This is a genomic window from Lacibacter luteus (assembly GCF_004118265.1).
GTDB lineage: Bacteria > Bacteroidota > Bacteroidia > Chitinophagales > Chitinophagaceae > Lacibacter > Lacibacter luteus.
Genome location: NZ_SDHW01000001.1, coordinates 1,672,127 through 1,729,797, shown reverse-complemented (window position 1 = coordinate 1,729,797; position 57,671 = coordinate 1,672,127). Strand labels below are relative to the sequence as shown.

The 57,671-nt window shown below is 41.0% G+C and carries 49 protein-coding genes, 1 tRNA gene and 1 pseudogene (2 of these 51 running past the window's edge); 39 read left to right on the top strand and 12 right to left on the bottom strand.

Annotated features, from left to right (window positions below):
• From ESA94_RS06840 to ESA94_RS06815, 6 genes are all read left to right on the top strand, one after another.
• On the top strand, window positions 1–102 hold the final stretch of the coding sequence (locus ESA94_RS06840) for a LuxE/PaaK family acyltransferase (RefSeq protein WP_240671003.1). 879 nt of this gene lie to the left of the window's left edge; the window shows 102 of its 981 coding nt (coding positions 880–981); its start codon lies beyond the left edge, outside the window; the stop codon is at window positions 100–102.
• 79 nt (window positions 103–181) lie between these two features.
• Window positions 182–1,108, top strand: a complete 927-nt coding sequence (locus ESA94_RS06835; protein ID WP_240671002.1) for a class I SAM-dependent methyltransferase — start codon at window positions 182–184, stop codon at window positions 1,106–1,108.
• 110 nt (window positions 1,109–1,218) lie between these two features.
• Window positions 1,219–3,435 (top strand): ATP-binding protein, encoded by a 2,217-nt coding sequence (locus tag ESA94_RS06830; RefSeq protein ID WP_129130078.1) that lies wholly within the window; start codon window positions 1,219–1,221, stop codon window positions 3,433–3,435.
• Between the two features lie 78 nt (window positions 3,436–3,513).
• Window positions 3,514–4,212, top strand: coding sequence for a CoA transferase subunit A (locus ESA94_RS06825; protein ID WP_129130077.1), 699 nt, complete (start codon window positions 3,514–3,516; stop codon window positions 4,210–4,212).
• Between the two features lie 98 nt (window positions 4,213–4,310).
• Window positions 4,311–4,967: a CoA transferase subunit B gene (locus tag ESA94_RS06820; RefSeq protein ID WP_129130076.1), complete on the top strand. Its 657-nt coding sequence runs from the start codon at window positions 4,311–4,313 to the stop codon at window positions 4,965–4,967.
• A 189-nt stretch (window positions 4,968–5,156) separates the two neighbouring features.
• A complete protein-coding gene (locus ESA94_RS06815) occupies window positions 5,157–6,026 on the top strand; it encodes an OmpA/MotB family protein (RefSeq protein ID WP_129130075.1) in 870 nt (289 codons plus the stop codon).
• Window positions 6,027–6,088: 62 nt separating this feature from the next.
• Here ESA94_RS06815 and ESA94_RS06810 read toward each other — a convergent pair whose 3' ends face one another.
• The 3 genes from ESA94_RS06810 to ESA94_RS06800 all read right to left on the bottom strand — a co-directional run bounded on the left by ESA94_RS06810 (window position 6,089) and on the right by ESA94_RS06800 (window position 10,431).
• Entirely contained in the window at window positions 6,089–7,624 is a 1,536-nt protein-coding gene (locus ESA94_RS06810) for a choice-of-anchor I family protein (RefSeq protein WP_129130074.1), read from the bottom strand.
• A gap of 109 nt (window positions 7,625–7,733) precedes the next feature.
• Window positions 7,734–9,077, bottom strand: coding sequence for a sensor histidine kinase (locus tag ESA94_RS06805; RefSeq protein ID WP_129130073.1), 1,344 nt, complete (start codon window positions 9,075–9,077; stop codon window positions 7,734–7,736).
• Window positions 9,067–10,431: a sigma-54-dependent transcriptional regulator gene (locus ESA94_RS06800; RefSeq protein ID WP_129130072.1), complete on the bottom strand. Its 1,365-nt coding sequence runs from the start codon at window positions 10,429–10,431 to the stop codon at window positions 9,067–9,069. The genes ESA94_RS06805 and ESA94_RS06800 overlap by 11 nt, the downstream gene beginning before the upstream one ends.
• Before the next feature lie 365 nt (window positions 10,432–10,796).
• On the opposite strand from ESA94_RS06800, the gene ESA94_RS06795 reads away from it, so the two are divergent.
• The 20 genes and pseudogenes from ESA94_RS06795 to ESA94_RS06705 all read left to right on the top strand — a co-directional run bounded on the left by ESA94_RS06795 (window position 10,797) and on the right by ESA94_RS06705 (window position 35,690).
• The gene (locus ESA94_RS06795; RefSeq protein ID WP_129130071.1) at window positions 10,797–12,050 is read left to right on the top strand and encodes an efflux RND transporter periplasmic adaptor subunit; all 1,254 of its coding nucleotides are present in this window, start codon (window positions 10,797–10,799) and stop codon (window positions 12,048–12,050) included.
• A gap of 11 nt (window positions 12,051–12,061) precedes the next feature.
• Window positions 12,062–12,232 (top strand): hypothetical protein, encoded by a 171-nt coding sequence (locus ESA94_RS21380; protein ID WP_164972666.1) that lies wholly within the window; start codon window positions 12,062–12,064, stop codon window positions 12,230–12,232.
• 24 nt (window positions 12,233–12,256) lie between these two features.
• The gene (locus ESA94_RS06790; RefSeq protein WP_129130070.1) at window positions 12,257–12,934 is read left to right on the top strand and encodes an ABC transporter ATP-binding protein; all 678 of its coding nucleotides are present in this window, start codon (window positions 12,257–12,259) and stop codon (window positions 12,932–12,934) included.
• 32 nt (window positions 12,935–12,966) lie between these two features.
• A complete protein-coding gene (locus tag ESA94_RS06785) occupies window positions 12,967–15,396 on the top strand; it encodes an ABC transporter permease (RefSeq protein WP_129130069.1) in 2,430 nt (809 codons plus the stop codon).
• Window positions 15,397–15,407: 11 nt separating this feature from the next.
• Window positions 15,408–17,840, top strand: a complete 2,433-nt coding sequence (locus tag ESA94_RS06780) for an ABC transporter permease (protein WP_129130068.1) — start codon at window positions 15,408–15,410, stop codon at window positions 17,838–17,840.
• Window positions 17,841–17,851: 11 nt separating this feature from the next.
• A complete protein-coding gene (locus ESA94_RS06775; protein WP_129130067.1) occupies window positions 17,852–20,278 on the top strand; it encodes an ABC transporter permease in 2,427 nt (808 codons plus the stop codon).
• Between the two features lie 45 nt (window positions 20,279–20,323).
• Window positions 20,324–22,708, top strand: coding sequence for an ABC transporter permease (locus ESA94_RS06770; RefSeq protein WP_129130066.1), 2,385 nt, complete (start codon window positions 20,324–20,326; stop codon window positions 22,706–22,708).
• Between the two features lie 28 nt (window positions 22,709–22,736).
• On the top strand, window positions 22,737–25,091 hold the full coding sequence (locus ESA94_RS06765) for an ABC transporter permease (RefSeq protein ID WP_129130065.1): 2,355 nt from the start codon (window positions 22,737–22,739) through the stop codon (window positions 25,089–25,091).
• Window positions 25,092–25,102: 11 nt separating this feature from the next.
• Window positions 25,103–25,780 carry an ABC transporter ATP-binding protein gene (locus tag ESA94_RS06760; RefSeq protein ID WP_129130064.1) on the top strand — a complete coding sequence of 226 codons (678 nt, stop codon included), beginning with the start codon at window positions 25,103–25,105 and terminating at the stop codon, window positions 25,778–25,780.
• Between the two features lie 9 nt (window positions 25,781–25,789).
• Window positions 25,790–27,196, top strand: a complete 1,407-nt coding sequence (locus tag ESA94_RS06755; RefSeq protein WP_129130063.1) for a TolC family protein — start codon at window positions 25,790–25,792, stop codon at window positions 27,194–27,196.
• 88 nt (window positions 27,197–27,284) lie between these two features.
• Window positions 27,285–27,854 (top strand): annotated as a pseudogene (locus ESA94_RS21790) (ORF6N domain-containing protein).
• Window positions 27,855–28,189: 335 nt separating this feature from the next.
• Window positions 28,190–29,635: a Fe-S cluster assembly protein SufB gene (gene sufB / locus ESA94_RS06745; RefSeq protein WP_129130062.1), complete on the top strand. Its 1,446-nt coding sequence runs from the start codon at window positions 28,190–28,192 to the stop codon at window positions 29,633–29,635.
• A 41-nt stretch (window positions 29,636–29,676) separates the two neighbouring features.
• Window positions 29,677–30,441: a Fe-S cluster assembly ATPase SufC gene (gene sufC / locus ESA94_RS06740; protein WP_129130061.1), complete on the top strand. Its 765-nt coding sequence runs from the start codon at window positions 29,677–29,679 to the stop codon at window positions 30,439–30,441.
• Between the two features lie 76 nt (window positions 30,442–30,517).
• A complete protein-coding gene (sufD, locus tag ESA94_RS06735) occupies window positions 30,518–31,825 on the top strand; it encodes a Fe-S cluster assembly protein SufD (protein ID WP_129130060.1) in 1,308 nt (435 codons plus the stop codon).
• Between the two features lie 88 nt (window positions 31,826–31,913).
• The gene (locus ESA94_RS06730) at window positions 31,914–33,155 is read left to right on the top strand and encodes a cysteine desulfurase (protein WP_129130059.1); all 1,242 of its coding nucleotides are present in this window, start codon (window positions 31,914–31,916) and stop codon (window positions 33,153–33,155) included.
• 188 nt (window positions 33,156–33,343) lie between these two features.
• Complete coding sequence (locus ESA94_RS06725) at window positions 33,344–33,784, top strand: SufE family protein (RefSeq protein WP_129130058.1); 441 nt, start codon at window positions 33,344–33,346, stop codon at window positions 33,782–33,784.
• A gap of 22 nt (window positions 33,785–33,806) precedes the next feature.
• Window positions 33,807–34,118, top strand: a complete 312-nt coding sequence (locus tag ESA94_RS06720; protein WP_129130057.1) for an iron-sulfur cluster assembly protein — start codon at window positions 33,807–33,809, stop codon at window positions 34,116–34,118.
• A 129-nt stretch (window positions 34,119–34,247) separates the two neighbouring features.
• A complete protein-coding gene (locus tag ESA94_RS06715) occupies window positions 34,248–34,799 on the top strand; it encodes a BrxA/BrxB family bacilliredoxin (RefSeq protein ID WP_129130056.1) in 552 nt (183 codons plus the stop codon).
• A gap of 11 nt (window positions 34,800–34,810) precedes the next feature.
• Window positions 34,811–35,287 (top strand): RrF2 family transcriptional regulator, encoded by a 477-nt coding sequence (locus ESA94_RS06710; RefSeq protein WP_129130055.1) that lies wholly within the window; start codon window positions 34,811–34,813, stop codon window positions 35,285–35,287.
• Between the two features lie 16 nt (window positions 35,288–35,303).
• Complete coding sequence (locus tag ESA94_RS06705; RefSeq protein WP_129130054.1) at window positions 35,304–35,690, top strand: hypothetical protein; 387 nt, start codon at window positions 35,304–35,306, stop codon at window positions 35,688–35,690.
• A 20-nt stretch (window positions 35,691–35,710) separates the two neighbouring features.
• On the opposite strand, the gene mtaB is transcribed toward ESA94_RS06705, so the two are convergent.
• A complete protein-coding gene (gene mtaB, locus ESA94_RS06700; RefSeq protein ID WP_129130053.1) occupies window positions 35,711–37,000 on the bottom strand; it encodes a tRNA (N(6)-L-threonylcarbamoyladenosine(37)-C(2))-methylthiotransferase MtaB in 1,290 nt (429 codons plus the stop codon).
• A 290-nt stretch (window positions 37,001–37,290) separates the two neighbouring features.
• Between mtaB and ESA94_RS06695 the strand changes: the two genes are divergently transcribed.
• From ESA94_RS06695 to priA, 4 genes are all read left to right on the top strand, one after another.
• Complete coding sequence (locus ESA94_RS06695) at window positions 37,291–40,158, top strand: DEAD/DEAH box helicase (protein ID WP_129130052.1); 2,868 nt, start codon at window positions 37,291–37,293, stop codon at window positions 40,156–40,158.
• Window positions 40,159–40,273: 115 nt separating this feature from the next.
• Complete coding sequence (locus ESA94_RS06690; protein ID WP_129130051.1) at window positions 40,274–40,735, top strand: DUF4258 domain-containing protein; 462 nt, start codon at window positions 40,274–40,276, stop codon at window positions 40,733–40,735.
• 203 nt (window positions 40,736–40,938) lie between these two features.
• Window positions 40,939–41,718, top strand: coding sequence for a lysophospholipid acyltransferase family protein (locus ESA94_RS06685; protein WP_129130050.1), 780 nt, complete (start codon window positions 40,939–40,941; stop codon window positions 41,716–41,718).
• A gap of 45 nt (window positions 41,719–41,763) precedes the next feature.
• The gene (gene priA / locus ESA94_RS06680; protein WP_129130049.1) at window positions 41,764–44,280 is read left to right on the top strand and encodes a replication restart helicase PriA; all 2,517 of its coding nucleotides are present in this window, start codon (window positions 41,764–41,766) and stop codon (window positions 44,278–44,280) included.
• 7 nt (window positions 44,281–44,287) lie between these two features.
• Here the strand turns inward: priA and ESA94_RS06675 are convergent, their stop codons facing one another.
• The 5 genes from ESA94_RS06675 to ESA94_RS06655 all read right to left on the bottom strand — a co-directional run bounded on the left by ESA94_RS06675 (window position 44,288) and on the right by ESA94_RS06655 (window position 48,110).
• A complete protein-coding gene (locus tag ESA94_RS06675) occupies window positions 44,288–44,776 on the bottom strand; it encodes a hypothetical protein (RefSeq protein ID WP_129130048.1) in 489 nt (162 codons plus the stop codon).
• A gap of 46 nt (window positions 44,777–44,822) precedes the next feature.
• Window positions 44,823–45,344 (bottom strand): M23 family metallopeptidase, encoded by a 522-nt coding sequence (locus ESA94_RS06670; protein WP_129130047.1) that lies wholly within the window; start codon window positions 45,342–45,344, stop codon window positions 44,823–44,825.
• Window positions 45,345–45,435: 91 nt separating this feature from the next.
• Window positions 45,436–46,518 carry an FUSC family protein gene (locus ESA94_RS06665; protein ID WP_129130046.1) on the bottom strand — a complete coding sequence of 361 codons (1,083 nt, stop codon included), beginning with the start codon at window positions 46,516–46,518 and terminating at the stop codon, window positions 45,436–45,438.
• 418 nt (window positions 46,519–46,936) lie between these two features.
• Complete coding sequence (locus ESA94_RS21745; protein WP_129130045.1) at window positions 46,937–47,374, bottom strand: RNA recognition motif domain-containing protein; 438 nt, start codon at window positions 47,372–47,374, stop codon at window positions 46,937–46,939.
• Window positions 47,375–47,453: 79 nt separating this feature from the next.
• Window positions 47,454–48,110: an NAD(P)H-binding protein gene (locus tag ESA94_RS06655; protein ID WP_129130044.1), complete on the bottom strand. Its 657-nt coding sequence runs from the start codon at window positions 48,108–48,110 to the stop codon at window positions 47,454–47,456.
• Between the two features lie 127 nt (window positions 48,111–48,237).
• Here ESA94_RS06655 and murB point away from each other — a divergent pair, with 127 nt between their 5' ends.
• Window positions 48,238–49,260: a UDP-N-acetylmuramate dehydrogenase gene (murB, locus tag ESA94_RS06650; RefSeq protein WP_129130043.1), complete on the top strand. Its 1,023-nt coding sequence runs from the start codon at window positions 48,238–48,240 to the stop codon at window positions 49,258–49,260.
• A gap of 73 nt (window positions 49,261–49,333) precedes the next feature.
• Here the strand turns inward: murB and ESA94_RS06645 are convergent, their stop codons facing one another.
• The gene (locus ESA94_RS06645) at window positions 49,334–49,963 is read right to left on the bottom strand and encodes a 4'-phosphopantetheinyl transferase family protein (protein ID WP_129130042.1); all 630 of its coding nucleotides are present in this window, start codon (window positions 49,961–49,963) and stop codon (window positions 49,334–49,336) included.
• 66 nt (window positions 49,964–50,029) lie between these two features.
• Here ESA94_RS06645 and dcd point away from each other — a divergent pair, with 66 nt between their 5' ends.
• A complete protein-coding gene (dcd, locus tag ESA94_RS06640; protein ID WP_129130041.1) occupies window positions 50,030–50,566 on the top strand; it encodes a dCTP deaminase in 537 nt (178 codons plus the stop codon).
• A 2-nt stretch (window positions 50,567–50,568) separates the two neighbouring features.
• On the opposite strand, the gene ESA94_RS06635 is transcribed toward dcd, so the two are convergent.
• Window positions 50,569–51,672, bottom strand: a complete 1,104-nt coding sequence (locus ESA94_RS06635) for a DUF2891 domain-containing protein (protein ID WP_129130040.1) — start codon at window positions 51,670–51,672, stop codon at window positions 50,569–50,571.
• Between the two features lie 53 nt (window positions 51,673–51,725).
• A complete protein-coding gene (locus tag ESA94_RS06630; protein ID WP_129130039.1) occupies window positions 51,726–52,811 on the bottom strand; it encodes a DUF3810 domain-containing protein in 1,086 nt (361 codons plus the stop codon).
• A 250-nt stretch (window positions 52,812–53,061) separates the two neighbouring features.
• Here ESA94_RS06630 and ESA94_RS06625 point away from each other — a divergent pair, with 250 nt between their 5' ends.
• From ESA94_RS06625 to ESA94_RS06595, 7 genes are all read left to right on the top strand, one after another.
• A complete protein-coding gene (locus ESA94_RS06625) occupies window positions 53,062–53,598 on the top strand; it encodes a YceD family protein (RefSeq protein ID WP_129130038.1) in 537 nt (178 codons plus the stop codon).
• Between the two features lie 11 nt (window positions 53,599–53,609).
• Window positions 53,610–53,804 carry a 50S ribosomal protein L32 gene (gene rpmF, locus ESA94_RS06620; protein WP_129130037.1) on the top strand — a complete coding sequence of 65 codons (195 nt, stop codon included), beginning with the start codon at window positions 53,610–53,612 and terminating at the stop codon, window positions 53,802–53,804.
• Window positions 53,805–53,827: 23 nt separating this feature from the next.
• Window positions 53,828–54,775, top strand: coding sequence for a phosphate acyltransferase PlsX (gene plsX / locus ESA94_RS06615; RefSeq protein ID WP_129130036.1), 948 nt, complete (start codon window positions 53,828–53,830; stop codon window positions 54,773–54,775).
• A 136-nt stretch (window positions 54,776–54,911) separates the two neighbouring features.
• Window positions 54,912–54,984: transfer RNA gene (locus ESA94_RS06610), tRNA-Lys, on the top strand.
• A 65-nt stretch (window positions 54,985–55,049) separates the two neighbouring features.
• The gene (locus tag ESA94_RS06605; RefSeq protein WP_129130035.1) at window positions 55,050–55,853 is read left to right on the top strand and encodes an SDR family oxidoreductase; all 804 of its coding nucleotides are present in this window, start codon (window positions 55,050–55,052) and stop codon (window positions 55,851–55,853) included.
• A gap of 96 nt (window positions 55,854–55,949) precedes the next feature.
• Entirely contained in the window at window positions 55,950–56,771 is an 822-nt protein-coding gene (locus ESA94_RS06600) for an SAM hydrolase/SAM-dependent halogenase family protein (RefSeq protein ID WP_129130034.1), read from the top strand.
• Between the two features lie 197 nt (window positions 56,772–56,968).
• A protein-coding gene (locus tag ESA94_RS06595) for a glycosyltransferase family 117 protein (RefSeq protein ID WP_129130033.1) crosses the window boundary here: on the top strand, window positions 56,969–57,671 show its 5' portion. It continues 2,393 nt past the right edge of the window; 703 of the gene's 3,096 nt are visible here — the first part of the coding sequence; it begins with the start codon at window positions 56,969–56,971; its stop codon lies off the right edge, out of view.

Below are 57,671 nucleotides of genomic sequence, written 5' to 3'. Positions count from 1 at the left end.
GCTACCGACGATATTGGTGAGGTTTTTGAAGATGGCAGCTTTCGTGTAATGGGCCGCATCGATAACAGCGATATACGGGGATGCAGTTTGCTGGCACTGTAACAAGTAAGAAAATCCAAAAGCCAAAGCACAAGACATTCACTATTCACCACTCACAATCATGCTTTCAGATAAATTACAAATGTTTCAAAACCGCCTCTCCAAAGTGTATAAACACCGGGAGAAACAGGCACGGCGTATGGGCATTACCTGCTATCGGTTATACGATAAAGATCTGCCGGAGTTTCCGGTAAGTATTGATGTGTACGATACACGTGTTTGTGTAAGTGAATACAAAGCAAAACATCATCTTACCGAAGAAGAACACCAGGAGTGGCTTGAAGGAACCGTGGAAGTGATCAGCAGTGTATTGACTATTCCTGAAGATGATATTTATACAAAAGAACGTCGCAGAAAAAGTAACCGCCAGTCGCAATACCAGAAAACAGCAGAGGAAAAGGAGTTCTTTGAAGTAAAGGAAAACGGCTTAAACTTTTTGGTTAATTTATCCGATTATTTAGATACCGGTTTATTTCTCGATCATCGCACAACACGTAAAATGGTAATGGATGAAGTAAAGGACAAAAAAATGCTCAACCTTTTTGCCTACACCGGTTCGTTTAGTGTGTATGCAGCAGCAGGCGGTGCGGCAGAAGTGGTTACTGTAGATCTGTCGAATACCTATATCGATTGGGCAAAGCGGAATTTTGAAGCCAACTATTTTGTGGATCACAAAAAGTTTCGCTTTGTAGTGGCAGATGTAAAGCAATACCTCGATACATTAACACCCAATACATTTGATGTGGTGGTAATGGATCCGCCAACTTTCAGCAACAGTAAAAAAATGAAAGACTTCCTCGATATACAGGAAGATCATGTTGAACTCATCAACAAAACACTTCGTGCAATGAAGCCGGGAGGTATTTTATACTTCAGCAATAATGCACGGAAATTTGAGTTGAAGCAAGACGAGATAGCAGCAACAACCATTAAAGACATCACCAAAGCAACAACAACTTTCGATTTTGAAGGCAAGCTGCAACGTTGGTGTTGGCGCATTGTTCGTTAATTTCCGTTCGTAGTTTTACGAGCAGGGTATAGGGAAAAAACATGCAATGCAATATTGCCTGTAAAAAAGATTAAGCGTAATTTTTCAGTACCGTATCCAAATCCAAAACTATGAAACCAGGCTTGCGCTCTGTATTGTCTAATCCCCGCTTTAAACAGCTCGTCACATTTATTGGTATTGCAGTAATTCTTTTAACCGCTATCGGCTTTAATTATTTTGTAGAATCGGGTGTGTTCGATTCTGTAAAAGATCATACCGCACAAACCGATTCGGTTATTATGCACCAGCGTTACCAGCAGGCAATTGAAAAGGCTACATTTCTCATAACACAAAACGATCATCTTCTCGAACAATACATCGAATCAGGCGATCCGGTAAAACGGGATGCTTTTACAAAAAACCGTACAGAAGTAGAAAGCAGCCTTACCAAAGTGCGGGAGACGTATGACAGGTATGTGCCAAAATATCTTGTAAACCTGTTTGTACACAAAGCATCCAACCGTATTGAATTTAATAAAGAAACGCTGCATGTGTACGACGAACAGGGCAAGGAAGAAGCAATGCTTGTACTTGGCAGTGCAGAGTACAAAAAATCCTTTAAGGAAATAACATTAGGTGAGCAGGAAGTACTTGCTGCATTAGGTGCAAGAATTGCCCAGTTAAATAATACCATCAGCAACGAGAAAAACGAGTTGCTTCAGCTCGATAAAAAATGGAATCTTTTTTCACTCATTTTTATGTCGGCCATTGCGTTTGTTGTGTTATATAAAATAATCGAAACAAACAGGCTTAACAACAGGCTTTCAATTGCCATTCAAAAAGAGAAACAGGCGCAGCTGGTAAAAGATCAGTTTATTGCCAATGTTACACACGAATTACGTACACCGTTAAATTCTATAATTGGATATACCAACCTGTTGCTAAAAAAGCAACATACTGCCGAAACAACGCAGTGGATCAATTCAATGAAAGTGTCGGGTAATTTGTTAATGGAAGTAATCAACGATGTGTTGGATTATTCAAAACTCGAATCGGGCCATTTTCAGTTTTCGAATGATGCATTTAGTGTAAAACAGGTATTATCTAATTTGAATAATGTATTGCAGAACCGTGCAGAAAGTAAAAACCTGTTGTTGCATATCCATACCGATGAGCGTGTGCCTGCACATGTGTTGGGCGATGAAAAAAAGCTGATGCAGATATTAGTGAATCTTACCGGCAACTCTATCAAGTTTACCGAACAGGGATCGGTTTCTGTTTCCGCATCAGTAATAAAACAAACAGGCGATAAAGCCTGGGTACAATTTACTATACAGGATACCGGTATTGGTATTGATAAAGAAAAGTTGCCGTATGTGTTCGAACGTTTCTACCAGATAGAAAGTAAAACATCAAAAAAATATTATGGTACGGGTTTGGGCTTGCCAATTGTAAAACAGTTGGTAGAAATGCAGGGCGGCGAAATTGAAGTGTTCTCAACGCCCGGAGCAGGAACACAATTTAATTTGTTGCTGCCGTTTGCTATTACAACAGTGGATGAGCAGAAAGAAGAAACAGCAATCATTTGTAATGAAAGGCTAATACAAAAGAAAATCCTCATTGTTGATGATAACGAAATGAACCGTGACCTGATGGGTTATCTGCTTGCAGAGCATCAGTTTATTTTTGATAAAGCAGACAGTGGCGTTGCAGCATTGCAAATGCTGAAGCAGAAGGCCTACGATTTTATTTTGATGGATATACAAATGCCCGGTCTTAGCGGTATTGATACAACGAAAAAAATAAGAGCAGAATTAAGTCTCCAGACTCCGGTTATCGGGTTAAGTGCCTTTTGCCAAAGTATTGAACAGCAGAATGCTATTAGTGCCGGTATGAATGCTTATTTAACCAAACCGGTTGATGAGCGCAAATTACTCGAACTGTTAAACCATTACAACGATTGGAATACGCAACCTGCAATTCAGTTAAACACTCATCTTAAGCTGGTGAACATCGATTACCTGCATCGCTTAACGGGTGGTAATAAGGAAAGCATTCAGGATCTGCTGAACAAAGCATTTGATTTTTTACCTGGCGAAGTAAAACGATTACAGGAATCTTTTGCTGCAGAAGATCAAGCCCTCATCAAAGCAACTGCACACAACATGAAATCGACCTTAAAGATATTGGGTGTAAACGAGCATGTATCCAGTAAGGTTATCCAGATTGAGAAAGGAGATATTTCGAAAAATACCGAACGTGAACAGATGAAACATCTTATTGCTGAGATCGATTCGTCGGTGCAGGTTGTATTGCAGGAATTGAAAGAATACCTTGCTGCTGCATAAGCAGGGCAGCTTGCATATTCCATTTTAACGAACATTCATTTACGTTCTTCTCTTATCTTGCAATCAAATACGATTGCAATGAACAAAGTTGTTGCTGATGCACATGAAGCCATCAAAGACATTGCCGATGGCGCAACCCTCATGCTTGGTGGGTTTGGTTTGTGCGGCATTCCCGAAAATTGTATAGCGGCTTTGGTAACTAAAGGAACCAAACAACTCACTTGTATTTCCAACAATGCAGGTGTAGATGATTTTGGTATAGGTTTAATGCTGCAGCAAAAGCAGGTGAAGAAAATGATTTCGTCTTATGTAGGCGAGAATGCAGAGTTTGAGCGCCAGCTATTAAGTGGCGAACTGGAAGTGGAGTTAATACCGCAGGGAACATTAGCTACACGTTGCATGGCTGCCGGCTATGGCATGCCGGCTATTTATACGCCGGCCGGTGTTGGTACAGAAGTAGCCGAAGGAAAAGAAGTACGGAATTTTAACGGGAAAGATTATTTACTTGAATATGCATTTGATGCCGATTATGCTATTGTAAAAGCATGGAAAGGCGATAAAATGGGCAATCTTATTTATAAAGAAACGGCCCGCAACTTTAATCCGCTGATGGCAATGGCCGGAAAAATTACCATTGCAGAAGTGGAGGAGTTGGTAGAGCCGGGCATCTTACATCCTAATGCGATCCATACTCCGGGTATTTATGTACACCGCATTTTCCAGGGAATGAATTATGAAAAACGGATTGAACAAAAAACTACAAGAAAACAAATTTAATAATGAGGCAATTTGAAAATTTGAAAATGAAATAATGGTGGTTGACGTGAGCAGACAATTTTCAAATTTTCAAATTATCTAATTTTCAAATTGCTCATATGGCTCTCTCAAAAGAACAAATTGCACAACGCATTGCGCAGGAATTAAAAGATGGTTACTATGTAAATCTTGGTATTGGTATTCCAACATTGGTTGCAAATTATATTCCGCAAGGTATTCATGTAGAACTGCAAAGTGAAAATGGTTTGCTGGGCATGGGGCCTTTTCCGTTTGAAGGAGAAGAAGATCCCGATCTCATTAATGCAGGTAAGCAAACCATCACTACATTACCCGGCTCTGTTTTTTTTGATAGTGCAATGAGTTTCGGAATGATCCGTGCAGGCAAAGTTGATCTTACTGTACTTGGTGCCATGGAAGTAAGTGATGAAGGTGATATTGCCAATTGGAAAATCCCCGGCAAAATGGTGAAGGGCATGGGTGGTGCAATGGATCTTGTTGCCAGTGCAAAAAATATTATCGTAGCAATGATGCATACCAACCCGAAAGGCGAAAGCAAATTGTTGCCGCAATGCTCGCTACCGTTAACGGGTAAACGTTGCGTAAAAAAAATTGTAAGCGATCTCGCAGTGCTCGATGTTACAGCCGATGGTTTTAAACTGCTGGAACGGGCTCCCGGTGTATCTGTGCAGGAAATTGTTACCAAAACAGCAGGCCGTTTAATTGTTGAAGGAACGATTCCTGAGATGCAATTTTAACCTTCTCTTCGTTTTTGGCAGGGTTTTTAATAACTACATAGAAAGATGACAGGCTTTTAATGGTGCAGGGATATTAACATTTCTCTGAAACAGTACTATTAGCTGTGCGCCTACCTTCGTGGCCCCGAAAGGAAAGCGTTGTGCCTGTAAAAAACATCCTGACTATTTTTTGTTTTTAAAATCAACATTATGAAAATGAATTACATGGTAGCTCTTGCCGCTGCCGCATTGCTGTTTAGTTCCTGCGTTAGCAGTAAAAAGTTTAAAAAGTCACAGGCGGATTATGCATTATTGCAAACACGTTATCAAACACTGGAAGGATCGCTGGCCGATTGTAACAATCAAAAAGCAGGTTTAATTCAGGATAAGAATGAGCTGAATAAAAAGATCGCCGATCTGAACCGTGAAATTGAACTCATCAAACAGAATTATACGGCTACACTGCAGCAGCTCGAGAATCTTTCTGTTATTTCAAAACAGCAAGCCGAAAGTATTAAACAATCCTTGCAGAATATTGGTGCTAAAGACGCATACATCCAAACACTGCAGCAGCAAATGGCGTACAAAGATTCGCTCAACATGGCACTTGTAATGAACCTGAAAGGGGCTATCGGCAATATTGAAGATGAAGACATCAACATTAAAGTTGATAAAGGTGTTGTGTACATTGATATTTCGGATAAGCTGCTCTTTAAGAGCGGAAGTTATACCATTACCGATCGTGCAAAAGAAGTGTTGGGTAAAGTAGCACTTGTATTAAAAAATCAACCCGATATTGAATTTATGGTTGAAGGTCACACAGATGATGTTCCCTACAAAGGAAACGGCGTATTGGTTGACAACTGGGATTTGAGTGTGAAGCGTGCAACAACGGTCGTGCGTTTGTTACAGAAGGAATACGGGTTGGATCCTGCGAAGATGGCAGCGGCCGGTCGTAGCGAATACAAACCTATTGCAGGTAACGATACCAAAGAAGGAAAAGCAACAAACAGAAGAACACGTATTGTTATTCTGCCACAACTCGATCAGTTCTTTAAACTGCTCGAACCACAGAAATAAAAAATGTTACTAAAAGAAAATGCCACGCTTTGCGTGGCATTTTCTTTTATGTACAAACAGGATTAATTGGTTGTATAAATTTTTACAAAGCCATCTGTTTCGCTGCTCGCAATAAACAGGCTTTTGCCGTTCGGACTTTTATCGGCCGATACAAACAATACACCTTCGGGCGCAACACCTGTGTTTAACCATTGCAGGTATTTTGGTTTAATGGGGTTTGTTACATCATAGATCATCACTGCGTTTGCTCTTTCTAAACCAACAAACAATAAATTGTTGTTACCAACACGACCCAGTGTAATGCCTTCCGGCTCGCAACCCTTATCATCGCTGCGGCTGTCAACATACTTACCCATTTCGGCAGCTTTGGTATCGATCTGGTTTTTGCTGTCGAATACCAACTCACCAGTTAAGCCATTCCAGATGCTGAACGAACGTGCACCGTACGAATACAGTTCATCAAAATCACCATCACCATCCGTATCACCTAAAGTAGTTGTAATGTTTAGGCGACCCAACTGTGCATTTGTTTTTAATGCAGCTGCGTTAGGGAATGCAACAGGATCTAATACAACAGATGCATGGCCTGCACGACGCACTTCAACTGGTGTTAAGCCTGCCCACTCTCTCACATCGCCTTCGTTAGCTGTATAAAGAAACGGAGTACCATTAAAACTGTTTACAGCAATGGCATCCGGTAAGTAAATACCTTTTACCGGCCATGCGCCAAAGGCAATTTTATTATCCTGGTCGCTTGGATCAATGCTGTTGGAAGGGTTGTTATAATCTTTAAAACCTAAAGGAAAAATATCTGTAATGGTTTTTGTTGTAAGATCGATCTTGGCAATGCCATTGTTTTCCTGCAACGTTACCCAGGCAGTGTTACTGTTTGTAGAAACTGCAATGTATTCAGGTTCTACATCCTGTTCGAAGCTGGCATTTTTGCCAAACAAACGGAAACCTTTTGCTTTAAGTGCAATTGCCTGCGATGCAAATTTGCTGAAGTCGAGAGTTGTTACTGCATAATCATCTTCAATGCTGATAATTGAAACTGTACCTAACGGATCAATTGTGTAGGCATCATTCGGTTCGCCTTCGTTGGCAGTAAGAATAAATTTGCCGTCGGGTGTAAACGTAACCATGTCGGGCAACGAACCAACTGTTACAGCTGCAATGGCTGCATGCGTAGTTGTATTGAAAACTGCAACTTTACCTGCGCTTACTTTATCTGTTGCTTCAATAGCAGCAGCAAGTTTGCCATCGCTTACGGCAACACTGTTTACAAAACCACCGTAAACTGCAATATTAATGTTGCCGGTAATAACAGGAGCAGCCGGGTTGCTGATGTCGAGCACTTCAATACGATTGTTGCCTGCGCTGTTATTAACTACAAACAATTTTTTAGTTGCTGCATCGTAAGCACTTATTTCTGCAGCACCTGCGCCACCTACATTAATACTTCCAACTTCGTTAAACGTTGTGGATTCCTGGCGGGCAGAGATCTGTGCAGATTTATCTGTTGCGCCGTTCTTTAATCCTTCTTTCGCACAGCTTGCAAACAATACAAGACTGCCGAAAAGGAAACTTAATTTTCTCATTGTGTAAGAGTTTAGAACGGCAATGGTAGCAGCGCATTGTTAACGTAACATTATTTGAATGTTACCAAAACATGAAGAGGGGTTGTTGTTGAAAACAGGTGAATGAAGATCAGAACAGCAGCATAAATGCAGTGCCTTCGCCGGGGCGGCTTTGTACCTGTATACTTCCTTTGTGCAGTAACATAATCTGTTTACAAAGGCTTAGCCCGATGCCACTGCCTGTTTTTCGTGTACTGAAGAATGGGATAAAGATCTTGTCCATCACTTCTTCATCCATACCCACACCATTGTCTGCAACTTTAATAACTGTTTTATGATCGCCCGATTCGTAAGCCGATAAAACAATACGTGGTTCGGTTTTATCTTTTACAGCTTCGATAGCATTCACCAAAAGATTGATAAGCACCTGTTCAATTAAATGCATATCTACTTCCAATGCAATAGCCGGATCTTTTAAAATAATTTCCAGCTCAATATTTTTTTGTTCGAGTGTGGGCTGCATTAACTGGTGCAGGTTTTCGAAAAGATCCAGCACCTGTATTTTTTTTACATTGAGTGTGGTGATCTTGTTGAGGTTGCGGTATGTTTCTGCAAACTTCAGCAAACCTTCGCTGCGGCGTTTGATGGTTTCGATACCCAACTCCAGATCTTCAACAGAACCGTCGTTGTTTTGCAAATGTGCGGTAGAAAGCTGCAAACGGTTTTTTAATGTATCGGCCAGGGAAGAAATCGGTGCAACAGAATTCATGATCTCATGCGTCATTACACTCAGCAGCTTTCGCCAAGCCTGTGCTTCTGTTTCATCCAGAGCTTCGTTTACATTCTGAAAAGCAATCAGTTTAAATACTTTTCCATCGGTTTGAAATGCAGTTGCTGATAATAATAATTTCAATACCGATTTGTCGGTATTTGCTTTTACGATCCTGTTCTCACCGGATTTTAGAGAGAGCACTTCTTTGTACAACTGTTCATCTCTTTTTTCTAAACTATGAATGGTTTTTAAATAAGGAATACCCAGCAAGCGTTTAAACGTTTCATTCATCCAGGCAATTTCTCCATCGTTTACTTCGTATGAAAGAATACCTGTATCAACCAACTCTAATATTTTTTGCAGGTAAACATATTGCGTTTCCCGTTCTTTGGTAATTACTTTAAATGTACTGTTGATTTCGTTAAAACCTGCACGCAAAGGCTGTAACTCAGCAGGTGCCTGCTTTACATTAAAGTAGCGGGAGAAATCACGATAGTGTACGCTTTCGGCAAACTCTTTTACTTCGTCCTGTGCTTTTTTTAATAAACTATACAAATCGTACAACTGGTATAACAAAACAGGCACAACAAAAATAATATAGAGAAAATAAGCGTTCACCAACAACCATGCAATAAACGATACTACCACAAACAGGAGCAGTACACGTATCAATAAACGTCCTTCGTATTGTTTAAATATCATACTTCGTTAATCTTCTGTACAATGCTGTTCTTGTTAAACCCAGTTCTTTTGCAGCTTTGGTAATGTTGCCGTTGTGTTTTTCAATTACACGCAGGATCGTGTTTTTTTCCACGCTGCTTAATTTTAAATCGTGTTGTTCATCTTCCTGCTGTCTTGCTGTTTCAATAGGAGAGAAAATAATATCGTCGGCCTGTAACGATTCGCCATCGGCCATGATCACTGCCCGCTCAATACTGTATTGAAGTTCACGCACATTACCCGGAAAATGATAGGTCGTTAATTTCTCAACTGCTTTTTTATCCAGTTCCATCTTTGGTTTGATGTACTTATCTGCATAAAGATTGGCATAGTGTTGTGCCAGCAGCTGAATATCTTCTTTGCGGTTGCGCAAAGGAGGTACCGTTATTTCTACAGTGTTGATGCGATAGATAAGATCTTTCCGGAAGCGTGCTTCGTTTGCCAGTTCAGCTAAAGGAAGATTGGTTGCACAGATCAAACGTATATCGATGGGCACAGGTTCGTTGCTGCCGAGTTTGATTACCTGCCTGTTTTGCAATACAGATAAAAGTTTGGCCTGTTGTTGTAAGTTGATGTTGCCAATCTCATCTAAAAAAATTGTACCACCGTTTGCTGCTTCAAAACGACCGATGCGGTCTTCTCTTGCATCGGTAAACGCTCCTTTTTTATGACCGAACAGTTCGCTTTCAAACAAGCTTTCAGTTAATGCTCCGGCATCTACTTTAATAAATGGTTTGTTGTTGCGCAACGATTTTTGCTGAATGGCCTGTGCGATCAGATCTTTACCCGTACCGTTTTCACCAAGTATCAACACATTGGCATCGGTAGGTGCAATTTTTTCGATCTTCAAAAAAATATCATTCATTGCTTCGCTTTCGCCAAGCAGTTGTGTGCCAATGATGGAATCGGCAGAACGTATTACAGCACTGGTATTTGTTTTTAAACTGTTTCGTTTTTTAATGGCTTCGCCAATGGTGCCGATGAGTTTTTCGTTGTGCCAGGGTTTTATCATAAAGTCAGATGCACCTTCTTTTAACGAACGCACAGCCAGATCAATATCACCATAAGCAGTTATCATAACCACAGCAGGGGAGTTATTAAACTCTTTGATTTTTCTTAACCAGTACAAACCTTCATTACCTGTGTGGATGGTACTGTTGAAATTCATATCGAGTAAAATAAGATCGAACTCATTTTTCGATAAAAGGTGACGGATGTTTTCCGGGTTCTTTTCTGTTACTACTTCTTTTACTTCCGTTTTCAACAGCAGGCGCACTGCTGTGAGCACATCGGTATCATCATCAATAACAAGTATGCGTGAATTTTTTAAACTCATTTGCTGAATGGTCAATAGTGAATTGTGAATAGCAGCTTCTCAATAACAATCTGCCGGCTTTGCTTTCACTGCCACAAGTTTACCATAATCGTAAAGCATTAACAATAAATAACTAAGAAAAAAATGGCTGTACAGAAACTGTATCAAAACCGTACACCTGTTGTTGCAAAAGCGAACAGTTAAAACAACGGCTATACAGTAAAGCCTTGATTTTCATACATAAGATGAGTTGGCACGGCTTTCACAGGTAACGGACAGTTCCTTATCATTAAACCTTTTCACTGTAACAGACCGATCATCCGGTCCTCAGCCAACCGGGTGGTTTTTCTGTAACAGTTATACAAGCAGAAACGTATTTTAGAATCATGGACAGAGTTATAGCAAAAAAGAAATGGAGCACCAAACGCCTCTTAACCATTGCAGGTATAGCAGGTATTGTTGCGTTAATAGCAGGCAGCATTTATTTTACTTCGGGCAAATCGAGATTGAATGTAGATACCGAACGTATTACCATCAGCGAAATTAAAACAGGCAGCTTCCAGGAATTTATACCGGTTAATGGTGTGGTGTTACCCATCAGCACTATTTATCTCGATGCAATGGAAGGTGGTCGTGTAGAAGAAAAATATGTGGAAGATGGTGCTATGATGAAAAAAGATCAACCCATTCTCCGTTTATCCAACACCGATCTTGAACTGCAGTTGGCCAACCAGGAAACACAGGTGTTTAATGTGTTAACGCAAATGCAGATAAGTAAAAACAATGCCGAGCAAAATTCTATCAATCGCCAGAACCAGGATGCGGAAGTGGATAATGCATTGAAAGAAGCAGAACGTGTTTACAACCTCAACAAAAAACTCTTCGACCAAAAAGTTATTGGTGCACAGGAATTCCAAAGCAGTAAAAATTTATACGACTATCAATTGCGCAGGAAAAAGCTTACGGAGCAGATCATGAAAACCGATGCTGTAAGTATGAAGCAACAGGTTGACCAGGCAGGAGAAAGCTATCAGCAAATGAAACGCACACTTACACTCATGCGCAAAAAAGTGGGCGATCTGATTGTGCGTGCTCCTGTTGACGGGCAGCTTACTTCGCTTGATGCAGAAATTGGTGAGAGCAAAAATAAAGGTCAGCGTTTAGGGCAGATAGATGTAATGAGCGGTTTTAAAGTACGTGTTGATATTGATGAGCATTACATCAGCCGCATATTTACTGGTCTTGTTGGTAATTGTGATGTAGCCGGTAAAAACTATCAGCTGAAAATTAAAAAAGTGTATACACAGGTGTTGAATGGCCGCTTCCAGGTTGATATGGAATTTACCGGTGCGGTTCCGGAAAGCATCCGTCGTGGACAAACGTTGCAAATACGTTTGGCGCTGAGCGATGAAACAAAAGCATTGCTTTTACCCAAGGGAGGTTTCTACCAGCAAACAGGTGGCAACTGGATATTTAAAGTAAGTGAAAACGGTAAAACAGCTTACAAAGTAGATATACAGTTGGGCCGCCAAAACCCCGACTATTACGAAATAGTACAAGGGTTAAAACCCGGCGATAAAATAGTAACCAGCAGTTACGAAACTTACGGCGCTATGCAGGAGTTGATTTTGAAAAAGTAAAAACAAGCAATATGAAACCGAATAGTTTATTTCTGTTGTTGTTCTTCTTGTTTGCGGGCGATGGATTGGTAACCCCAACAAACGCCTGCAATAAAAACAAAACAGTACAGGCGGCAATGCAAAAAACGAAAGCTGCACCTGCGTTTACAGAACTGATTCCTTTTAATCACATGTTACTTTAATAAACAGTAAAACCATATCATAGTATGATCAAGATTACAAACCTGGAGAAATATTACCGTACCGAAGAAGTGGAAACGGTGGCATTGAATAAACTTTCATTTGAAATAAAGGAAGGTGAATTTGTTGCAATAATGGGCCCGAGCGGTTGCGGTAAATCAACCTTGTTAAACATTGTTGGTTTGCTCGATGATGCTGATGGCGGCAGCTTTATGTTCAATGGAATTGAAGTAGCCGGCTTTAACGAACGGAAGCGTGCCGATTTGCGTAAACATAACATCGGCTTCGTGTTCCAGAGTTTTAATCTTATTGATGAACTCACTGTTTTTGAAAACGTAGAACTTCCACTCATCTACACCGGAGTAAAAGCAGCCGATCGTAAAACACGTGTAGAAGAAGTGCTGGATAAAATGCAGATCATGCATCGCCGCAATCACTATCCGCAGCAATTAAGTGGTGGTCAGCAGCAACGTGTGGCAGTAGCAAGGGCCGTTGTTAACAAACCTAAATTAATTCTTGCCGATGAACCAACGGGTAACCTCGATTCATCAAACGGTAACGAAGTAATGCAGCTGCTTACCGATTTAAACGAGCAAGGCACAACCATCATCATGGTTACACATAGTGAGCATGATGCTAAATACAGTCACCGTATTATTCGTATGCTCGACGGACAAACGGTTACTGAAAACATACTGGTATAACCTTAAGCCTTATCACCCTTATCATCATTCTCATGTTAAAAAACTACATTAAAATAGCCTGGCGCAGTTTGTTTAAAAACAAATTTCATACAGGTATTAACCTCGCCGGTTTGTTTATCGGCTTCACCATTGGCATTATGGTGTTGCTGGCTGTTTACGGACAGTTCAGTTACGATAAAAGCCATGCTAACCGCAAAAAAATATTCCAGGCTTACCAGGTATTTAACAGGGAGTCGGGCTCGCAAATAGGAAATGTATTTGGCTATCCTGCAGCGCCAATGTTTAAAGCAGAAGTTCCTGCTATTGATAAAGCAACACGTTATTTATATGGAAGCAACCTTGTTGTGTACAAAGAAAAAGAGGTTGACATCAGCACCATGCTGGTAGATGAAGATTTTCTGCAGATGTTCAGCTTTCCTGTTGCAAAAGGAAATGCTGCTAACCCGTTAACCAATCTTACCGATGTTGTATTGACCGAAGCTGCTGCAAAGCGGATTTTTGGTAATGAAGATCCAATTGGTAAAACAATTCAATCGCCTTACAGCGGTAGTAAGTTGAAAGAGATGACGGTTGTTGCTGTGCTTAAAAATTTTCCAAACAACAGCAGCCTTCGGTTTGATGCTTTGGCCCGTATAGAAAACGCAGGTAGTTATGCATCGGAAAAAAACAATTGGGATAATCAGCACCATGCTGTTTTTGTAATGCTGAAAGAAAATGCAACACAGGAGCAGGCCGAGAAACAGTTGATTGTATGTAACAAGAAAAATTTACCCGGTTGGTACGAAAGCCTGAAGCGTGAAGGAGCAAAGCCCGATAACCGTGGCGATATTTTTGCCACCCGTTTACTTTCGTTAACAGAGCTGCATTTTTCGCCACGCATCAGTGGTTTGGGCAATGGAGTAAACAAAGCGGAAATATATGTGATACTGCTGGTTGGATTGCTCATTATACTCATAGCCTGTTTCAATTTTGTAAACATTAATCTGGCTAATGCATTTACACGCAGCAGGGAAATTGGTGTGCGTAAATGTTTGGGTGCAGCCAAAGAAGGTTTGTTTGCACAATTGTGGAGCGAAAGTTTTCTGCTTTGCTTTGTTGCTTTTGTGTTATCGATGTTGTTTGCAAAAGTGCTGGTAGCAGTAATACAGCAACAAACAGGTGGCGGCATGCCATTGGCAGAGATGATGCTGGAACCGGCGTTTCTCTTGCTTGCATTCAGCTTATTGCTTTTCGTTTCGTTCATTGCAGGCGGCTATCCTTCGTGGTTGATGAGTAAGTTCCAGGTAGTGGAAACATTAAAAGGAAAAGTAACCTTAAAGCGAAAAAGTTTTATACGCAGCGCATTAATTGTAGTGCAGTTTGTTATTGCCTGTATTATGATCAGTTGCACATTCATCATCTACCAACAGTTTAAACATTTACAAACTGCCGATTTGGGTTTAAACCAGGAGTACCTCATCAGCATTCCGTTTCATAAACCCGAAAACGGAAGAAAGAATATTGAAAAACTCCGTACACGTTTAGCTTCCAATCCCGGTGTGTTGTCTGTTTCGGGCAGTCACATCAATGTTGGTGTAGGGCTCGATGGAAGTTCTGCCAAGCTAACCAATTCGTTTGGCTATAAAGGAGCGAACGTTACAACCAACATCAATTTTGTTGATGCAGATTTTCTGCAAACGTTCGGCATAAAACCAATTGAAGGAAATGATATTGATGTGAGTTATGCGGCAGATACTTTGCAGCATGTAATACTTACCGAAAGTTCTGCAAAACAGTTTAACGAAAAACAACTGATAGGTCAGCATATACTGGTAGATAGCGGGGCACCTGCATGGAACATTGTTGCTGTTATACCCGATTTTCATATGTATTCCCTGCGTGAAAAGAAAGAGCCGCTTGCAATGATCTATACCAAAAACACACCGGTACGGTATTGCTTTATCCGTACCAATGCACAAAACAGGGAAGCTGTAATGGATGCATTGCAAAGAGAGATGGCTTTACTTGAACCCGGTCGGGAATTTAAAGGTTCGTTTGTTGATGAGAATGTAGAGAACTGGTACAAGCAGGAAAAAATGATGTCGTTCCTGTTCAGCATTGCTGCAATTATTTCTATTGTACTTTCCTGCCTCGGATTGCTGGCTATGGTATTGCTCATTATTCAGCAAAGGGTAAAAGAAATTGGTGTGCGTAAAGTATTGGGAGCCGATGTGCCAACGCTTTCATTCCTCATCTCCAAAGATTTCTTAAAGCTGGTATTAATTGCTGTGCTTATTGCCACACCTATATCCTGGTTGGCCATGAGTAAATGGCTCGAATCGTTTCCTTATCGTGTTAAACTTGAATGGTGGATGTTTGTATTGGTTGCACTCACAGCCATCATCATCGCCTTTGTTACCATCAGCTTTAATACGGTTAGAGCAGCTACTCAAAATCCTGTAAAAAGTTTGCGGACTGAATAAAACCTATCATCATGTTTAAGAATTACATTGTCGTTGCCTGGCGAAACCTCCTTAAGAATAAAACATTTTCGCTGCTCAATATTGTTGGGTTAGCAGTTGGACTGGCTTGCTTCATCCTTATCAGTATGTATGTAATGGATGAACTCAGTTACGATAAACACAACACAAAGGCCAGTCGTATTTATCGGGTTGATTCTGACATCCGTTTTGGCGGATCCGATCTCCGGCTTGCGGTGTGCAGCGACCCTATGGGAGCTACACTCAAAAAAGATTATCCGCAGGTAGAACAGTTTACAAGAATTTATGCATCCAGTGGATCGAAACTGTTGAAAAAGGGCACAACGTTTATTGAAGAAACAAAAGTGGCGCATGCCGATTCAACCATTTTTGATGTGTTTACATTACCTGTTGTTGCCGGCAATGCAAAAACTGCATTAAACGAACCCAATACAGTTGTAATAAGTGAATCGGCTGCCAAAAAATATTTCGGCACTGTTGATGCAATGGGCAAAGGCATTGAAGTAAACGACGAAAAACACACCGTGTATAAAGTAACGGCTGTAATTAAAGACATGCCGCAGAACGCACACTTCAATTACGATTTTCTTTTTTCGATGGATAATGTGGAATATGGCTGGGGCAATTTCCTGAGCCATAATTTTCAAACCTATATTGTATTGCAACCCGGAGCCGATTACAAAGCTTTTAATAAAAACTTTAAGCAGCTGATTGATAAATATATTCTGCCGCAGGCAAAACAGTTTATGCAGATAAACAGCATGGAAGATTTTGCACGCACAGGAAACAAACTTGAGTATTCGTTAATGCCCATGCTCGATATTCATTTGTACTCCGATCGTTTTCCGGAGCTGGGTGTTAACAGCAGTATTCAGTATGTATATATTTTTTCGGCAGTGGCATTGTTTATTTTGTTGATCGCCTGTGTAAACTTTATGAATCTTTCTACTGCCCGTTCGGCTAACCGTGCAAAAGAAGTGGGCATCCGCAAAGTATTAGGCACCGGAAAAAAATCATTGATCGGCCAGTTTCTTACAGAGTCAACATTGATGGTGTTTATTGGTTTGATCATCGCCATTGGATTAGTATGGTTGAGTGTTGGTTATTTCAACAGCATTGCCGGAAAAAGTTTAAGTATAGAAATGTTGCTGCAGCCAGGGTATTTATTATTCCTGTTGTTGATGCCTGTTGTAACAGGCGTGCTGGCCGGTTTGTATCCTGCATTTTTCCTCTCTTCCTTTCAACCTATTGCAGTATTAAAAGGAAGAACAGGTAAAGCATTCAGCCGAAGTAATTTCAGAAGTGCATTGGTGGTATTCCAGTTCTTTACATCCATTGTACTCATCATTGGTACTATCGTAGTGTTTCGCCAGTTGAATTATATACAAAATGCCAAGATCGGTTTTAATAAAGACCAGTTGCTGATTGTAAACGGCACATGGGCGTTAAACACAAAGGCCGATGCTTTCCGTAACGAAGTAGGGAAAATGAGTGGTGTAAAAGCATCGTCATTTGCAGGTTATTTACCTGTAAGCAACTCATCTCGTAATGATAATACATTTTCTACCGAAGCAGTAATGAATGAGAAGAATGGCTTTAACATGCAGGTATGGAATGTTGATTACGATTATATACCGGTGATGGGAATGGAAGTGCTGAAAGGAAGAAATTTTTCGAAAGAGTATGGCTCCGATACAACAGCCATTATTATTAATGAAGCAGTTGCCAAACTAATTGGTATGGATGATCCTGTTGGCAAAAAGCTTTATACATCCACCGGTAATGCCAACGAAATTATTTCGTATACGATCGTAGCAGTTGTAAAAAATTTCAACTTCGAATCGTTACGGCAGAATATTGGTCCGCTTGCTATGCGGCTTGGTAATAATAAATGGGCTACAGCATTTAAAGTATCGGCAGGCGATGTAACTGCACTTATCAAAAACATTGAAGCAAAATGGAAAACCATGGCGCCCGATATGCCGTTCAGCTACCAGTTTCTTGATGATTCGTTCGATAACATGTACCGTGCAGAACAACGTATTGGTAAAGTAGCTTTATCGTTTGCATTGCTGGCCATTTTTATTGCCTGCCTGGGTTTGTTTGGTTTGGCTGCATATATGGCTGAACAACGCACAAAAGAAATTGGTGTGCGTAAAGTATTAGGCGCATCGGTAACAAGTATTACCACATTGCTCTCAAAAGATTTTGTAAAGCTGGTTTGTATTGCATCACTCATTGCTTTTCCTGTGGCATGGTGGGCCATGAGTACCTGGTTGCGTGATTTTGCTTATCGTGTAAACATCAGCTGGTGGGTATTTGCTTTAGCCGGATTTGTTGCATTACTCATTGCAGTACTCACAGTAAGCTCGCATGCAATTAAGGCTGCGTTAACGAACCCTGTAAAGAGTTTACGAAACGAATAAAACGATATGGTATGCTCAAAACCTATTTCAAAATAACTTTAAGAAACTTATGGCGTAACAAGCTGTACAGTTTCATCAATATTGCAGGCCTGGCAATGGGCATTGCAGCATTCATACTTATACTGCAGTATGTAAGTTTTGAAAAAAGTGTGAATGGGTTTCATGAGAATATCGCAACAACCTATCGTTTATTAAACGAAGATCCGAAAGGACAAACATGGCCACAGGTGGAACCGGGCTGGGCACAAAAAGCAAAAGATCGTTTTCCCGAAATACAAGCGTACTGCCGCTTTGAAGAGGGAGTAGGGCAAGGCATTGTTCGGCGTAATGCAGAAAACGCAGAACCGTTTCGGGAAACAAATGTTGGATATGCAGAAGGAAATTTCTTTGAGTTTTTCAGCTTCAACGTTTTGGAAGGAAGTGCAGCTGCATTTAAAAAGCCGAATGTTGTTTTTTTATCGACGGCAACAGCAAAAAAATATTTTGGCAAAGCTGAACCTGTTGGCCAATCGCTTACACTGTATAACCAGTTTGGAAAAGCAAATTATACAGTAAGTGGGGTATACGATATACCCGTTAATTCAGATATCCGTTACGATATGGTTTTCTCTCTTGAAACATTAAGTAATCCGGCTAATCTTAACGATAACGATTGGGCACAGTTAGATAACCTCAGTTCGCAATACATTCATACATATTTCAGAATAAACGAAACGGCAGATTATAAAAAGCTGGAACAAAAATTAACGACGCTCCGCAACGAACTTAAAAAAGATAAAGATGGTCTCGTGTTCCGGTTGCAGCCATTTGCAAATGTACATCTGCCGGCATCCTTCAGCGATACCTATCAAACAAGCGGCAATTTAAAGTACGTGTATATCCTCAGCATCATCGCAATACTTATTCTTGCAATAGCATGGTTTAACTATATTAATCTTTCAACTGCCAATGCATTAAAGCGTGCAAACGAGGTAGGTGTACGTAAGGTGGTAGGTGCTTCAAGAGGGTCGCTTGTATTACAGTTTCTGGGCGAATCAATGTTGGTGAATCTGATCAGTTTTGGTTTGGCATTGTTAATTGTACGCCTGTTGCAGCCGCTGTTTAATACCATTATTGAAAAGGAACTTACGTTTACATCGTTACTCTCTACACCGGCATGGGTTGCAGGGTTGGTGCTGCTTATTATCGGTTCTTTGCTATCTGGTGCTTATACGGCTTACAGTCTTTCGGGTTTTAATCCGGTTGAAACATTAAAAGGGAAGCTCGTAAAAACAACCAAAGCTGTTGTGCTGCGTAAATCGCTTGTGGTGTTTCAGTTTTCCATTTCAATTGGGTTGCTGTTGGCAACTGCTTTTATATACAGGCAGTTGAATTATATGCAGAATAAAAACCTGGGTGTTAATACCGATCAGCTGCTTGTTATCCGTGGACCACAGGTTGATAAAGACAGCACTTACAAGATGCGACGCACCGCTTTCATCAATGCAATTGCACAGCAAAGTTTTGTAAAAGATTATTCGCTTAGCGGAAGTGTGCCGGGCAATGGTTACAATTTTGCAACATCAGGTTTTTCGCAACCCGGCTCAAGAAAAGGTGACGAGTTGAAATCGTTTTCTTTTGCGTTGATCGATGATCGTTATCTCAACACCTACCAGATAGGTTTAGCTGCAGGCCGCACATTTACACAGGCAGAAACAATGGTTGATTGGAATGACAATGATAAAGTGCTGATGAACGAAAAAGCAATTGAAGAACTTGGCTTTAAATCGCCTGAAGAAGCATTAAACACAAAAGTGCAGTGGGATGAGCGTAAACTACAGGTAATAGGGGTTGTAAAAAATTATCATCATATCGGATTGCAAAAAGCAATTGATCCGATCATTTTTTATCCGCAAAGTAACAGTGCTTATTTTACAGTGCGTCTGCAAACCGATAGAATACAGGATAATGTTGCACAGCTGGAAACAATGTTCAAATCTTACTTCCGCAACAATCCGTTCGAATATTTTTTTGCAAATGACAATTTCAACAAGCAATACATTTCCGAACAACAATACAGTAAGTTGTTTACTACTGCATCGGTGTGGGCCATAATTATTGCCTGCCTTGGTTTATTCGGTCTTGCCACCTACACAGTAGAAGCACGAACAAAGGAAATAGGTGTACGTAAAGTGTTAGGCGCAAACGTGCTTACTATTGCCCGTTTATTATCAAAAGATTTTTTGCAACTGGTGTTTATTGCATTTGTAATTGCCGTTCCGGTTGTGTGGTATGCGATGTATCGCTGGCTCGAAAATTTTGCCTACAAGGTTCAATTGTCGTGGTGGGTATTTGCAGCAGCGGGCATTGTGGCAATAGGCATTGCATTGTTAACGATCAGCTTCCAGGCAATTAAGGCTGCAATAGCAAATCCTGTAAAAAGTTTGCGAACACAATAAACCTTATCATCTGCAGTGTGTTGGCGCTGCAAAACTGTACATACTATGTTTAAAAATTATCTAAAAACAGCTTTCCGGAATTTTTCGAAGAACAAAGTGTATTCGTTCATCAATATTGCCGGATTGAGTATGGGGCTTGCATGCGCCATGCTGATTCTTTTATACACAAAGGACGAAGTGAGTTACGATCGCTTTCTTCCCGGTGTAAACAATATTTACCGTATTGTAAGCAAAGAAGTAAATCCGGATGGAAGTATTGCAATGCAAAGCGGAAACACCGGCAGTTTTCACGGACCTGCTTTTGCATCGGGCGTACCGGAGATAGTTTCGTTTGTACGTTTCCAGGGCGACTATGTAAATATTAAAAAAGGAACGGAAGTGCTTGGGCAGGAAGCGCATTTTGTAGATAGTAATTTCTTTTCCATGATGCAGTTTCCATTGTTGCATGGCGATGGTAAAACAGCTTTACAACAACCCGATGCTGTAGTGTTGAGCGAAACGGTTGCCCGTAAATTTTTTGGTTCTGCAGATGTAGTTGGTAAAACATTAAAGTTGCAACGCAATGGTACATTTAAACCATATACTGTTACAGCCGTTGCAAAAGATTGCCCGCAGAATTCTTCTATTAAGTTTCAGATGCTCACGAAAATGGAATTACGGCCCGATGAAATTTCGGATCGTATGAATTGGTTCAACTTCTTTCTTAACACATTTGTTGTACTTGCACCGGGTGCAGATGTAAAACAGGTAGAAAAAAAGATGATGCGGTTTTATGAAACAGATGCAAAGGAAATGATTAAGATAGTGGCAGAGAAATACAATTTCAAAGCCAAATCAGAATACATGCTGCAACCGTATACCGATATACACCTGAGTAAGGATTATCGTGCCGATAACGGAATGGTTGGCGCCAGCAATCCGATGTATTCTTATATTCTGTCGGGCATTGCATTGTTTATTTTGTTGATCGCCTGTATCAATTTTGTAAACCTTACAGTAGCCCGTTCGTTAAAACGTGCAAAAGAAATTGGCGTACGCAAAGTTGTTGGTAGCGATCGCCGCCAACTCATTGCGCAGTTTTTAGGCGAATCGTACATTATTTGTTTTGTTGCATTTGTGTTGGGGTTGGGCATTGCACAATTGTTACTGCCCTTCTTTAACGATCTTTCCAACAAAGCGTTGTCGCTTGCTTATCTGTTCGATCTGCAATTGATAAGCGGCTATGCAGCATTGTTTTTTGTTACAGGGTTTTTGGCAGGATTTTATCCGGCGTTGGTGCTTTCAGGTTTTAATCCCGTGCAAACATTATACAATCGTTTCCGGTTAGCAGGAAAGAATTATTTACAAAAATCGTTAGTGGTACTGCAGTTCTCTTTAGCCACTCTTCTTATTATAGCAACAACTGTTATGTACAGGCAGTTTCATTTTCTTGTATCGAAAGATCTGGGGTATAACGATAAACATGTGCTTACGGTGCCCAACATCTCAAAAAATGAAATTGCAGTTTTTCGCCAGGAGTTATTAAAAAATCCAAATGTAGAACAGGTTGCTGTCCGCAATAACGGATTTAATGGAACATTGGCAAGAGTGAATGGCAATAAAGAAATTGAGTTTACGATGGATTGGGTTGATGCTGATTATCTGCCTTTGTATAAGATACCTGTTGTGCAGGGACGCAACTTCTCCCGTTCATTTACTTCCGATACAAGTTCTGCAGTAATGGTGAACGAAGCGTTTGTAAAAGCAGCCGGATGGAAAGAACCTGTTGGACAGGTGGTTGATTTCTGGTATAGAGAAAAGAAGTACACGGTTGTGGGTGTGGTGAAAGATCATCACTATGCGGCACTTAGCGAAGTAATTAAACCACAGTTGCTGTGTAACGACGAGAATAATTTCGGGTTGGCAGTTATACGTATTAAAGAAGGATCGGCAGCAGCTGTCTTACCATATGTTGAACAGGTTTATAAACGGTTATTGCCTGTACAACCTTACAGTTACGAGTTTAAAGACATCAGTAACCAACGCCAATACGAAGCAGAAGCCAAATGGAAAAAGATGTTATTGTTTGGTGCTTTTCTTACCATTTTTATTTCCTGCATCGGCTTGTTTGGGTTATCGGTATTGTCAGCAGAAAAACGCTTGAAAGAAATTGGTGTACGAAAAGTATTGGGCGCATCTGTAACAACAATTGTAAAGGCTTTGTCGAAAGATTTTTTACAGCTCGTATTGGTTTCACTTTGTATTGCCATACCTGTTGCATGGCTGCTTGCAGATAAGTGGCTGCAGAATTATCCTTACAGGGCTGCACTCAGCTGGTGGTTGTTTGCAGCTACAGGAGCAGGTATTGTATTGCTGGCATTGCTTACAGTTTCGTACCAGGCCATAAGAGCAGCATTGGCTAAGCCGGTTAAAAGTTTACGAACAGAATAACTCATCAGTAAAAAGAACCTTATCAAAAATGATCCGGAATTATTTTAAAGTAGCGTGGCGCAATTTGTGGAAGAATAAATTATTCTCCATCATCAACATTTTAGGGCTTGGACTTGCAATACCTTTTGCATTGCTGAGTTTAATGCAGGTGCAGAGTGCCTATGAGTATGATAATTTCCATCCTTATCCCGATCGTACCTACCGCATTATTACCGATGTAACAGATAATGTTGGTGGAAAAATCAAATATGCTTTATCGCCACAAACAGTAGCCGAACAACTGAAACAGGATTATCCGTCGATTGAAAAAGCAATCTTTGTTGTGCGTGAATTTGGATGGGAGCTGAACAATCGTATTAAAACACTCGATGTAAACAGCATCTATGTAGAGCCGGCTTTTTTTGATGTGTTTGGATTTAAACTGGCATCCGGCACTGCACCGGTTGAACCCAACAGTTTAGTATTAACCGAAGAAAAAGCACTTGCTTTTTTTGGCACAACAGAAGCTGTAGGTAAAGTGCTTACGCATCCCGGTTACGGCGATTTTACCGTAACAGGTGTATTAAAACCCTACAAACGCAATACACATCTGCGTAGCGATGTAATGGTGTCGATGGCTACCTACAATAAGTTTTCAAAAGATACTGCACTTACATCCCTTAATGGATTTACCTATGTGCTGTTGAAGCCAACTGCAAACAAAGCAAATCTTGATGCTGCTTTAACAGCTGTTGCAGCAAAGATCAATACAAAGTCTATTGTAAATGCAACAAAAGAAAATCTGACTTTCCGAGAGCAGGCAATAACATCGGTTGCTCCCGATTTTGACGATCTGCGTGGCAATTCTTATGTTGAGTCGATCCTGGATCTTGCGGTGAACTTTGGATTTGCATTAGCACTGCTGTTACTTGCGGGATTTAACTATGTAAACCTAACATTGGCACGTTCGCTCAGTCGTGCAAAAGAAGTTGGCGTAAGAAAAGTTGCGGGTGCATTGCGTCATCAATTGGTTGGACAGTTTATTTGTGAAGCGGTGTTGGTGGCGTTGCTGTCATTGGCACTTGGCTTTATTGTGTTGAAGCTGATGGAGCAGTTCAGTTATGTAAACTGGTTTACCTGGAAAGTAGATAACCAGTTTGTATTGTGGGGAACGTTTATCATCTTCAGTATTTTCATTGGCGCATTGGCAGGCGCTATTCCGGCACGCATCCTTTCACGCTTTCAACCGGCAAAAGTGTTGAAGGGAACAATTGCTCCATCTACATTCGGCAGAATGGGTTTACGCAACAGTCTTGTAGTAATTCAGTTTGTTGCAAGTTCCTGTTTCATTTTTGTAATGGCTACATTTTATAACCAGTTCCGCTATATGGCAACTGATAACGATAATTTCAATCGAAAACATATTTACAATGTATCGGTGAAAGGTGATTATCGGTTGTTGCAGCAGGATCTGACAGCAAATAAAAATATCGAACGCATCGGTTTGGTGTCAACAGCTTTTGGTGGTACTACCGCACAGGCTGCTATCAAAAAAAATAAACAGGAGCAAAATAAAGAAGCAAGTTATTATGCAGCCAATGCAGAGTTCATCAGCAATATGCAGCTGCAGTTTATAGCAGGTAATAATTTACCTGCATCTAACGGCGATTCTGTTTCAAACTTTGTAGTGGTAAATGAACAATTACTTACTACTCTCGGACTTGGTACTCCGCAGGAAGCTGTTGGTAAAACCATCCTGTTGAATAACGATCGTGAAGTGATCATTAACGGTGTGGTTAAAAATTTCTGCTATTATATTTACCAGTTTGCAACAAACCCATTAGTGCTGCAGTATAACCCTTCGCAATTTCATCTGTTAAGTATTAAAACAAAAACAGAAGTGGATGATGCGGTGTTTAAATCGGAGATAGCTGCGGTCTGGAAAAAATATCATCCGCATGAAGAGTTGGCTTTTTCCAATTATCAAAAAGAAATGTACGACCGCTATTTCCCCGGCAGAGATATGAAGTTTATGGGCATGTTTTGTGTTGTTGTATTGATCATTGCATTGATGGGTTTGCTGGGTATTGTAACCTATCACACAGAAAAAAGAGTAAAAGAAATCGGTATACGAAAAGTAATGGGCGCATCAGTTCCGGTAATTGTAAAAGAGCTGTCGAAGAGTTTTGTAAAACTGATCATTATTGCAGCAGGAATTGGTTTGCCGGTGGGTTATGCAATTTGTTACTTCTTCATCAGCCTGTTTGCTTACAGTCCGGGTGTAAACCTGTTGATGTTGTGCATTCTTTTCTGCTGCATCTTTTCAATAGCGTTGATCACTATTGCATACAAAGCGATTTACGCAGCTATTGCAAATCCTGTAAAAAGTTTACGAACCGAATAATTATAAAGCAAATGTTATTAGAGTTAAAAAATATGTTCAAATGGGTTACTGTTGGCGGTAACAGGATTTTTTTATTGAAAGATATCAACCTGCAGGTGCAGGAAGGGGAGTTTATTTCCATCATGGGTCCTTCGGGTTCGGGCAAATCAACTTTGCTCAATGTAATTGGTATGCTTGATGGGTTTGATGAAGGTGAGTATAATTTTCTGCACGAAAGTGTACACAAGCTCAAGGAAAAGCAACGGGCACAGTTGTACAAACAATACATTGGTTTTGTATTTCAGCAATATCATTTAATTGATGAGTTAACTGTTTACGAAAACATTGAAACGCCTTTGTTGTACCAGGATGTAAAAAGCAGCGAACGCAAAGCAATGGTGGCCGATATGCTCGATCGTTTCAATATTGTTGGTAAGAAAGATCTTTTTCCTTCGCAGCTTTCAGGCGGGCAACAGCAATTGGTTGGTATTGCCCGTGCATTGATTGCAAAGCCAAAACTTATTCTTGCAGATGAACCAACAGGTAATCTTAATTCCAGGCAAGGTGAAGAGATAATGGAGTTGTTTACACAGCTGAACAAAGAAGGAGTAACCATTATACAGGTTACGCACAGCGAAAAGAATGCCGCCTATGCGGGCAGAACCATTCATTTACTTGATGGAAGAATTGAAAAACACATCAACAATTAATAACGAATTATGCGGATCATCAGTTTAACTGTGGCTTTATTGCTTTGTGTTGTTACAACACATGCGCAGGAGATGGGTTTAAAACAATGTATTGATACAGCATTGAAACGGAATATTCTTGTACAGCAAACAGGATTGCAACTACAGGCTGCAGAGGTAAATAAAAACCAGGCAAGGCTGAACCTGTTGCCTAACGTAAACAGCCGGTGGAATTATGGTAACAATTTTGGCCGCAACGTAGATCCTATTACGAATACCTACACCAATAATCAACTATCGTTTTCCAATGCAGGCTTAGATGCAGGTGTGGTTTTATTCAACGGTATGCGTTTGCAGAATTTAATTCAGCAAACTAATTTTTCGCATAAAGCCGCAGAACTGGATTACAAACAGGCACAGGATAATCTTGTGCTGAATGTTATACTCGCTTACATGCAGGTGCTGCTGAGTGATGATCTTTTGCAGGTATCCCGTACGCAGTTGCAGGTTACAAAAAAGCAGATCGAACGAATGGAAGTGTTGGTGAAAGAAGGTTCGGCAGGCAGTTACCAATTAACTGATATAAAAGGACAGCAGGCAAATGAACTGATTGCGATTGTAAATCTTGAAAACAATTTACAACAGGCGAAACTTACACTTTGTCAATTAATGAATATGCCGTTTGCATCGGGTTTGCAGTTACAAAGAAGCATTCAGCTAAGTGATGTTCTGTATGCACAAACATCGGTAGAAGTAATTGCAGCGGCAATGGAGTATATGGCATTGGTAAAAGCCAATAAGTACCGGGTTAAAAGTGCGGAGAAAAGTATACAGGTTGCGAAGAGTGGTTATTATCCAACCATCAGTTTAGGTGCAAGTGCCGGCAGCAGTTATTCAAGTTTGTTTACACGACTTATACCTACTACTGTTTCCGAAATTGAAACCGGCACTTATATTAAAAGCGGAAGTGCACGCACGCCTGTTTACCGGGAAATGCAGAATTTCTCTTCATCTTCAGTCGGTTATTTTAAACAAATGGAGAATAACCTCGGTTTTTTTACAGGCATCAATATGCAGATACCCATTTTTAATAACCTGCAAACAAAGAACAGAGTTCGTTTGGCAAAACTTAATTTAAAAAATACCGAACTGGAAGCCGATAACACGCTCTACCAGTTAAAGCAGAATATTGAGCAGGCTTGGGTAAACATGGAAGCTGCCCATAAACGTTTAACAACATTGAATGAGCAGTTGTTGAATTACGAAGAATCGTTTCGTGCAGCTGAAGTGCGTTTTGAAACAGGTGTCATCAATGCAGCTGAATTTCTGATTGCGAAGAACAACCTCGATCGTACAAAGATCAATCTGGTGCAGGCGAAATATGAATACAGTTTCCGTACAAGAATGCTTGATTTTTACCAGGGCAAAAACTTGTGATAGGAAACGGTGAATGAGTTGGGCGGCCAAAGGCCGCTCTTTTTGTTTTTGCAAAATGTTTTCTATTTTGATTGTTTTAGCAAAGCCTATGCAAATCATCAGAAGTATTCAAAACCGCATTTACGAAATCAGAGGAGAGCGGGTGATGCTCGACCGTGACCTTGCCGAACTTTACGGTACAGAAACGAAGTTTCTGAATCTTGCAGTAAAGAGAAATAGCAAGCGTTTCCCTTTGGATTTTATGTTTCAGTTAACGAAAGAGGAATTTGAAAGTTTGAGGTTGTAATTTGAAACCTCAGAAGGTAACTCAGATTCTTTAAGGTTGCAAAATGCAACCTTAAAGAAAGGCCGGGGACAACATAGTAAATACATGCCCTATGTCTTTACTGAATAGGGAGTTGCGATGCTAAGTGGAATACTAACAACCGAACGGGCTATTCAAATGAACATAGCCATCATGCGGGCTTTTGTGGAAATCAGGAAAATATTGCTGAAAGAAAATGATCTCATGGAACAATTGCGGGAGTTGAAAGAACGACTTGGAGAACATGATGTACAGCTTAGCCAGATCTACGATGCCATGGAAAATTTGTTAGATGAAAAAGCGGCAGAACGGAGGTGGGACGAACGGGAGCGGATAGGATTCAGGAAAAAATAATCGGGGATAGAAATACATTGTTCAAAGGCTGCCGGATTGAAGTGGAAATGAGGAGACCCCGTTGGCGGCTGAAAGCCCCGACGGCGGTTGACAAATTGCAGCGAAAAGCCGGAACTGCAGCTGCTCAAGGCGCAAAAAGCCCACAGCCCCCATCCCGATAACTATCGGAACCTAATCCCCAATTACCAATTACCAACTCCCAATCCCCACAAATTCTTCCAAATGTCAACTTTTTCCGCATCTCGAACACAATCTGTACTTTTTCGTATAGATTAATCTGTACTTTTGCGTATAAATTGAATTTTCATTAGCAATCCGATTAAACAGAACGAATCATGAGTGAAATGCTGACCACTCTGGAGCAAACAGCCCTGAGTGAGTACAAGTATGGTTGGGTGACCAATATTGAGGCCGACGAAGCGCCTCCCGGCCTGAGTGAAGACATTGTGCGCTTCATCAGCGCCAAAAAGAACGAACCGGAATGGATGCTCGACTGGCGACTGAAAGCCTACCGTCATTGGTTAAAAATGAGCGAGCCGGAATGGGCCAACGTAAAATACCCCAAGGTAGATTACAACGCCATTAAATATTACAGCGCCCCCAAGCAGAAAAAAACGTTGAACAGTTTAGATGAAGTGGATCCCGAATTAAGGGCTACGTTCGAAAAGCTGGGTATCTCTCTCGACGAACAAAAACGTTTGAGCAATGTGGCGGTGGATGCGGTGATCGACTCGGTTTCAATTGCCACTACATTTAAAAAGCAACTCGCCGAACTCGGAATTATTTTCTGCAGCATGAGCGAAGCTATACAGGAACACCCCGAACTCATTAAAAAATGGTTGGGCTCTGTTGTTCCAATGACCGATAACTATTTTTCTGCATTGAACAGTGCGGTGTTCAGCGATGGTAGTTTCTGCTACATTCCAAAAGGCGTTAAAAGTCCGATGGAGTTGAGCACATACTTCCGTATTAACGCTGAAAATACCGGTCAGTTTGAGCGTACACTCATTGTTGCCGAAGAAGGCAGCTATGTAAGTTATCTCGAAGGCTGTACTGCACCAATGCGTGATGAAAACCAGTTGCACGCTGCGGTGGTTGAAATTGTTGCGTTGGATAATGCAGAAGTAAAATATTCAACGGTACAAAACTGGTATCCCGGCGATAAAGATGGTAAGGGTGGCATTTACAACTTTGTTACCAAGCGTGGTATTTGCGCAGGTGTAAATTCAAAGATCAGCTGGACGCAGGTTGAAACAGGTAGTGCTGTTACATGGAAATATCCTTCGGTGATTTTGAAAGGCGATAACAGCCAGGGTGAATTTTATTCTGTTGCTGTTACCAACAATCATCAACAAGCTGATACAGGTACTAAGATGATGCACATTGGTAAGAACACTCGTAGCCGCATTGTATCCAAAGGTATATCGGCAGGCTTCAGTCAAAACTCTTATCGTGGTTTGGTGCAGGTTGGTAAGAATGCTATCAACGCAAGAAACTTTTCTCAGTGCGATAGTTTGTTACTGGGCGATAAATGCGGTGCACACACATTCCCATACATTGAAGTAAAGAACAGCACAGCACAGGTGGAACATGAAGCTACTACTTCAAAAATTGGTGAAGACCAGATCTTCTATTGCAATCAACGTGGTTTAGATACTGAAACTGCAGTAGCCCTTATCATTAATGGTTTTGCGAAAGAAGTAATGAATCAATTACCGATGGAGTTTGCCGTGGAAGCACAGAAACTGTTGGCTATTTCATTAGAAGGAAGTGTGGGATAAAGTCCATTTTCAAATTTTCAAATTCACAATTTTCAAATTATATGTTATCAATAAAAAATTTACAGGCAAGGATTGAAGAGAAGGAGATCTTAAAAGGTATCAACCTTGAAATTAAAGCAGGCGAAGTGCATGCGATTATGGGACCCAACGGTAGCGGTAAGTCAACATTGGCTTCTGTACTCGCTGGTCGTTCTGATTATGAAGTAACAGGCGGTACTGTTGAGTTCCAGGGAAAAGATCTGCTGGAGCTTGCTCCCGAAGATCGTGCACGTGAAGGTGTGTTCCTTGCGTTTCAATACCCAATTGAAATTCCCGGTGTAAGCACAACCAACTTTATTAAAACAGCAGTGAACGAAGTGCGTAAATATCGTGGTGAAGAACCAATGGATGCAGTTGCTTTTTTGAAAAAGATGAAAGAGAAAATGAAGCTGGTTGAAATCGATCAGTCTTTGTTAAGCCGTTCACTCAACGAGGGTTTCAGTGGTGGTGAAAAGAAGCGTAATGAAATTTTCCAGATGGCGATGTTGGAACCAAAGTTTGCTATTCTTGATGAAACAGATAGCGGTTTGGATATTGATGCGTTGCGTATTGTAGCAGAAGGCGTGAACAAATTGAAATCAAAAGACAATGCCACATTGGTGATTACGCACTACCAGCGTTTGCTCGAGTACATTGTTCCTGATTATGTACACGTACTGTACAAAGGCCGCATTGTAAAAAGCGGTGGTAAAGAGCTTGCTCTTGAACTGGAAGAAAAAGGATACGATTTTATTAAGGAAGAATTAGGAGAAGAAGTAGAAGCCTAAATCGCTCACAGATAACGCAGATGAACACAGAAAAATCTGTGCATATCAGTGGAATCAGTGAGACAAAAAAAGTAAGATGTCAGAATTAAAAGAATTAATACAGGATAAGATCAGCAAAGAATCATTCAGCGGTAATGGTTCACTAAAAGCGTTGAGCCAGAAAGGGCTGGAACTGTTCAATGAACAAGGCATCCCAACTGTGAAGCACGAAGAGTGGAAGTACACACGCATCAGTGTAGTGCTGAACAAAGATTTTTCTTATGCGGTAGATGCAACAGCAGTTACAGCAAAAGATGTGGATGCATTTCGTTTGCCCGGCCATGAAGCTGCAAATGAGCTGGTATTTGTAAACGGTATTTATCATGCAGAACTTTCAAACATCCGTTCATCTGCTGATGAACTGGTGATCCTTCCGTTGAGCGAAGCAGTGAAAGGCGAATACAAAGCAATTGTTGATGCAAATCTTGGTCATAGCGCCGGTTATCACAACGATGGTGTGAATGCATTGAACAATGCGTTTGCATACCAAGGCTTGTTTATTTCTGTAAAGAAAAATAAATCAGTTGAGCATCCGCTGTATTGTTATTATATCAACGATGCAAGAACGGTGAATGTGTTATCGCAACCACGTACATTGATTCATGTTGCAGTGAACGCAGAAGTAAAATTGGTAGAAGAAGAAGTAACCATCGGTACCAGCGATTCATTCATCAACAAAGTGAGTGAAATTGTAGTGGAAGAAAATGCACAGGTGCATATTTATAAAATTCAGAATGAGGATAGTCATAGCAGTTGTGTAAAAACAACGCATGTGCGCCAGTTAGGTGTAAGTAAGGTGAATTCTGTTACCATTACACTAAACGGCGGTACGATTCGTAACAACCTCAACTTTATTCTGGAAGCACCCGGTTGCGAAAGCAATATGTATGGTTTGTATTGTGTAAAAGGAAATACGCACATCGATAATCATACGATTGTAGATAACCAGCAGCCGCACAGCTTAAGTAACGAACTGTACAAAGGCATCATGGATGAAAATGCTACAGGTGTTTTCAACGGCAAGATTTTTGTTCGCCAGGATGCACAAAAAACAAACGCTTATCAAAGTAATAAGAATGTATTGCTGAGCGATACTGCTTCGGTAAACACCAAACCACAGCTTGAAATTTTTGCGGATGATGTGAAATGTTCGCATGGTTGTACCATTGGCCGATTGGATGATGAAGCTTTGTTTTATTTGCAGGCAAGAGGCATTGGTGAAAAAGCAGCGAAGGCATTGTTGTTACATGCATTTGCAATTGAGATTTTGGAGAAGATTGAACTTGAACCAATTCGCCAGTATGTAGATCAGATCATTTCTGAGCGTTTGGATTTTGAAATTTGATTGAACCACAAAGGCACAAAGATTGCACAAGGTTCACCAAGTTAATTCGAAGAAAACCTTTTTGGCTCTTCGTAGTAAAAATTAAATAATGGTTGAAACGTTAACACATACCACTTTTGATGTACAGGCTATCCGTCAGCACTTTCCGGTACTGAACCGTGTGGTGAAAGGAAAACCTTTGGTATATTTTGATAATGCTGCCACTACACAAAAGCCGCAGGTAGTAATTGATGCGCTGACAGATTATTACAAAAACTACAACGCTAATATTCATCGTGGTATTCACTCATTGGCCGAAGAAGCAACCGCTGCTTACGAAGCAACAAGAGATACCGTGCAGCAATTCATCAATGCCAAACAGCGTGAAGAAATTATTTTCACAAGAGGCGTTACCGAAAGCATTAATCTTGTTGCTTACACATGGGCACGCACCAATCTGAAAGCAGGTGATGAGATTATCATCAGTGGCATGGAACATCACAGCAATATCGTTCCCTGGCAGCTGATCGCTGAAATCACAGGCGCAAAGTTGAATGTGATTCCTGTAAATGATAACGGCGAATTGATCATGGAAGAGTTTCACAAACTCTTAAATGAAAAAGTGAAACTGGTTTCCGTAGTGCATGCATCCAATTCGTTGGGAACGATCAATCCTGTAAAAGAAATTATTGACGCAGCACATAAGGTTGGAGCAATTGTTATGCTCGATGGAGCACAATCAACCGTGCATTTGGATATTGATGTGCAGCAACTCGATTGCGATTTCTTCGCCATCAGTTCACACAAAGTATATGGCCCGACAGGCATTGGTGTATTGTATGGCAAGCGTGCGTTGCTCGAAGCAATGCCGCCGTTCATGGGTGGTGGTGAAATGATCAAAGATGTAACATTCGAAAAAACAACCTGGAACGATCTGCCTTACAAGTTTGAAGCAGGTACACCCAATATTGCTGATACGGTTGCTTTAAAAGCAGCGCTTGATTTTGTAAGTGGTATTGGTAAATCAACCATTCGTAAATACGAAGACGAGTTGCTGCGTTATGCAACGGAGCAATTACAAAGCATTGATGGTATTCGTTTAGTTGGTACAGCAAAACATAAAGTGAGTGTGGCATCGTATGTAGTGGAAGGCGTACATCCACAGGACTTAGGTATTTTATTAGATAACCAGGGAGTAGCAGTTCGTACGGGTCATCACTGTACACAACCATTGATGAATCGTTTTGGTATTCCCGGTACTACAAGAGCAAGTTTTGCAATGTACAATACCAAAGAAGAAATTGATGTGATGATTGCAGGTTTGCATAAAGCGATAAAGTTATTGAGATAGTCTGAACCAGGATTTATAGGATGAAAGGATGAATTGGATAATATGAATCCCCTCCTTGGAGGGCTGAAGGATGATAAACTTAGTAAAGATTGACGGGGGGGGGTGCTGAATAGCATTACAAAACGTTCAAGTGTGCGACGCAACAAACGATTAAAAGAATTACTAAAGCCGGTTACATAAAAAAGAAAATGGCAGAAGTTAAAAGTATAGCAGAAACAGAAGAAGAAATTGTTGATGAGTTTTCGTTGTTCGATTCATGGGATGAGAAATATGAATACATCATCGACATGGGAAAGAAATTGAAACCACTGGAAGACGAGCATAAGAAAGAAGAGAACAAGATCAAAGGTTGCCAGAGTACAGTGTGGATGGTGAGCGAGTTGAAAGATGGAAAAGTATTTTATCGTGCAGAAAGCGATGCGGTGATCGTAAAAGGTTTGGTGAGTATGCTGATTCGTGTATTGAGCGGACATGCACCCAAAGAGATCGTTGATGCAAAACTGGAATTCATAGATAAGATCGGCATGAAGCAACACCTGGCACAAACAAGAAGCAATGGTTTGCTGAGCATGGTGAAACAAATGAAACTGGATGCAACTGTATATCAAGCAAAGCAACAGATGAATTAGTGCGGATTGTAAAATAAATGTGATGGACAAAGAAGCAATTAAAGAAACGATCATCGAAAAGCTACAAACGGTATTTGATCCCGAGTTGCCGGTGAATATCTATGATCTTGGTTTGATCTACAATATCGACATCAACGATAAAGGTTATGCCAATATCACCATGACGTTGACAGCGCCCAGTTGCCCTGCAGCACAATCGTTGCCTGTGGAAGTAGATCAGAAAGTAAGAGAAGTGGAAGGCGTGACTGATGTAAATGTGATGATCACCTGGACACCGAAGTGGGAGAAGAGTATGATGAGTGAAGTAGCAGCATTGGAATTAGGATTTATGTAGAGTTGCTCACAGATCACGCAGATAAAAACAGATAGTTTTCTGCAGATCAATGAGCTTTAATAAACAATAACAATCACCAACAGATTTCATCTGAGTACATCAGTGAAATCTGTGAGAAAAATTTAAAGTATGGCAATGATTTCTTTAGATAGTTTAATGGGCAATCAAGGCCCCAGCTATCCCGAACAAATTGCAGCACCTTACCGAAAAGAGCTGGTAGATGCAGGCTTTGAACAAATGATGAGTGTTGAAGATGTTGAAAAGGTATTGGCAGGTAATCCCGGAAAAACAGTATTGCTGGTGTTGAACAGTGTATGCGGTTGCAGTGCAAGAGTTAGCAGACCGGGTGCATTGCTCAGCTTTTTTAATCATGTAGTGCCTGATGTAAAAGCAACATTGTTTGCAGGTATGGAGAAAGAAGCGGTGGCGCATTTCCGTGCAAACTATTTGAACGGAATCACACCTTCTTCACCCAATGTGTTGTTGTTGAAAGACGGACAAGTGCTGTTGCATTTGCAACGTCACCAGATTGAAACAACAGATGCAGGTACGATTGCTGATGCATTGATCACAGCATACAATGAATATTGCACAAAGCAAACAACAGAAGCAGAGCGTGAAGAGTTAAGAAGTTATTTCAAAAATTTATACCAGGTAGATCCTTTAGCAACACAAGAATAAACCATCTCAACATGAAAATTACTTCATCAGAAGAGTACGGTATCAGGATTCTTATCCGCATTGCATCGGCTAATCCCGTTGAAGGATTAAGTATTCCACAGTTAAGTGAAGCGGAGAAGCTCACCGAACCGCATGTGGCAAAGATTTGCCGCACTTTGCGTATGGAAGGGTTCATCAACAGTACGCCCGGTTACAAAGGTGGTTATGTGCTGGCAAAGCCATCGGATACCATCGTTATTAATGATGTGTTGAAAGCATTGGGTGGTACTTTGTTCGATCAACAGTTTTGTGATGCACATACCGGCATTGGCCGTTTGTGTACTAACTCTGTTGATTGCAGCACACGTTCGCTGTGGAAGATGATCCAGTACACACTCGATAATCTGCTGAATAAATTAACGCTGAAAGATCTGATGGTGAAAGAAAAAGAAGTGGAGCTGAAACTGGAAGCGATTCTGCAGAGAAATGTGGAGGCGTTGTTGAAGTAAGAATAGTTGAAGACTTATGAAAATGTTTTTCAAAATCTTTGTGGTATTTGTTTTTATTGGTTGTAATTCAAAGCCAAAATCAAGGTTTGAATTTTTAAAAGGAGTCTCTACTACTGTCAATAAAATGTGTCCTATGCAAGTTGATAGTATTTTGAAACTTGAAAATACTGTCGCACTTCCTCCTGCAACTTTTAGGTATAATTACATCTTAAAGTATGATACTGTGAAATACGACATTCATGAATTTGAAAAGTCATTACGTATTACAACTTTAAACATGGTTAGAACAAATCCTGAAAGTAAAATGTTTAGAGATATAAATACGACAGTAGAATTTAACTATAGTGACACTTTGGGGAATTATTTGTTTCGAATTGTATTGAAACCAGAAGAGTACAAATAGTACTAGTACCTTACAAAGCCTTATATCTTCCAATCCACAATCTCATTCACCCATTCTTCTTTAAACGGCGTAGTGATCTTAATGTAGTTATCGGTATAACCTTCCATCATGCCGTTCTTACTATGCCCTTCGAACAGCACAGGTCTTGTTTCGCCTGCGTGCTGCTCCGTAAAGTATTGCATCTTCATGTAAGAAAGATTGCGGAGTGTTTTGTTACGTTCGTAACGGGTGGTCATAGGTACAACCGGACCGAGTGTGAGTGCATGTGTGTTGTCACGTTCAGAGTAGGTGAACACATGCAGATAGCTTACATCGAGTGAGTGAAGAAAATCAAATGTTTCCTTAAACAGTTCATCGGTTTCACCGGGGAAACCAACAATTACATCCACACCAATACAGCAATGCGGCATCAGTTGTTTAATGAGTGCAACACGTTCGGCATACAGCTCCCGTTTGTAACGGCGGCGCATCATACCTAGAATGGTATTGCTTCCGCTTTGCAACGGAATATGAAAATGCGGCATGAACTTTTTACTTCTGCTTACAAATTCAATGATCTCGTTGGTAAGCAGGTTGGGTTCAATGGAAGAGATGCGATAACGTTCAATACCTTCCACTTTATCTAACTGTTGTATGAGGTCGAAGAAATTTTCCTCACGGTTATAGATAGAAAGCGAACCATTACCATCTGCACCTTTACCAAAATCGCCAAGGTTCACACCCGTCAACACAATTTCTTTACTGCCACCTGTTGCAATTTCTTTGGCGTTGGCAATCACGTTGGCCACATTATCGCTTCTGCTTTTACCTCGTGCCTGCGGAATGGTGCAGAACGAACAGGTATAATCGCAACCATCCTGTACTTTTAAAAACGTACGTGTACGGTCGTTGATGGAATAAGAAGCATTGAAACCACTTACATCTTCAATGTCGCAACTGCTGATCTTTGCACTATCACCTTTCGCCAGTTCTTTAATGTGCGAAACAATATTGAATTTTTCGGCTGCACCTAACACCAAATCAACACCGGGTATCTCTGCAATTTCTTTTGGCTTCAACTGTGCATAACAACCGGTGATTACCACTAAACTTTCCGGCGACTTGCGTTGAATACGACGCACCAGTTGCCGACATTCTTTATCGGCATTATCAGTAACAGAACAGGTGTTGATCACATACACATCGGCCAGGTCATCAAACTCTTTCTTCTCAAAACCTTCACTCTCCATCTGCCGGCTGAGTGTGGATGTTTCGGAATAGTTGAGTTTACAACCCAATGTGTGAAATGCGACTGTTTTTGCTGCTGCCATATCTGATTATTTCTCGTGCTGCCCCTTTTGCAGAAAGGCTGCAAAGATAACGAAGTACGGAGAAAGAAGCGAGCTGAAATGTAAGCTGAAAAGGGCTTTGGCCAGTAAGCCGGGAAGGCGGAGAGTTCTTACTCCCGCCTTACTGCCTTCCCGGCAACCTCAAATAAAATTGTTTGATTTACAGCACATTTCTCTGCGTCTTATTTTCTTTGCGCCCTTTGCGTGAAAAAAATAATTATTCATGGTTGCCTCATCTTTCAACCCCTTATTTTTGCCGCCCTTGTTTTTCTATGGACAACCGTAATACCAAAACATATTTACTCTTTCAGCCGAAGCATTTGTTTACCAAACGACCTGTGTTGGAGATCAGACAATTGATCAAAACCGCAACGGGCATTACATCGGGTGAGCAGCAGTTGAGCCGTGCCAACCTCAAACAGTTTTTTCCGCAGTTAAGTGATGAAGGCATGAAAACCCTGTTGGGTTTTTCGAAATGGGAATGGCAGAAAACAGAAGCCGATATTGTTGGTCAATCGCAATACATCAGCAACGAAACAGAACGTGCCGCCATGCAGAAAAAAGCAATGGCACGTAAACTGCAATCGATGATCAGTGCAATGCGGCAATTGCAGGGCTTTGAATTTTATCACAGCGGAACAGTCAATGCTGCATCAACACAAACAGTGAAATGTGTTTTTCATTCTTATCCTGTTGAACTCGCTTTTCATGCTGTTGCAGAAAATGATCGTTACAAACTGGAGATACAGGTAGTAAAAGGAAAAGAACGTATGCCACTTGCTTCGTTCAAACGGTTTCATTTTTTATTAGAGAACGATTCAACGTATTATCAGCTCGCATCAAAAAGTCATGATGCGGTTGAATGGTTGCAACAGCAAGACAGCAGCACATGGACTACAGCTGAACCATCATCATTTGAACAGGTGGTCGCAAAGCTGAAGGAATGGGAATTGAAAGTGGATGCCACCGCCATTACACAAGGCGAAGAGTTGATCGCTGAACCGCAGCCGCAGGTAATGTTGAGCGAACTGAATAATACATTTCTAAAACTCGAACCACGTTTTGTGTACGATGGTTATGTGATCGATGGACCTTTTGAAGAAACAGCAACAATACAAAGCGCAGGTAAGGTCCTCAACATTATCCGTCATCAGCAAAAAGAGGAAGAGCTGGTTACTTTTCTTCGATCACTGCATGAAAAATTTTCGAACCAAAGCAATGGATTTTTTTATCTCACTTTTGCTGAAGCGCAGAAGAAAGGTTGGTTTCTGAAAGTATATCACAAGTTGCTGGAGATGGATGTTGATCTGCTCGGCATCGACCTGATGAAACATTTCCGTTACTCACCGCATATTGCTGAAACAACTATCAGCAAACAGGAAACGGAAAACAGCTGGATATGTTTAGGTATGATGGTGAAGTTTGGAAAAGAAATTATTCCGCTTAACTACTTGCAGAAAAGTTTACAGAACGGACAGAAAGCTGTGATGCTGAAAGATGGTAGTCTGGGCGTGTTGGGTGAAGATTGGTTGAAGCAATATGGTATGATGATACGGCATGGTAAAGTGCGTAAAGATGAACTACTGGTGCCGAAGTGGTTGCTGATGAGTGAAGCAACGGATGAAACAACAGAAGATGCATCAGCAATTAAAACCGACATCAGTGCAGGATGGTTCAGTAAATGGAAACAGTGGGAGAAACAGGAACAGGCATTATATGCATTGCCAACAGGATTAACGGTGAAAGAGTTGCGCCCTTATCAACAGAAAGGATATGAGTGGTTGCGTTTGTTATCGGAAATAGGTGGCAGTGGTTGTTTGGCCGATGATATGGGTTTGGGTAAAACATTGCAAACGATCACATTCCTCTTACATAAAATTGAAGAGCAGCCGAATGATCAACATCTTGTTGCAGCGCCTGCAAGTTTGTTGTACAACTGGCAGAAGGAGTTGGAAAAATTTGCGCCGGCAGTTAAAGCAGTGGTGTTTCATGGTGCAGGAAGAGATGAAAGTTTATTGAACGATGCCAACAATAAGATCATCATCACGAGTTACGGAACATTGCGACAGGATATTGCATTGCTGCAAAATATTCCGTGGAATACAATTGTGGTAGATGAAAGTCAGCATATCAAAAATCCATCTGCACAAATAACCAAAGCAGTTTGGCAGCTTGTTGGTAAAACAAAAATTGCATTGAGCGGTACACCGGTGATGAATGGTACGGGTGATCTCTACAGCCAGTTGCATTTCTTATTGCCCGGCTTGTTAGGCAGCAATGAATTTTTCAGAAGAGAATATGCTATTCCGATTGAACAAAAAGCAGATGCAGAAAAAGCAGCGGCTTTGCAAAAACTGATTCGCCCATTTGTATTACGCCGTACGAAAGAACAGGCAGCACCTGATCTTCCTACAAAAACAGAATCAGTGCTTTGGTGCGAAATGGATATCGATCAGCGTACCGCATACGAAAGCATCAAAGAAAATGTTCGCAGCAATGTGTTGATGGATATCAGCGAAAATGGTTTGAACAAAGGCAAGATGAGTGTGCTGGCTGGTTTGATGAAGCTCCGGCAGATTTGTAACAGTTGCGAACTGGTAAAGGATGAAGATGTGTTTGCATACGACAGCATTAAAACGAAAGTTTTGATTGATGAATTGAAGACCATCATTCCTCAACATCGTGCACTGGTGTTTAGCCAGTTTACATCCATGCTTGATCTGCTGGAACGTGACTTGCAAAAAGAAGGTATCAAATACATTCGACTTGATGGACAAACAAAAGTTTCTGAACGACAGGACCTGGTTGCTGAATTTCAGGATGAAGAAAGTGATGTGACGGTTTTCCTGTTAAGCTTGAAAGCAGGTAATGCCGGTCTTACCTTAACCGCAGCAGATTATGTTTTCCTGTTTGATCCATGGTGGAACACAGCGGTAGAGAACCAGGCCATTGATCGTACACATCGCATCGGTCAGCAATCGCATGTGTTTGCGTATCGCATGATCTGTAAGGACAGTGTGGAAGAAAAGATCATGAAGCTGGCAGCAGGTAAAAAGAAACTCGCCGAAGATCTGATCACTGCTGAAGAAGGTTTTGTTAAGAGTTTATCGCTGGATGATATTAAGTATTTGTTGGAGTAGGGAGGTTTATAGTTTTTAGTTTATTGTTGGTGTGAGGGTGGGTCACCCGCAGTTGTTTTGGGTGGCTCACCCGCATCTCAACGAAAAACAATATTATTGTGCAGCAAATACAACAATGAAAAAAGCGCTTCCCTATCTTTTGCTCATTCTGTTACTGATTGCAGCGGTATTCATCCGTCGTTGTAACAGCAAGGATCAGCTAACTGATAACGATAAACGAAAACCACGTACAGAAGATGTGCGTGACAACGATAATAAAACCGATAATCAAAAGACCAATAACCTTGATGCTTTTCGTGATCCCTCATCGGACTATTATTTCACCAAGCATGCACGCTGTCGCATGAAATGCCGGCACATAACCCAGGAAGAAGTAAAAGAAATTGTGCAGAAAGCAGAAGTGAATTATAAGAAGAGCGAACTCGATGCAGCACAAGGTCCGAAGTATGCGTTGGAAGGAGTTACATCAAGAGATAATCAGCATGTACGCATTATTGTGGCACCAAAGCAACGGCACTTGACCATTGTAACAGTGATTGATCTGGAGAATGAGTGGGATTGCCCGAGTTGTAAGTAAACCCCTAAATCCCCCTGAAAGGGGACTTGCTTTGCACATGGCCAGCTTATTTGGTTATATTGATTGTTGAAGAAAGCTCTGATGATTGCAAGCTGAAGAATAAATAACAAAAAGTCCGTCACCTCGACGTAGGAGAGGTCTCACAAATTGCAGACTGTATCAAATGATAGAGATGCCTCCTTCGTCGACATGACGAAACAAGTATGAAAGTATTACTCAAACCACTACAAATTCTTTACGTCATCTATGCCATGATCATGTTTGTGATCATGATGTTGATCGTTGTGCCCGTTGTACTGGTCGCTTCTTTCTTCGGGAAAATAAAAGGTGGTAATGCGGTGATGCGTATTGTACATTGGTGGGCCGATGCATGGTTGTTCATGATCGGTATTTATCATAAACGGATTATTGAACAGGAGATCAGGGAACATCAGTCTTACATTTTTGTCAGCAATCATAATTCCTACATGGATATTCCGCAGATGCTGAAAGCAATTCGTCAGCCATTACGCATTTTGGGGAAAGCAGAAATGGGCAAAGTGCCGGTGTTTGGTATCATTTACAATGCAGCAGTAGTACCTGTTTTGCGTGGAAGTGCAGAGAACAGGGTGAAGAGCGTAAAAATTTTGCGTTCAGTATTGAACAAAGAAATCTCTATCTACATCGCACCCGAAGGAACTTTCAACATGACCGATAAACCCCTGATCGATTTTTATGATGGTGCTTTTCGGTTGGCCATTGAAACACAAACACCCATCAAGCCATTGTTGTTTTTAGATGCAGTTGATCGTATGCATTGGCGAAGTATATTTTCCATCACCCCCGGTAAATTAAGAACTGTTTATCTCGAAGAGATTTCTCCCGAAGGTTATACGCCCTTTGATGTACCTGCCTTCAAACAAAAAGTGTACGATGCAATGGAAGCAAAGCTGAAGGAATATAAGGCGAGCTGGATAAAGCCCCCATCCCCTAAAGGGGAGTAAATACACACTCCAATTGTTTTTATTCTTCCCTAATTTTATCTGCTCATGGATTTATTTGTTGATGAAAATAATAGTGCAGATAAACCTGCGGAGATATTCCCCCCTTTAGGGGATGGGGGCTTACGCTACGCAGAAATTATTATACCACTCGCTCTTCCAAAAAACTATACCTGGAGTATTCCTGATCGGTTGCTCGAACAGGTGCGTGTTGGTGTGCGTGTGGAAGTGGAGCTACGGAAGAAACGTTATGCGGGTGTTGTCAAGTCTATTCATAATAACAAGCCTGCAGCATTCGATCCGAAATTTTTATTGAATGTGCTGGATGTGGAGCCGATCATTCATGAACAACAGTTAAAGTTGTGGGATTGGATCGCCAATTATTATTTGTGCACCGAAGGTGAAGTGATGGCGGCTGCATTGCCTGCACATTTCAAACTCAGCAGTGAAACTATTTTATTGTACAACGAAGAGATCGGTGAAGATTTTTCTACACTCGATCACGATGAATATTTAGTTGCAGAAGCATTATTGATAAGAAAGGAGTTGAAGTTGCCCGAAGTGCAGCAGATACTCGACAGTTCGCATATTTATACTGTAGTAAAACGCTTGATCGAGAAGCGGGTTTGTTTTGTATGGGAATCGTTGAAGGAAACTTATTCCGCCAAAAAGGAAACATTTGTATTGCTGAACCCGCAATACGATAATGAAGACCAGTTAAGTGAGTTGCTGAATAACTGGAGCCGTGCACCCAAGCAAATGGAATTGCTGTTGAGTTATCTGCATTTAATAAAAACAGAAGGCGAGGTAAGCAAAACAGCATTGCTGAAAAAGAGCAATGCAAGCGATGCGCAATTGAAAGGATTGGTAGAGAAAGGTATTTTGTTTTTAGAAAAACGTGCAGTTGATCGTTTGCTCAACCTGCCGAGAAACATTTCGATTGATTTTGAATTAACAGCTGCTCAACAGAAATCGTTGAGTGAAATAAGAACATCATTCGAAACAAAACCTGTTTGTCTGCTGCACGGTGTTACTGGCAGTGGTAAAACGCAACTTTACATTAAACTCATTGAAGAATATATCCGCAAAGGAAAGCAGGTATTGTACTTGCTGCCGGAGATTGCATTAACAGCACAGATCATTCGTCGACTGCAAAAACATTTTGGAGGATACATTGGTATTTATCACAGCAAGTTCAACCAAAACGAACGTATTGAAATCTGGAATAAGATCAAGAGCGGTGAAATGAAAGTAGTACTGGGTGCAAGGAGTTCCATGTTTCTTCCGTTTGCGGATCTTGGTTTAATTGTTTGTGATGAAGAACACGACAGCAGTTACAAACAACAACAGCCTGCGCCACGCTACAACGCAAGAGATGCAGCTGCTTATTATGCTTCTGTGTTTGGTGCTAAAATGTTGCTGGGCAGTGGTACGCCTTCCGTAGAATCTTATTACAATACGCATGTCGGAAAATATGGTTTGGTTGAATTGATGGAGCGTTTTGGTGAAGGTGCGTTGCCATCCATTGAGTTGGTTGATACCAAACCATTGTTCAAGCAAACAAAAGAAAAAGTAATGATCGCTCCTGCGTTGCAGGAAGCAATTGAAAAATCGCTGGCGCAGGAAAAACAGGTGATCCTGTTTCAGAACCGTCGTGGTTACACACCACACCAGGTTTGTAAAACCTGCGGCTGGATTCCGCATTGCCGTTATTGCGATGTGAGTTTAACCTATCATAAATTCAAACATAAACTGCAGTGTCATTACTGCGGTACGGTTTATCCAACGGTGAGCACTTGCGAAGCATGCGGCAGTCATGATTTTATGCAGCACAATTTTGGTACGGAGAAAGTGGAAGAGCAATTGCAGGAACTGTTTCCCAAAGCAAAGATTGCACGCATGGATTATGATACGGTGAGTGGGAAGACGGCACATGATCAACTCATTCAACAATTCGAGCAGCACCGCATTGATATTTTAGTGGGCACACAAATGGTGGTGAAAGGTTTGGATTTTGAAAAAGTAAATCTGGTAGGTATTCTTGATGCAGACAGTTTATTAAGCTTTGCTGATTTTCGTGTGAACGAACGTGCTTTTCAATTGATGGAGCAGGTGAGTGGTCGTGCCGGACGAAAAGATGCAGATGGGCATGTGATGATACAGGTAGCAAATACCAATCATCCGGTTTTGCAGTTTGTAAAAGCACACGATTACAAATTGTTTTTCTCTGTTGAGTTGCAGGCAAGACGACAGTTTTATTATCCGCCGTTTACACGCATCATACAGCTTACACTTAAGCACAAACAAAAAGAAACCGTAGAAGCGGCTGCACAACTGGTGGGTGAAAACATGCAGCCTTTGTTTGCAAATTATATGGTTGGTCCGGCAGAACCGGTGGTGAACAGAGTGCGTAACCAGTACATTATGGAACTGGTGTTGAAGCTGCCGAAAGATGCACAGCTGATTCATCAGTGTAAAGAAATGATCCATGCACAAACGGTGCTGTTGCATAATCATCCAAATTTTAAAAGTGTGGTGTTGATTGCGGATGTAGATAAGATGTAAAAAGAGACTACCCTTGGCTGTTTATAGAGAAATCAAAATATTCTCTTGTTGTAAGATTTAATTTAAGATTGAAATAGCAAGGTCCACCGTCAAAAATAAGAGGTATGTGTGAACGCCAATAATCTCCTTGAGTTTTGCATAGGCAATTTATCCAAACAAATGATTGTGCGTTGTTATCTGTTGCAAATATCAATAGCTTTTTATAGGAGGTCATGATTTCTTCAATCCACATTGTACGCTTACTTAATAAGTGGTCTTTGTAAATTGTATGAATGGCCTTAGTTAACAATTCTTCAATCAAACAATAGTCGATTTTAGGGCGAATTGCAGGCTTAAACTTTGTAGCAAATGGGTTTCTTGCTGTTGTGAAAGGTAGAATAACTACAGATAAAGTGTCGGATAAATAGTCTTTGCAAACATATTGGTTTGTTTGCCCAAAAAGAGAATTAAAGGAATACAAAAGGAAACCCAAAATGCAGATAATTTGAAGCTTCATAATCACTAAGTTCTCTTTTTTTGTTTTTCAAGCCGTAATTACTTTGTTAATTTAAAGCAGTATTCAAATATTCAACGGGGTTCAGGTAATACATTTTCTTCCATCCTTGTATTGATGTGTCTTTTCTCCATGGAAGAGGAATGAGCGATTTGATGGTATAATGTAAATGTGGTGCTTTTCCTGCTGCGTTGCCTGTTGTGCCAACTGTTCCAATCGTTTTCGTTGAACTTACAAATGCGAATGAAGATGTTTTGATTTCTTTAAGATGAGCGTAGTAATGCAATCTCCACTTAGGACCAAGTATCAAAACAATATTACCGCCTTTCTCGATCGTTCCGGTGTAAAGTACAATTCCACTGGTTGAGGAAACGATCTCTGTTCCTTCTTTTGCAAAAATATCAACACCCTTATGTGTTATTGATGTTCCCCAAGGGTAAGCCCAGAAGGATTGTTGATTGTAGCTTTTCTTGCTTGCACCTTTTACCGGAATTGTAAACGATTGAGGAATGAGGAAGCCGATTAATAAAATAAGTAAAAGAATCAGCAGTATTCGTTTGATCTTTTTCATGATGGCAGATAAACGTGATCTCCTCGTTATTTATTTATGATTCTGACGATTTTGGCATTTAGTTAGCAAGCATATCCATAAGGATCATCAATCACTTCCTCAATATCGCCACCCTCGTCTTCCGTATTCTCCGCTCAGTACTCTCACGCACCTGCTGGTTATGCAAAACCCATCCACCCAGCAAACCAATCACACTTCCAATCACTGTATCAAGTAAACGTGTTGCAATAAGTTGATTTGGGTCTGCAGTCATCGCTGTTCCTGCTTCTGCTAAAAACAACGTAAGTGGTGTAATCAAAATAACTGCTAATCCATAATGCCTCACCACCAGCATCTCCACAATAAACTGCAGTAACATAATACTGAGGCAAACAGTTAATGCAGTCATTTCAACCTGCAACAGTAACCAGGCTACACCCAACCCAATAAATGTTCCGAGTATACGCTGGATGCTTCGTTGCCATACATGATGAAGACTGATACCCTGCATGACTGCTGCACAGGAAATAGGAACCCAATAAGGCTTTTCCAGTTTCAATAAATGACTCACCAGTAATGCAACAGCCAGCACTGCACCAATGATGATCGATTCAACCAGTTTGGTATACGGGTTGGTTGCAAGCGAAGTTGTTTCCTGTGTAAACTTTCCTTTTCTGATAATGTATAAACTGTAAAAGAACGCAAGTACACAGGTAAGCATACCACTCATCACGATCAAACCAATACGTGTGGGGATGGTATTGAAATCGAACTGCATGCTGCTGGCAATAGCAGCGATCATCACAAAGAAAAAACCACCGGGTGGTTTCATTTGAAAATAACGGGTAACCCAATGTGCGGTAAATGCGATCAGTCCTAACACCAAGGCTGATAGATAAGGATTAAAACTAAATGCAATACTCACCCCAAACGAAAAAGCTAAGCCAAACGAACAAACCACGAGTGTGATCATCCGCTGAGCAAAAGAAGCAGATGAAGGCAGATAAAGAATAACCATACCACCAGTACTGGCGAGGATGCCATAGTCAAGACGGTTAAAATATAAACCAATGAGCAAGGGAATACCTACACAAAGTGATGCCAGTACCGGTATGTGCCAAAGGCGTTCGGATTTTTTCAGCTCAACTAAGGAGCGGAGTTCATCTTTTACCAATTGCTTAAACGAAACGGCCATGCTGCAAAACTATAGCAGCAATTTGTATAAAGTTTGATGGCGTAGTAAAAAAGCAAATCCCCCGAAAGCCGGGGGATTTTGCAAGAGTAAAATTTTTTCCATCAAGAGGTAAATAATTGTTTTAATAGGGATGATGGATCGGATTCATGAATACGGATTTTAATTTTTTAGTTTTCAAAGGATCATTGGTCTGTCAGTTCTGATAGAGTACGGATTTTTCTTCAGGAATTGGATTCTTAACTTCTGATACAAATTTCGTTACACGTAAGCTTATTTCGGCGGGTACTTTTGACCGATTTTTTTGCGTAATTATTCATCGGAAATTTACGACATATTAATTTTTATGTTCAGGTTTCAGGTATGCCGGTAAATAAAAAATCCCTCCGTTGAGAGGGATTTTTGAAGTCGTTTATGTTGATTAATACCGACGACCGCCGCCGCCATATCCACCACCGCTACCGCCGTTTCCACCACCGTAGCCGCCGCCACCTCTGTTACCACCACCGCCGCCACCGGGACGGTATCCACCACCGCCACCACCGGGGCGATAACCACCGCCACCGCCGCCAGGACGATAGCCTCCACCACCGCCACTGCTTCCGCCACCTGGTCGGTCTTCTGCTTTCTTAACAACAAGTGGTTTCTTGCTGCGGCCAAGCTGAATATCATTTAATAACTCAATGGCATCATTACCATCAGCTTCATTTTCCATTGTAACAAAACCAAAGCCACGGCTTTTTCCGGTTTCACGATCAATTGAAATTTTGGCAGAAACTACCTTGCCAAACTTTTCAAAGATTTCTTCTAATTCGGCATCATCTACATCATAGGGTAAGCCGGCGACAAATAAATTCATTTTTAATTTTTTTGTAAAACTAATTAAACTGTTGATTGCTTGCTCAAGATAAGCAGTTTAAGTCATAAATCTGACTGTTTCAGGCTTTTTCAAGCATCTTACTGTAAGCATAAACGTGTAAACCGGATTCCTTTTTCTTAGCTGCCAGCAACATTGCATTTGCAACATCAGTTCCATTAATACCTTTATAGTTCGATGGCAGAAGAAATTTAAACATACGGAACAAAGTAATCCCGATGCTTTCGCCTGTTCGATGTTGCATGCGGTTGCCCATTAAAAATGACGGACGGAAAATATGAAAGCTGTTAAAACCAAACGTTGCAATTACTTCTTCCACTTCGCCTTTTAATCGTGTATAAAAAAAGCGTGAACGGCTGTTGGCACCAATGGCCGATACCAATAGATATTGCTGAAAGCCTGCAGCTTTGCCAAAACGGGCAGCATTAACAGGTATATCAAAATCAATACTGCGGTATAAAACTTTATCGCCTTTTACCTGTGCCATGGTAGTACCGATGCAGCAAAAAATACAATCGCCGGTACCAAGCTGCTGTTGGTAATGTTCGTAGTTGGAAAAATCGGTAATGCATATTTCCAGCTTTGGATGTTGCAGGTTTACAGCACGCCGAACAAGAATGCGTACACGGCTGAATGCATCATCGTTTAAGAGTTGTTCAACCAATGCCGATCCAACTAATCCTGTGGCGCCAATTACAACTGCTGTTTGTCCGTTCATAAATGCTTTATTTTGCAACCATGCCGTTTGCTATATGCGTATTGTTGAACCATATTGCTGCGGCATAATACAAGCCTGAATGTAGAAACCTGCCTTCAAGCTTAAGTAGTTTAAAATTTGGTATTACATGCAAATTCACGAAAATCTTTCACTCAGGCAATACAATACATTTGGTATTGATGTAAAGGCAAAACTCTTTGCCGAGTTTAATTCGGTTACACAACTGCAGGAAATTCTGCAATACATACAACATCTTGCGCCACGTATACCCCGTATGGTATTAGGTGGCGGCAGTAATGTTTTATTTACAGGTAATGTGCAGGCACTGGTGTTAAAGAATGGTATTTCCGGTATTGAATTAGTAAAAGAAGATGAACAGTTTGTATATATAAAAGTTGGCGCCGGTGTTAACTGGCACAGCTTTGTGCAGCATTGTGTACAACAGGGTTGGGCAGGCGTGGAGAATTTAAGTTTGATACCTGGTAATGCAGGTGCAAGCCCCATGCAGAACATTGGTGCGTATGGTGTGGAAATAAAAGATGTGTTTGAAGAGCTGGAAGCTTATCACTTAACCGATAAAACGGTTGTAACGTTTTCTGCAACAGATTGTGCATTTGGTTATCGTGAAAGTGTGTTCAAACGAAAGTATAAAGACCAGTTTGTAATACTAACGGTTACGTACAGGTTAAGAAAAAATCCCATCTTTCATACAACGTATGGCGCCATTAACGAAGAGCTGGAAAAAATAGGGGTGAAGGAGTTGAGTATTACCGCTATATCGCAGGCAGTCATCAATATCCGTTCGTCGAAGTTGCCCGATCCGAAGCAGATCGGCAACGCAGGAAGTTTCTTTAAGAATCCATCCATCAGCAAAGAACAGTACGATCAGTTAAAGAATGAGTTTACATCGCTGGTAGCTTATACAAATCCCGATGGTACAATGAAGCTGGCGGCAGGCTGGTTGATAGAACAATGCGGGTGGAAAGGTTATCGCAAAGGCGATGCAGGTTGCCATGCAAAACAAGCATTGGTGCTGGTAAATTACGGTGCAGCTACCGGTAAAGAAATTTATGATTTGAGCGGAGAAATAATGCTGAGTGTGAAAGCAAAGTTTGGAGTAGAGCTGGAAAGGGAAGTGAATATCATTTAGCCTTTACTAGACAGCCGATAGTAGTTAGTCTGTTTTTGAATAATGACTTAAAACTATCGGCCACAGGCTTTCCTCAACTAACAACCCAACTCATTACCAAATCGTACAGGAAACGATAATGTACTGTAAGTGGCAATGGTTCATGTTTGCGAAAACTGCAGATGAGTTTTCCTTCTTCATCTGAGCCTTCAATATTTTCGATGTGCATATGCTCACGAAAATCAACACCGCCATCGCCAAACCATTTAAACATCGATTCTTTTGTGCTCCACATCAGCGATGTAAGTTGTAATAACTGCTGTGCACTCATTTGTTCATCAAGCAGCATCTTTTCCCTTTCGGTTAAAAACTTGTGACTTACCCGTAAAATTTTTTCCGAAGCCTTTTCTATATCTATCCCTACACGTTGTGTAGAGCTTACAATTGCTGCTGCATAATCGCCACAATGCGAAATGGAGAAATGATATTTCTCATCGGGCAGAAAAGGCTTGCGTGTATCGGCAATTAAAATTTCTTCCAGCGGAAAATCTTCAAACAGCGTAGGTAACAGATAGCGGCCGGCGAGGTGTTGTAAACGCTTGTGCGGATGCGATACATCACGCTTCAACGGTACTTTTTCAAGAAAAAAATCTTCAGCTTCTTCTATGCGCCAAAGACCGGCCCTTGTGCCGCTGTTGATAGTATGTTGATAAACGAGTGCCAATTGTAGAATTAAGAATTTAGCTTGCGGGTTCAGTATTTCAATGCATACAAATCTAAAGAGAAGTATATGATTTTATCGGATAAAAGAATCCTGGAGGAAATTGAAAAGGGAACCATTAAAATTGAGCCGTACGACAGGAGCTGTCTTGGCTCCAATTCGTACGATGTGCATTTAGGAAGTACATTGGCTACTTATAAAGAACACATGATTGATGCAAAGAAGCACAACGAAATTGAGTACTTCGAAATTCCTGACGAAGGAATTGTTTTATATCCGCATATTTTTTACCTCGGTGTAACATTGGAATACACCGAAACACATGCGCATGTGCCTTTCCTGGAAGGTAAATCATCAACAGGCCGTTTGGGTATCGATATTCATGCAACCGCCGGTAAAGGCGATGTTGGTTTTTGCGGTAACTGGACATTGGAAATTTCGGTTAAACAACCCGTGAAGGTGTACAAAGGCATGCCCATCGGTCAGCTTATTTATTTCCCTGTGGAAGGAGAAATTGAAGTGAAGTACAACCAGAAGTCAAATGCCAAGTACAGCGGTCAGCCAAACAAACCGGTTGAAAGCATGATGTGGAAGAATAAATTCTGATTTTACTGAAACAATGCATAAACAGCAAAGCTCGCCAGCCAGTGTTCTCCGCCATAACCACCGCTTACAACATTGGGCAATGAAGCTGTAAGATGATTGATAGCAGCACGCATCAGCATTTTTTTACGTGGATCATTTGCAGGTAATGCTTTTGAAATACCGTTCATGCACCAGCTGCGGCTGAAACAAAGTCCATCAAGATGCACGATCTGGTAATCATTTCTGTCGGATACCACCGGTAATACAAAAAGATGTTTTAAAGCAGACGTACCGATGTATTGATTAAACCAAACGGGAAAATCTTTTTTAGGTAATACCCTGCGCATCAGATCGGCCACTTCCAGCGATGGTGAAAGAAAATCAGAGCCATTCGGTTCCCATGAAGCCGGTACATTTTTATCCTTTTGAAAAAGTGTAAGTGCTGCTTTTGTAATATTCAATTCAAAGGTTGTGTTTTTGGCTGCTCTTGCATAGTCCAGTGCAAATACTAATCCGAACGCTGTATTCGGATGAACACCTGTGCGGTTAGGATATGTTTGTTTGGGTAAAAATTTTGTCCAGAGATCAACGATTTTATTGGTAAGCGGTTGCAGGTTTGCATGCCATGTTTTTGCATCAGCATCATCCCATTGCAGTAATTCTTCATCGAGTTTCAAGAGCCATGCCCAACCGTAAGTACGTTCCCAGCTTGCCGCAAGTGGCAAGTCGAAATATTTTACTTCTTTTAAAATATTATCTGCGGCAAAACTTTTGGCGAGTATGCTGCGTATTTCTGCTGCGTTTGCTAAATGAGGAAATGATTTTAAAAGCTTCACCAGCATCCAGTGGCCATGAACAGAAGAATGCCAATCGAGACAACCGTAAAACGATGGATGAAGTTGATGTGGTTTCAACACATGATCGCTGTCGCTGTTGGAAAGATGATTGGTTTTATTGGGATATTCCTGTTCAATACATTTCAACGGAAGCGATGCAAGATGTGCTGCACCTTTTTCCGTTAATATAAAACCCGAGCTGTCTTTTTTAATTGTAAAGAAACTGTTGTCCTGCGCATGGGTATATAGAAATGAAAAAAGACAAATGAATAATGCAAAAAGTAAACGCATGAAGTTGAATTAAGCAGTTATTAAAACAGGAATGTTGCAAACAAATATAGTATTTACTTAAGCCCGTATTTATGGTGGTAGGCCAACACCCAACCTGTTACTTCGCCATAACTTTCAATTCCTTTTCGTTGGCGGTTTTGTTTCAGATAATAATCGTACAGCTTATCAGTCCAGTCGCTCAGGAACGTACGATGATCGGTTACAAATTTTCTGTAAGCAACCAGATCCCGTTTAACACCGGGGTGAAGTTGATCGCCAAACTGTTTTGCTGCAGTTGAATCAACAGCTCTCAGGTTACCCCATGCATACAAAAACATATCGAGATAACTGGAGTATTGCATAAGTGTGTCGTTTGAATGTGTTGCAGAAAGAAAACCAACAAAGTTGGCTTCGCTTTCGCTGGCGTAACCGATCTGGTGCGCCATTTCGTGGCATACAACATAAGGTTGCAGAAAATTGGGGATAGCTGTGTTCACTTGGCCTTCGCCTGTAAATGGATTGTAATATCCCTGGAAACCCACATAATTTCCAATTTCACCAAACATTGAAGGTTTTAATGATGCGTGTTTGTATCGCAAAAAGGGGAATTGTTTTTCCAGTGTTTGATAACCCTGCAATGCCGATTGAAACATGCGGTCATTATTCATGGTCGTGTCTTTCTTTTGCAGGCAGATTTCTTTTCGGCTATTCATCTGCAATAGCAGGTAGTTGTTTAAATCGATCAACTGCTGCTTATCGAACTTACCGTTTTTTAAACCCAGCTGCTGTTCAATTCCCTGCCGGTAATAATTCAATCCCCAAAAAAGATAGAAGTACACATATACAAATAACAGAATAATACCTGCTGTAAGCAAAGGCGTAAGTTTTTTGCGCCAGCTATCGGTTTTATGAAAAAGGCGCACAACAAATTTGCCCAGTTGCCAAAGTACGCTAACCGAAACAATGCTGTAAAGAATATCGCCCAGGCTGAAGGGGATCCAGCCAAACAGGATACGCAAAAAACGGCTAAGGCCCGGGTAAAAGCCATTGGCATAATTTTTTTCGATCCAGCCATGATTGCCTGCTATAAAAAATATAGAAAGGGCAAGGATGAGGAGCGTAATAAGCAGCGATATCCGTATAAGTTTGCCGTAGGTCATTGCTGTCAAATTTACGGGGTAAACCGGTTTTCGGGATTGGTTTGTAATAAGCTTTTGGCTGATAGTCAATGTGCAACAATAATTTAAGAACGCTTTTTGCTACTCTAAAGAGGGTAGGCAATACTGGTTTACAGTCCAAAGGAGGTTAAATTAGTACTTACAGGAACTTTAAGCCGAAAGAAAACCAATATTTGGTTTGGCAGGAAATGGTATTTCGGTTACCTTTGCAAACTCTTTAAAAAGGGGTATTATGTCGAGCCGCCGGGAATTTGAAATAGCATTTGTAGGGTTAAAATCCGGCACACATCAGTTTCTATATGAAATTGACGACAGGTTCTTTGAAGAATTCGGAAAACAGGACTTTAAAAACTGTAAAGCCAACGTAAAACTTGAACTGGAAAAGAATACAGGGTTTATGTTGCTGAAGTTTGAGGTAGGTGGAAGCTTAGGTGTGCTTTGCGACCGATGCGGAAACGATTTGCCTTTAGAACTGTGGGACGAATTTGAGATGCTGGTGAAAATGACCGATGAACCGGAGAAGATGAATGACGAAGAAGAAAGTCCGGATGTGTTCTACATTTCACGTACAGAAAGTCATCTGCATGTGAAAAACTGGATCTTCGAGTTTATTAACCTCAGCATACCCATGCAAAAGATGTGCAGGGAAAGTGAGATGGGCGGACCACACTGTAACAAAGAGGTGTTGGCCAAGCTAGCTCAGATGAACCCGCAGGAAAACGAAAACAAATCCCTCTGGAAAGGGTTAGATAAATTTAGAAACGAGTAAAATTTAAAGATATGCCAAATCCAAAGCGCAGACATTCACAACAACGCAGTGCGAAACGTCGTACACACTATTCAGCAGTGAGTGTTACTTTAACAAAAGACAGCACTACGGGCGAAACACATCCCCGTCACCGTGCACACGTGAGCGAAGGTAAACTGTACTACAAAGGAAAATTAGTAGCTGAAAAAGCTCCCGCAAAAGCATAAGCTTTTATAATTAACTTACCTGCATGGTCATAGGTATTGACATGATGGGTGGCGACTACGCCCCTCAGCAGCCGCTGTTGGGCGTAGATTTGTTTTTAGCCGAAGCTACCCCTGGTATTAAATTGCTGCTGATTGGTGACGAAACCATTATGCGCAGGCATTTTGTTTCTGTACCGGCAGCTGTATCTTTTTTGCATACTACCGAAGTGGTGGATATGCAGGAGTCGCCTACCAAAGCATTACGGGATAAGCCCAACTCCTCCATGAACAAGGGTCTGCAGTTGCTGGCCGAAGGAAAAATTGATGCATTTATCAGTGCCGGTAACACAGGTGCAATGATGGTGGGTGTGTTTTATACTATTCGTGCCATTGAAGGTGTACAGCGTCCTACAATTTCAACTGTTATTCCCAAAGTAGAAGGTGGTTATGGATTGATTCTCGATGTGGGTATGCAGGCCGATTGTAAGCCGGAGAATTTATTGCAAAACGCTATTCTCGGAAGTATCTATGCTCAAAATATTCTTGAAATAGAAAACCCTGCAGTTGGATTGATCAATATTGGTGAAGAGGAAGGCAAGGGCAATTTATTGGCACAGGCTGCTTATCCATTGTTAAGAGAAAGTAAGCTCATTAATTTTATCGGCAACATTGAAGGTCGTGAAATATTAACCGGCAAAGCTGATGTAATGGTGTGTGATGGATTTACCGGTAATGTTATTTTAAAACTGGGCGAATCGATCTTTGATATTTCAAAGTCTCGCAACCTGGATGAAGATGATTATTTTAAACGTTTCAATTTTGAAACTTATGGCGGCACACCAATTTTAGGAATTGATAAACCGGTGATTGTTGGGCACGGTATTTCCACATCAAAAGCATTTGTGAATATGATTCATCTTGCAACTAAGATGATTGAAACAAAGCTGTTGGAAAAAATGAAAGAAAAATTTGTGAGCGAGGAAACAGAGTAAAATGCACGGTGCTGTTGGGTTTCAGAAGATTGAAACGTATCGTAAAGAAAAAAGTAAAAACATTTTAGTTTAAAAAATTTGGAGGCAACTGTAATTACCCTATTTTTGCACTCCCAAAAAAACGGAAACGTTTTGAGATTCCGTAGCTCAGTTGGTAGAGCACGACACTTTTAATGTTGGGGTCCTGGGTTCGAGTCCCAGCGGGATCACAGAAACAAAAGCCTCCACACGGAGGCTTTTCTGTTTGTACTACTTTTGCACTAAACGAATAAGCATGGATTTTAAGGATAAGGTTGTAGTAATTACAGGTGGCAGCGATGGTATTGGTAAAGCGCTGGTGGAATTGTTTTTAAGCAAGGGTGCAAAAGTGGCTACCTGTGGCAGAAACAACGATAAGCTTTATGCTTTACAACAGGAATTTGTTGGCAGGCCTTTGCATACGTTTGTTGCAGATGTTAGCAACGAACAGGATTGCAATCATTTTATTGCAACTGCAGTGAAAGCATTTGGCGGTATTGATATCCTCATCAACAACGCAGGACTTTCAATGCGTGCATTAATCATCGACTCCGAAACATCGGCATATAAACGTTTGATGGATGTAAACTTCTGGGGTACTGTTTATACAACCAAAGCTGCATTGCCATACATCATTCAACGCAAAGGAACAGTTGCAGGCATTTCATCCATTGTAGGCAACAGGGGTATACCCGGCCGTAGTGCTTATTCCGCATCTAAGTTTGCGATGCAGGGATGGTTAGAAGCATTGCGGGTTGAAATGAAAGATCATGATGTAAATGTATTGTGGGTATCGCCGGGCTTTATTGCAACCAAAATCCGCACTACTGCATTAAACGGCGAAGGCAAACCAATTGGCGAAACACCAATGGATGAATCGAAACTGATGAGTGCAGAAGACTGTGCTTTGCATATTTACAACGCCATTGCTAAACGTAAACGTGCTGTAGTACTTACGTTAACAGGCAAAGCAACTGTGTGGATGAGTAAGTTTTTACCAACACTTGCCGATAAATACATTCACAAGTTTTTCTTTAAGGAAGGAAAGCTGATTAAATAAAATTCTCCAGTAGGTTTGTGCCGTTGCAGATAAAATGAATGCTGCTTTCTGCAACCGATTATTGTTTATCTTTCGTTTCAACACGTTTACGCATCAATGGCTTTACTAACCCTCACATCAGACATCGGAGAGCAGGATTATCTTGCCGGGGCCGTAAAAGCAGTGTTGTTGCAACAGGATCCGTCGTTTCAGCTCATCGATATCACACACCAGCTTTCGCCGTTTAACGATCCTCAGGCTGCTTACATCATCCGCAATGCCACGAGGCTGTTTCCGCAAAACAGCTTTCATCTTATACTTGTAAATCTCTTTCAGTACCAACCCGATCATTTGCTGTTGGTGAAACATAACAACCAGCATTATCTTTTGGCCGATAACGGCCTTATCACCATGATACTGGAAGAAACACCAGAGCAGGTTGTTGCTTTACCGCTCGATAAAACAAAAGCACGCAACACGCTTGCCTGTGCTGAAGTGTTTGGTAAAGCAGTGCTGCAACTCTTAGCAGGTAAAAGTCTGCAAGAGGTTGGCGATGCATCAGTATCGATACAGGTGCGCAACCCTGTAAGACCCATTACCAACAGCCAGTACATTGAGGGGCAAATCATCTCTATCGATCATTTTGAAAACGTCATTGTCAACATTACACAGGAAGAGTTTGAAGCGCAACGCAAAGGCCGGCGTTTTAAAATTGTATTTAAACGGGATGAGGTGATCGACCGCATCAGCGAAACGTATGCAGATGTGCCTGAAGGGGAAAAGCTGGCCCTGTTTAATGCAGCCGGTTACCTGGAAGTTGCGATTAACAAAGGCAATGCAGCAGGGTTACTGGGTTTGCAGGGCTTCTCAGAAAAAAGTACCAGCCAGTATACGCAAAGCCGGTTGTTGTATCAAACAGTACGGGTTTATTTTGAATAAGCTTTTGCTCATTTTCGGTATTCTGTACAAGTGAGTGACACAACGAAGATGCGCATTGCTCGGTACGCTCATCAGCTAAAAAATCAATTGGTCAGTATCTGCTGTTAAAAGAACGTTGAAATAGTGGTTTATACACTCATCTCCTTATTTTTGCCTGCTTCCCGCCAAAGCGGGCCAATACTAAACCTAAGCTTCATATGAATTTTCAAAAGGTCAACAACATTACAGGCTGGATCATTGGTCTTATTTCCTGTGCAGTGTACGTGTTAACAATGGAACCCACCGGCAGTTTGTGGGATACGGGTGAGTTTATTTCCTGTGCTTACAAATTAGGCATTCCGCATCCTCCGGGTGCTCCGTTGTTTATTTTGCTCGGTCGTTTGTTTACATTGTTTACTCCCGGCGATGCAGCTATTGGTGTAAACCTGCTTTCTGCTTTGTCGAGTGGCTTCACGATTATGTTCCTGTTCTGGACCATTACACATTTCGGTCGCAGATTGGTACAAAAAGGAAACGAAGAAATACAGGGTGTGCAATTGTTTACCATTATGGCTGCAGGTGCAATTGGTGGTTTGGCGTATACCTTCAGCGATTCGTTTTGGTTTAGTGCAGTAGAAGGTGAAGTATATGCATTATCTTCTTTCTTTACAGCAGTTGTGTTCTGGATGATTTTGAAATGGGAACATGAAGATACACTTGCAGGTGATGATGATGTAAAACGCACTTCGGCAGAACGCTGGATTGTTTTGATCTTCTTTATGATGGGTTTAAGTATTGGTGTACACTTGTTAAACCTCTTAACCTTACCTGCAATTGTAATGGTGTATTATTTCCGCCGTTACAAACCTACATGGACTGGCGGAACAATTGCCTTCCTCATTGGTTGTGTTATTACAGGTC

Bases quoted from the DNA above. Each gene is read 5' to 3' on its own strand.
- rpmF (WP_129130037.1), top strand. From the start codon at position 53,610: ATGCCAAATCCAAAGCGCAGACATTCACAACAACGCAGTGCGAAACGT.
- ESA94_RS06625 (WP_129130038.1), top strand. From the start codon at position 53,062: ATGTCGAGCCGCCGGGAATTTGAAATAGCATTTGTAGGGTTAAAATCC.
- ESA94_RS06795 (WP_129130071.1), top strand. From the start codon at position 10,797: ATGGACAGAGTTATAGCAAAAAAGAAATGGAGCACCAAACGCCTCTTA.
- ESA94_RS06670 (WP_129130047.1), bottom strand. From the start codon at position 45,344: ATGAAAAAGATCAAACGAATACTGCTGATTCTTTTACTTATTTTATTA.
- ESA94_RS06605 (WP_129130035.1), top strand. From the start codon at position 55,050: ATGGATTTTAAGGATAAGGTTGTAGTAATTACAGGTGGCAGCGATGGT.
- mtaB (WP_129130053.1), bottom strand. From the start codon at position 37,000: ATGGCAGCAGCAAAAACAGTCGCATTTCACACATTGGGTTGTAAACTC.
- ESA94_RS06755 (WP_129130063.1), top strand. From the start codon at position 25,790: ATGCGGATCATCAGTTTAACTGTGGCTTTATTGCTTTGTGTTGTTACA.
- ESA94_RS06705 (WP_129130054.1), top strand. From the start codon at position 35,304: ATGAAAATGTTTTTCAAAATCTTTGTGGTATTTGTTTTTATTGGTTGT.
- ESA94_RS06655 (WP_129130044.1), bottom strand. From the start codon at position 48,110: ATGAACGGACAAACAGCAGTTGTAATTGGCGCCACAGGATTAGTTGGA.
- ESA94_RS06715 (WP_129130056.1), top strand. From the start codon at position 34,248: ATGGCAATGATTTCTTTAGATAGTTTAATGGGCAATCAAGGCCCCAGC.
- sufC (WP_129130061.1), top strand. From the start codon at position 29,677: ATGTTATCAATAAAAAATTTACAGGCAAGGATTGAAGAGAAGGAGATC.
- ESA94_RS21745 (WP_129130045.1), bottom strand. From the start codon at position 47,374: ATGAATTTATTTGTCGCCGGCTTACCCTATGATGTAGATGATGCCGAA.
- ESA94_RS06830 (WP_129130078.1), top strand. From the start codon at position 1,219: ATGAAACCAGGCTTGCGCTCTGTATTGTCTAATCCCCGCTTTAAACAG.
- ESA94_RS06725 (WP_129130058.1), top strand. From the start codon at position 33,344: ATGGCAGAAGTTAAAAGTATAGCAGAAACAGAAGAAGAAATTGTTGAT.
- ESA94_RS06675 (WP_129130048.1), bottom strand. From the start codon at position 44,776: ATGAAGCTTCAAATTATCTGCATTTTGGGTTTCCTTTTGTATTCCTTT.
- ESA94_RS06825 (WP_129130077.1), top strand. From the start codon at position 3,514: ATGAACAAAGTTGTTGCTGATGCACATGAAGCCATCAAAGACATTGCC.
- murB (WP_129130043.1), top strand. From the start codon at position 48,238: ATGCAAATTCACGAAAATCTTTCACTCAGGCAATACAATACATTTGGT.
- priA (WP_129130049.1), top strand. From the start codon at position 41,764: ATGGATTTATTTGTTGATGAAAATAATAGTGCAGATAAACCTGCGGAG.
- ESA94_RS06665 (WP_129130046.1), bottom strand. From the start codon at position 46,518: ATGGCCGTTTCGTTTAAGCAATTGGTAAAAGATGAACTCCGCTCCTTA.
- ESA94_RS06785 (WP_129130069.1), top strand. From the start codon at position 12,967: ATGTTAAAAAACTACATTAAAATAGCCTGGCGCAGTTTGTTTAAAAAC.
- ESA94_RS06780 (WP_129130068.1), top strand. From the start codon at position 15,408: ATGTTTAAGAATTACATTGTCGTTGCCTGGCGAAACCTCCTTAAGAAT.
- dcd (WP_129130041.1), top strand. From the start codon at position 50,030: ATGATTTTATCGGATAAAAGAATCCTGGAGGAAATTGAAAAGGGAACC.
- ESA94_RS06730 (WP_129130059.1), top strand. From the start codon at position 31,914: ATGGTTGAAACGTTAACACATACCACTTTTGATGTACAGGCTATCCGT.
- ESA94_RS06630 (WP_129130039.1), bottom strand. From the start codon at position 52,811: ATGACCTACGGCAAACTTATACGGATATCGCTGCTTATTACGCTCCTC.
- ESA94_RS06685 (WP_129130050.1), top strand. From the start codon at position 40,939: ATGAAAGTATTACTCAAACCACTACAAATTCTTTACGTCATCTATGCC.
- plsX (WP_129130036.1), top strand. From the start codon at position 53,828: ATGGTCATAGGTATTGACATGATGGGTGGCGACTACGCCCCTCAGCAG.
- ESA94_RS06690 (WP_129130051.1), top strand. From the start codon at position 40,274: ATGAAAAAAGCGCTTCCCTATCTTTTGCTCATTCTGTTACTGATTGCA.
- ESA94_RS06805 (WP_129130073.1), bottom strand. From the start codon at position 9,077: ATGATATTTAAACAATACGAAGGACGTTTATTGATACGTGTACTGCTC.
- ESA94_RS06720 (WP_129130057.1), top strand. From the start codon at position 33,807: ATGGACAAAGAAGCAATTAAAGAAACGATCATCGAAAAGCTACAAACG.
- ESA94_RS06635 (WP_129130040.1), bottom strand. From the start codon at position 51,672: ATGCGTTTACTTTTTGCATTATTCATTTGTCTTTTTTCATTTCTATAT.
- ESA94_RS06815 (WP_129130075.1), top strand. From the start codon at position 5,157: ATGAAAATGAATTACATGGTAGCTCTTGCCGCTGCCGCATTGCTGTTT.
- ESA94_RS06810 (WP_129130074.1), bottom strand. From the start codon at position 7,624: ATGAGAAAATTAAGTTTCCTTTTCGGCAGTCTTGTATTGTTTGCAAGC.
- ESA94_RS06800 (WP_129130072.1), bottom strand. From the start codon at position 10,431: ATGAGTTTAAAAAATTCACGCATACTTGTTATTGATGATGATACCGAT.
- ESA94_RS06600 (WP_129130034.1), top strand. From the start codon at position 55,950: ATGGCTTTACTAACCCTCACATCAGACATCGGAGAGCAGGATTATCTT.
- sufD (WP_129130060.1), top strand. From the start codon at position 30,518: ATGTCAGAATTAAAAGAATTAATACAGGATAAGATCAGCAAAGAATCA.
- ESA94_RS06710 (WP_129130055.1), top strand. From the start codon at position 34,811: ATGAAAATTACTTCATCAGAAGAGTACGGTATCAGGATTCTTATCCGC.
- ESA94_RS21380 (WP_164972666.1), top strand. From the start codon at position 12,062: ATGAAACCGAATAGTTTATTTCTGTTGTTGTTCTTCTTGTTTGCGGGC.
- sufB (WP_129130062.1), top strand. From the start codon at position 28,190: ATGAGTGAAATGCTGACCACTCTGGAGCAAACAGCCCTGAGTGAGTAC.
- ESA94_RS06820 (WP_129130076.1), top strand. From the start codon at position 4,311: ATGGCTCTCTCAAAAGAACAAATTGCACAACGCATTGCGCAGGAATTA.
- ESA94_RS06775 (WP_129130067.1), top strand. From the start codon at position 17,852: ATGCTCAAAACCTATTTCAAAATAACTTTAAGAAACTTATGGCGTAAC.
- ESA94_RS06695 (WP_129130052.1), top strand. From the start codon at position 37,291: ATGGACAACCGTAATACCAAAACATATTTACTCTTTCAGCCGAAGCAT.
- ESA94_RS06835 (WP_240671002.1), top strand. From the start codon at position 182: ATGTTTCAAAACCGCCTCTCCAAAGTGTATAAACACCGGGAGAAACAG.
- ESA94_RS06765 (WP_129130065.1), top strand. From the start codon at position 22,737: ATGATCCGGAATTATTTTAAAGTAGCGTGGCGCAATTTGTGGAAGAAT.
- ESA94_RS06770 (WP_129130066.1), top strand. From the start codon at position 20,324: ATGTTTAAAAATTATCTAAAAACAGCTTTCCGGAATTTTTCGAAGAAC.
- ESA94_RS06790 (WP_129130070.1), top strand. From the start codon at position 12,257: ATGATCAAGATTACAAACCTGGAGAAATATTACCGTACCGAAGAAGTG.
- ESA94_RS06760 (WP_129130064.1), top strand. From the start codon at position 25,103: ATGTTATTAGAGTTAAAAAATATGTTCAAATGGGTTACTGTTGGCGGT.